We start from the raw sequence: 57,515 nt of genomic DNA, 5'->3' as shown, positions 1-57,515 counted from the left end.
GGCGTCGCGGGGCTCGTGCACGACAGCGGGCGTCCAGGCCAGAGTTCGGTCCCAGTTGCGGATGGTTCTAGTCATTGGATCGCCCCTCGCGCCGACTGCTGTACCTGCCAGAGTCGATCATTGCCCACGGCGCGAGATCTGTCCAAGTACCCCCCGCGATCCCGCTACTCGACGATCTTGACTACGCCCTGACAGGGCACGGATGCCTTCTTCAGGTATGTAGCGACTTCCTTGAACGTAACCGGTTCTGGACTCATGATGTCCAGTTGGTTGTACAGGTGCTCCATCGAACCAACCACGACGGCGGCGCAGTGGGACGCCAGCTTCGCCTTGGCCTGAGCCGCGGCCTCCTGGGCCTCCAGGCTCTTCTCGTCCGCAGCGGCCTTCTTCTGCGCCTTGTCGTAGTCGGCGCGCAGCTGTGTCAGTTGCTTGTCCTCAGACTTCAGGTCAACCTTCTCGGTCTTCAGAGTGCTCTTGACCCTCGCGAACTCCTCACGCGCCTCCGCCATCTTGGCCTCGTCCTCTGCGCGTTCCTTGGACTCCCCGCCGACCTGCTCCTGCAGCGACGCGATCTGAGCCTCGCTAGTTGCCCGATAGTCGGAGTAGTTCATCGTGACCACAATCCCCCAGACAAGGGCTGCTGCCGTAGTAATGGCAACGACAACGATCACAATCTTGAGCAGCATGCCCGTGTAGGGATCGCCGCCATCCGTAGTCGACCCACCGAAGGGCCCAGGCTGGACTGACATCGCGTACAACCTCCGCGCGCTCGGCAACCACTCTCTTCGAAGGAATCAGCTTGACACGCTGCCGCGCGCGACGCTCTCCGATTCGACCTTCAGAGCTCCGGCGCATCAAGCTCACAGACGCTCTCGGTCGGGTCACGCGGCATCCACCGCGTGGCGTTAGGTTAGCCTTGCCTTCCGATGATGAGCCTGATTGTCAAGCCGCGCCCGCGCAGCACTGGCGTAGATACCAGAGCCGGCGTCCGGCTGGCCTGCGATCTGAGCCGCTTTGGTGACGCCCCTGCTGTGTGGGCGGACGACCGTTGGCTGACCTACGCCGAGTTTGATCGACGGATCGACGATGCTGCCGCGACCCTCGGTCGGACGCGGCGCCTGGTGGCCGTACCCGGCCTCAACACCCTGGACACTCTCACTTGGGCCCTGGCAGCTCTGCGCGGCGGCCACGTGCTCCTGATGAGCTCGGGCACCGAGACCGACGCCGAGATCCTCGCGCGCTACCGGCCCGACGTCACTATCGAACAGGCCGGTACCAGTTGGGCACCCCGATTCCACTGCGAGGGATCGGCACATGAGCTGCACCCGGACCTAGCGCTGCTGCTAAGCACGTCGGGCTCCACGGGTTCGCCGAAGCTTGTGCGCCTGTCAGCGGAGAACCTCGACTCCAACGCACACGCCATCGCCAAGTATCTGAGCCTGGACGCGTCCGACCGAGCGATCACCACGCTGCCAATCGCCTACTGCTACGGCTTGTCGGTCGTAACAAGTCACCTGCGCGTCGGCGCGGGGATCATCCTCACCGACCTGTCCGTCGTGGATGAGTGTTTCTGGACACTGGCCAAGCGCGAACGCGCGACATCGATCGCGGGCGTGCCCCACACGTTCGAGCTGCTCGAACGCAGCGGATTCCATGACAGGGATCTGCCGAGCCTTCGCCGACTAACCCAGGCAGGCGGTCGGATGCCCCCGGACCGCGTGCGGCGGTTCGCCCAATCCGCGGCATGGGACCTGTATGTCATGTACGGCCAGACCGAAGCCACGGCCCGGATGGCCTATCTGCCGCCTCACCTCGCCGCGACTGCCCCGGAGACGGTCGGGGTCCCCATCCCCGGTGGATCAGTGCGGATCGACCCAGAGACTGGCGAACTGATCTACTCAGGGCCCAACGTCATGCTCGGCTACGCCGAGAGGCCTGAGGATCTGTCCCGAGGCCGCGACATCACCGAGCTGCGCACCGGCGACCTGGCCCGCGTAAATCGCAGGGGCCTAATCGAGATCACCGGACGCACTGGCCGGGTAGCCAAGATCTTCGGACTGCGCATAGATCTGACCCGCGTTGAAGCCCAACTCCGCGAATCTGTCGTCACGGCTGTCGACTCCCGTCTCGTGGTGACAACCGAGGGCAACCTCACGCGAGACGACCTGGAGCAGCTCGCCGTGAGATGCGCCACGACCGCCGGTATCCCGTCGTGCTCGGTCACAGCGCACTGCGTTGCCGAACTCCCCCGACTCGCGAACGGCAAGCCGGACCTGGTGTCAGTCAGAACTCTGGCCGCCGCGACCGCGACTCAAGTCCCGCAAGCTGCGCCGGCGTGCCTCGACTCCCTTGTCCTGACCTTCTCGCAGACCCTCCGCCGCCGCGATGCCAGTCCCGACGACACGTTCGTCTCCCTCGGCGGGGACTCGCTGTCATACGTGTCGATGTCAGTCAGGCTCGAGCAGCAACTCGGCGAGCTTCCGCGCGGCTGGCACTTGATGACAATCCGCCAGCTGTCGGAACGTATCCCAGGTCCCAGCTCGGTGGCCTTGCCATCCACGCAGGTCGAGCCAGGACCCCGCGACACCTCCACCCGCTGGGCCGCGATCGAAACCAGCGTCGCACTTCGGGCGATCGCCATAGCGTTCATCGCCGGCTCGCACGTTGGCGTCTTCGACATACGCGGCGGCGCGCACCTGATGCTCGGAATCGCTGGCTACAACTTCGCCCGCTTCCACCTGTCGGTCGCGGATCGCTTCGAGCGACTGACGCGCACAACTCGGAGCCTGATGCGGTTCGCAGTCCCAGCGGCACTGTGGATGGCGACCGTTGCCCTGCTGACGGCGGAGTACAGCTGGGGCCTATTCGGCGTGACATTCTCCGACCGACCGGCCGACGCGCCTGAGTGGCGGTACTGGTTCATCGAGGTGCTCGTTCTGAGCCTTGTCCTGGCGGCGGCGCTGACGGCGGTTTCGCGTCTGCACCGGTTCGAGCGGGCCCGGCCTATCGCCTTCGCCCTGGCACTGCTGACCGTCGCTGTCCTAGTCCGCGAGGTGACACGTGGCCCAGAAGGTTCAGGATCGATGTACACGGTGTGGGCGGCATTCTGGGTGTTTTGCCTAGGGTGGGTGATCGCCAGACTGCAGGGCGCCGCTATCCCCAAGCGCGTGTCGGCGGCGCCGACGAGCGCCACGTCCCGGTTCATCGGCGAGTTCGTATCCAGTGCGCTCATCGTCGCCCTCGTTCCGGCGTTCTTCGACCGGCCCATCCGAGGCGTCGTGGTCACCGGTGGTCTCTTGGTTCTGGTGTGGCTGCCACAGGTGCATGTTCCACGGGTGGCAGCACCATTCATAGGCACGCTGGCCGCCGCCTCACTGTTCATCTACCTGAGCCATTGGCAGACCTACCCACCACTGGCTGATACACCGTGGTTGGCGTTCGGTGTCGCCGTGAGTGCCGGGATCTTCATCAACGGGGCACTAGTTACGATCCGAAGACGATGAATCAAACCACCCATCCTGATGCCGATCCCGCCCTTGCCCAACTCGCGACCGGAGTGGACATCGTCCACATCCCCCGAATCGCCAAGCTCATAGATGAACCCGGCCAGCACTCCCCCGGCCAGCACTCCCCCGGACAGCACTTCCTCGACAAGGTCTTCACAACGGCCGAGCAGGCAACCTGCGCTGGCAACCCCGAACGCCTGGCGGCGCGATGGGCCGCCAAGGAAGCGACGATCAAGGCACTGGGACTCCACATAGCCGACATCGACCTGCGTGACATCGAAGTGATCAGCGCCGAGGGCGCCCCACCCCGGTTGGCACTCCACGGCTCAGCCGATGAAGCCGCCAAGAGACTTGGACCGGGCGTCATCTCGCTGTCCCTCGCCCACGATGGCGACTACGCGATCGCCTTCGTCGTGTCCACCTCATCGACCCGCGCCATCAAGCCAAGGTAAGGTAATCCTAAGCCGCCAACCGGAGAAGGGCCTCAAATGTCTTCACCCAGTCACCCATTGCTGGCTCGAACCGCGGTCGTGTTCGCAGCGGCTGCCCTGGCTTTGACCGCCTGCTCAACCGGATCGGATCCGACCGAGTCCCCTGCGAGCGGGGGCCTGACCGTCTACTCCGGTAGAAGCGAGGCGCTGGTCGGACCCCTGCTGTCGCGGTTCACCGAAGAGACTGGGATCGCGCTGAGCATCCGCTACGGCGACACCGCTGAACTCGCCTCTCAGATCATCGAGGAAGGCGACAAGGCTCCGGCGGCGGTGTTCTTCGCCCAAGACGCTGGCGCCTTGGGCGCGGTATCCGCTGCGGGGCTCCTCGCCAAGCTCCCAGCAAAGTCGGCCAAGATTGTGCCGCCAACGTACCGCTCCACCGACGGCACCTGGACCGGCGTGACCGGCAGGGCACGTGTCATCGCTTATGACCCACGGCAAGTTCCCAAGGCCCAGGTTCCCCAGTCGGTCTTCGATCTGACCGACGCGAAGTGGAAGGGGCAGGTCGCGGTCGCACCGAACAACGGCTCATTCCAGGCTTTCGTAACCGCGATGCGCGTGACCGTGGGAGACGCCAGGACCGAGGCCTGGCTAAGCGGGCTCGTCTCCAACGACGTTCAGAAGTACGAGAACAACGTGTTGATTCTCAACGCCGTGGACACCGGTCAGGTCAAGCTCGGGCTGATCAACCATTACTACTGGTACGAGAAGGCCGCCGAGATCGGCGCGGACGCGATAAACGTGAAACTCGCGTTCACGGCCCCCAAGGACCCTGGCTCCCTGGTGAATGTCGCCGGCGTTGCGATCCTGAAGAACGCGGCCCAGAACGCTGACGCGCAGCGACTTGTCGAATGGATGCTGTCGGCCCCCACGCAAGAGTGGTTCGTGGAGAACACCCATGAGTACCCGCTGCTGCCGAAAGTCGCGGCGGATGAGGGGCTACCGCCGCTGACATCGCTGCGTGGCCCAAACGTCCCGCTGGCCGAGCTGACGGACCTGCCTGGAACGCTGGCCATGCTTGAGCGCACCGGCCTGCTTTGATCACCGGACAGCGCGCTGGCAGAACGCTCGTCGCGCTGAGCGTGGTCACCGCACTAGTGGCTGTGGCGCCGCTGGTCTACCTCGTAGTGCGGGTCATTGACGCGGGGATCCCCCAGGCTGTCGCTGTTCTGCTACGCCCACTGACTCTTCAGACGGCGGCCACCAGCGTCGCGCTGGTTGTAGTAGTGGTCACCGCCTGCGTCATTGTCGGCGTGCCCACCGCGTGGCTCCTGACGCGGTGCGACCTCCCTTTGCCAGCCGCTTGGCTTGGGCTCATGGCGCTGCCGCTCGCTGTGCCGTCATACGTCGCCGCCTATGCGTGGATATCCCAATTCCCGGCCATGTCGGGGTTCTGGGCCGCCTCGCTCGTGCTGACGCTGGTCTCCTTGCCGTACGTTGTGATCCCAACCGCGGCTGCTCTTCACTCAGCCGACGCCGGGCTTGAGGAAGTCGCCCGATCCCTGGGGCGACGCCCATTGTCCGCGTTCCTCAGCGCTACGTTTCCGCAGGCCTGGCCGGCGACGGCGGCCGGTGCACTCTTGGTCGGCCTGTATGTACTGTCCGACTTCGGCGCGGTCGCGATCTTCCGGGTTGACGCGTTCACCCGTGTCATCTACACCTCATACCGGGCGAGTTTCGACCGCACTAGCGCCGCGGTGCTCGCCCTGGTGCTAGTGGCACTCGCTCTAGCCCTTGTGCTTGTGGAACGGCGGGTGCGTGGGGCTGGGCGTCGCTGGTCAGTGTCTTCCGGCGCGAGTCGGCCAGCCGAGCGGACGCGTCTTACCGGCGCTCAGCGCATCGCAGCGCTGGCCTGGCTCACTACGATCGCGATTTTGGCGCTGGGCGTTCCTGCTGTCTCACTAGTAATGCGGCTCGCGCAGGGGAGCAGGTTCCCGCTTCAGGCTGGGGAACTAGTGTCGGCGGCCATCTCTACGATCGGGGTATCCGCGCTAGGTGCCGGGGTAGCTGTCGCACTGGCGATCCCCGTCGGTGTCCTAGCTGCCCGCTACCGAACGCCGGTGTCACGAACACTGGAAACGGTGTCGTACGCCGGACACGCGCTGCCCGGTGTCGTCGTTGGGCTGTCTTTGGTCTTCTTGACCCTGAATCTGTTCCCGGGCGCCTACCAGACCGTGATCACGCTGGCGATCGCCTACGCCGTCCTGTTCCTGCCGAAGGCGATCGGTGGCACGCGCACGGCCGTCGCGGCGGTTCCGCCAGCTCTTGAGCAGACCGCTCGCACGTTGGGTCGCGGACCGTGGCGTGCCTGGACGCAGACGACTCTGCGACTCTCCCTGCCCGGCGTCGCCGCGAGCGGCCTGCTGGTGTTGCTGACGGCGATGAAGGAACTCCCGGCCACGCTCATGCTGCGTCCGACGGGACTGGACACCCTGGCGACGGAGCTGTGGACCCGCACATCGGTGGCCGCGTACGGCTCCGCCGCTCCATACGCGATAGCCCTTATCGCACTTGCGGCGATACCAGCTTGGCTACTGTCGCGGACTATGACCGCCGCAGCTCGACAGTCGCTCGCGGGTAAGGCTGGCCCGGAACCGACCGACACCGATCTGGCACTGAGTACGGCGGACGTATGAGCGGCATTGACGTATCAGCGCTGACCGCGGACTACGGACGCGGACCCGTGCTTGACGGCCTGAATCTGCGGGTCGAGTCCGGTGAGTTTCTGGCGGTGCTTGGGGAAAGCGGTTCGGGCAAGACGACGCTGTTGCGGGTTCTCGCCGGCTTCCTGAGGCCCTCCGCGGGCAGCGTCACGTTCGGCGACAGGGTAGTCGCCGGGCCCGGGGTCTGGATTCCGCCCGAGAGACGACACGTGGGCATAGTTCCGCAAGAGGGCGCGCTCTTCCCCCATCTGGACGTTGTGGGCAACGTGATCTTCGGTCTTCGTGGCCGCCGAGATGCCCGCGAGCGGGCGGCCCAGGTCCTGACGCTGGTTGGAATGAGCGGATACGCGCGAACACGGCCGCAGGACCTTTCCGGTGGCCAGCAACAGCGCGTCGCCTTGGCGCGCGCTATCGCCCCGGAGCCCGAGGTCCTGCTCCTGGATGAGCCGTTCTCCGCGCTCGACGCGTCGCTGCGGGTTCGGTTGCGCGAGGAGGTTCGCTCGCTGCTCAACGGTCTTGGGACTACCACGGTTCTGGTCACGCATGACCAAGAGGAGGCGCTGTCCATCGCCCATCGGGTGGCCTTGGTGCGCGAAGGACAGATAGTGCAGAACGCCTCCCCGTCCGAGCTGTATGAGTCTCCGACGGATCTGGCAGCGGCGAGGTTTGTCGGAGACCTCGTCGAGCTGCCAGGAGTCATGCGGGCTTCCGGGCTGGTCGAGTGCGCCCTGGGGCGAGTACGTTCCATCAGCGTGGCCCGGGAAGGCCAGTCTGTCGTCGTCGCCCTGCGACCCGAGCAACTCGCGGTCTTCGATGCAGGCGATCAATCCTCCGCCGAAGACGGGCCAGGAGTCCTGGGCCACGTCACCGACAGCGTCTACCACGGCCACGACAGCGTCGCCACCGTCTCGCTCGACACCGGAGACGTCGTCCGGGCGCGCGTTCCCGGCCCGATCGAACGGAAGCCGGGTGACAGGGTCCGCGTTGTGGCAACGGGCGAGGCCCGCACCTACCGGAGTTGAACTCCAACCGTCCCGGATCAACGACATCGAAACGTAACCCGCACTGCAGCTGCGGTACACCAGATCCGGGGTAGTGTGCCCCGAAACCAAGGGGTGGGCGATGTCGGAACGTGATCAGCTCCGTGACCGGACCATGCGGCGCGAAAGACCCACCCTCGCCACTCACGGAATAGAAGTAGTTCATGATCACGGCGCAGTCCATGATCACGGACCTGTCGAGACCCCACACGGTGTCGTGAAGTACGTCCTCTGGCTCCTCATCCCCTTGATCGTGGCGACGGTCCTGGGCATGGTCTGGCTTTGGCCGCGCACCGACGCTCCCTCTCTGGGCCACGTGGAGTACGCCACCGGTGTCGTCGAGCAGATCCGGCCTTGCGAACCAGCCATGGCGGACTGCCAGACCGTCATAGCCAAGGTCACGACCGACGAGTATCGGGATCAGCTCGCCGCGTTCAACCTCTACGCGGGCAATGCGGCGCCGGTCCTTGAGCCCGGCACGCCCTTGTAGCTCAACGTAGAGAACGCGGCCGATTCGACCACTTTCTCCTTCGTCGACATCAAGCGGGACCGGCCACTGATGATCCTGGTCCTGGTGTCTGCGGCGGCTGTGGTTCTGCTGTCGCGCTGGAAAGGCGTGGCGGCGCTCGCGGGCCTGGCTGTGTCGATCGCGATCCTGGCGGTGTTCGTACTTCCCGCACTGATACTCGGCGCGCCCCCTGTCCCAGTGGCGGCCGTCGGCGCGGCGGCGATAGTCATCGCCAGCATGGGATTGGCTCACGGCTTCAACGTGCGCACAGGTGTGGCCCTGACGGGAGCGGTGATCGCCCTACGGCGGCTCTACGCGGCCGGGATGAGAGTCGGGCGGGACCATGTCGCAGCCACCGTCAACACTCTCGTGCTGGCCTACATCGGGGCGGCCCTTCCGCTGTTCCTGATCCTCATCATGTCCGAGGCTCCCGCGTCCCAGTCGCTGACCACCGAGCTCGTGGCCCAAGAAGTCGTCCGTTCGCTTGTTGGCGGGTTAGGGATTGTCGCGGCCGTACCGCTCACTACTTTCATGGCCGCTTGGGTGCTCACACGCAAGGCCGACGCGGCCGCGGCCTGACTTCGTTGTGTGACCGACGAACCTCGCCAGATTTTCGTGGCAAGCGGACTAACATGCTCTAATGGTCAGATCGAAACGCTAGGAGGAACAGCATGGGGAAGTCTGGGTACCGGGTCCTGGGGGGCATCGTCGCCACCGCGTTGGTGTTGGCAACGGCATCTGTTTCCGCCGCAGCGGGCAAGGCTACGAGCCAACCCGCTGATCGCTACATAGTCACCACGACCACCCAGCAGTCGGTCACCGAAGTCGCCAACCGGCTCCCTGGGTCGGTCGGAATCCAGACCAGGCTGCGCGGCAAGGCGTTCAACGGCCTCGTTGTCGAGGCCACAGCGTCAGTCGCGAAGACTCTGCGGCAGATCCCTGGGGTCACGAATGTTGAGAAAGACGGAATCGTTCAGGCCAGCGACACATCGTCGTGGGGCATCGACCGGATCGACCAGCGGGACCTCCCGCTTGATGGGGCTAACACGTCTCCGTTGAAGGGCGCCGGTACGCACATCTATGTCGTGGACACGGGCATTACCGAGACAGCCATCCTGACCGGAAGGGTCGGAGCGGGTGCGAACTTCGTCAAGGGCCGCAACATCACGACTGACTGCAACGGGCACGGCACACACGTGGCTGGTACAGCAGCCGGTTCGGATGGCTTCGGCGTCGCGCCCGGGGCGATTGTGCACCCGGTGCGCGTTCTCGACTGCAACGGAAGCGGACGAATCTCCGGCGTCATCAGCGGGCTGAACTGGATATCGGACAACGCACCGGCTGCCAGTGTCGCCAACGCATCCCTCGGCGGCGGCCGCTCCTCATCGCTCGACTCAGCCGTCAGCGGGCTAGTGGCGTCCGGCACGCCCATTGCCGTGGCCGCGGGAAACAGCGATGCCGACGCATGTGATTTCAGTCCAGCGGCGGCCCCCGATGCCCTAACGACCGGCGCCACCACATCTGGCGACGTCCGCAGTTCATTCAGCAACTTCGGACCCTGCGTCGATGTTTTCGCGCCGGGGTCCGGGATCACCTCAATGACACCCGGTGACTCAGTACAGACCTGGAACGGTACGTCCATGGCGTCACCCCATGTGGCGGGCGCTGTCGCCGCGTTCCTCGGCGTGCATCCGGCCGCGTCGGCTTCGTCTGTGAACGCGTGGGTGAGCGAGCAGGCCACAGCGGGCCGCCTCAGTGACGGTGGGCTTGGTTCGCCAAACCTGCTGCTCTATGTCGCTGACAACGCCGGAGATCTGGACACGACGCCGCCCGGACCTGTGACCGGGCTCGCGGTCACGTCCGTCGGCCAGTCCACGATCCAGCTGTCCTGGAATATCCCAGCCGATCTGGACCTAGCTCAGGTAGTCGTGCGCCGCGCCGAGGGCTCAACCGCGCCCAGCGCGCCATGGAAGGGAACGGACGTTCCGCTGGATGACCTCCTGGCGACAAGCGCCACTGACAGCGGCCTGAAGTCCGGGACTGTGTACTCCTACGCCGTCTTCACAGTGGACGTCGCTGGCAACGTAGCCACGCCAGGGCAGGTCATCTCCGCCACGACGGAGGCTGGAACCGACGGCGGCGGCAAGGGCGGCGGCAAGGGCGGCGGACCCAAGGCCAAACGTAATTAGGGCCGCCCTGTGAAGTGATCAAGTACCTGGGCTCGAAAAGGCGGCTCGTTCCCGTTCTGGGCGCGATCGCTACGGCAGTTGAGGCCAAGTCGGCCCTGGACTTGTTCACTGGCACTACTAGGGTCGCTCAGGAGTTCAAGCGACGCGGGCTGCGTGTAACCGCCGTAGACACTGCGAGCTACGCGAAAGTGCTTGCCGACACCTACATCGCCTCAGACGCGACTGAGGTCGACAAAGACCACCTCTCGGACGCTATCGATGAGCTCAATCGGTTACCCGGCCAGCCCGGCTACTTCACTGAGACCTTCTGCGTACGAAGCCGCTACTTCCAGCCGCACAACGGTGCTCGCGTCGACGCCATCCGCGACAGGATCGAACTCGACTACGCGGGAACCGCCCTGTACCCGATCCTGCTCACTGCCCTGATGCTGGCCGCCGACCGCGCTGACTCCACGACCGGACTGCAGATGGCGTACTTGAAGAGTTGGGCGCAAAGATCGTACAAGGACCTTCACATAAGCTGCCCTGAGCTGCTGTCCGGACCAGGGGCCGCAGTCATGGGTGACGCCCTCCAGGTCACCCCCCAACTTGGTCGCGTCGACCTGGCGTATCTCGATCCGCCCTACAACCAGCACCGCTACTTCACCAACTACCACGTGTGGGAAACGCTGGTCCGATGGGACGCGCCGGCACACTACGGCGTCGCGTGCAAGCGAGTCGACGCGCGCGAAGCCGAGACCCGTAGCGACTTCAACTCGAAACGGACGATGCCCGGTGCGCTGCGCGCCGCCATTGGCGCCGCCGCCGCCGAGACGCTGATCGTGTCCTACAACAACGAGGCCTGGGTGACCGCCGATGAACTCCTACAATGGTGCGGCGAGGGCCGCGAGGCGGCTACGCTTCTGCGCTTCGACTCCAAGCGCTACGTCGGGGCCCAAATCGGCATTCACGACCCCAACGGGCGCAAGGTAGGGCGCGTGAGCCACTTGCGCAATGTCGAGTACCTGGTGGTCGCTGGCAGCCGCGAAAAGGTCGCGGCTGCGGTCGACTCCTCGCGTACCTAACGCTCAGCGCGTTAGGGCTGGTCGTTGCGCCCAAGTGCGTCGCTGACAACCTGTTGGCGGACGTTGTTGAGGACGACCGAAAATCTTGCGGTCAACTCCCAGTACTACGTCGGCCTTCCGCAACTACGTCGGCCTTCCGCAACAACGTCGGCCTCAACGACGACAGCGGCATCCGCCGAGGAAGCCGCCGCAGCGTCAGCAACCCTGCCGCACAAGAAGATCGGCTAGACCTTCTCGTGCTCTGGCGTCCATGCGGCGATCTCCGCCCTAGAAGCGTCGAGCTGATCCAACGTCCCCAGCGCGAAGATCATCGTCAGAGCCCGCGCCGCCTGCTGCCGCGTCAACCGGCTGCCCGGTTCAGACACAGTCCTCGCCAGGCACCGTGACAGCGGATCGAGCACGCGCTCGTCGGACATCCTGGGCATCGATCCATCCGCAGTGAGTCCGCACGCGCGGTGGACACTAGTGACGAAAGCCTTAGCTTCGAGACCGGCCTGCTCGTCAAGAGCCGCCGCCGCGTCGGGGCAGAGATGCCCCGGGTGCAGCACCTGCCCGTAGTACGTCACCTTCTGCGAGCCGATCAGCATTCCGGCAACACCGTTGGAGGCGCGCACCCACAGCCCAGGCGGCATGCCTCCGGGAACGCGAGACGCGGTGGCCAGGTCGAAGTTCTCGGTGGCGCGTAAGTACTCATCGCCAGCCTCCCTGGCCGCCGAATCGACGTCAGCATCAGCCTGTCCACCCACCGCTAGCCGGTGATAGGCGGCACGCAGGTACTCCCCGGCGGCGTTCGCGGACGTGCGCATCGAACTGCGCACCAGCGACGCGGCTCCGCCAGGCCACATCAGAGCGCTCACGATGAACGTCACCGAGCAGGCCAGCGCCACGTCAATGACACGATCGGTGGCCGTCTCAAACTCGTCAGGCGCGAGTAGGCCGAACAGCACGATGAGGAACACGGTGAAGCTGGCCTGGCCCAGCATCAGCGTGGTTGCTCCTGGGGTGTAGGTCGCCAGCGCCACGCTCAGGGCGAGGAGCCACCACATCGCCGATGGCGAATCTTGCGCTACGGCAATGAGGATGCTGCCGACAACGAACCCAACGAGGGTGCCCACCAGCACTTGCCGCACCGTCCGCATGGATCCACTGGCATCGAAGCGCAAAGCAACGAGGACACCTAGTGCCACCCAGAATCCGTGCTCGACGCCCGTGACCAATATCACCAAGACCGCCAACGCGAATGCCGAGCCCGCCCGAACGCTGTTCTGGAACCACACCGAGCGCGGGTCAAGGTTGCTGCGGAATGCGGCGCCCACTGTTGGCGTGGGCGGGGCGACGTTGAACGGCTTGCCATCCAGCGTGCCCATCCCGATGAACCTCGGGTCGTCGCCAACGGACCCCCTGGCGTGGGAGGCCGCGAGCACGCAGTATCCCGAGGTCGCCCTTAGCGTCTTGAGGTTATTGGCCCGGCGCACGACCGATTCGGCGGTATCGGGTGTCAGCTCCTCCCGCATCCATTGGATCGCTCGTTCCCAGTGCCGCTCACGCTCCTGATTCAGAGCAATGACGTCGGGCCTGACATGCGCACCGTGCGTTGTGAGTACGCACAGCGCTGAGTCGCGCAGGCTGCGGGCACAGGCCTGCGCCAGGTCCATGTCCGGGCTGGCCAGAGACTCGTCGCGATCTGGGTACCTCTGAACCAGGAGGGTCAGCTCCTTGACGACGCCCACGAGCTGCATCCGGTGTCTTTCGTGGCGTGTCGCACCACCGGGCCGGATGAGTACTCCCTTGATCCGTCGATCGAGCGCGGCGTCAGCGGCACCCAGCCTTGCCGTCGCGTCGGTCAGGTCATCGGCCCGGTCAACCCACCTGACCTCCACGTACTCGGCCACAGCCGCGAGCACTTCCGAAAGTGCGGCCCGGACCTTGTCCTGCAGGCGGACAGGCCACAACAGCAGCGCGAATGACGAAGCGATGAGGTAGCCGACTATCCAGCTCACCAGGTTCTCGTCGAGGTTCGGCAAGTTGTCCAGTGTCGAGATCGCCAGGAACCACGGGACCAGCGCCAATGGCACGGCAGAAGCGACGTAACCCCGCAGCAGGCCCGCGTAGGTGGCCAGAGCCCCCCACACGAAGGTTCCAACGACTGCGGCCCAGATGCTGAAGCCGACAGCGGTGGCCAGCACTATCGCCACGCAACAAGCGACCAGCGTGCCCGCGTAGGCCGCCACTCGCGCCCTCATCCGACCACCGAGATCCAGCATCGTCGTGGTCGAGAAGCACGCGAAGGCTCCGTAGAGCACCGACCCCTCGGACATCCCGAAGACGAGCCAGACGATGAACATAGTCAAGGGGAAGGCGACCGCTAGGCGGAGCGCTCTGCGCAGGAAGATCTGATGTGGGTCGTGTGTTTGGATCCCTATCCTCGGCACGTTCACTCCGATGACGGTACGGAACCAGCGCACGCTCGGCAACCGCTGCGGTCACTCGTAGACGATCACTGACGTTCCGTAGTCGACACGGTCCCAGACCCAGTCCGCTGCCCACATCGGCAGGCGAACGCACCCGTGGCTCGCCGGGTATGGCGGCACAGGAACGTAGCCGTGAATCCCGAAGTTCCCCTTGAAGGCCATGAACCTGTACAGGTACGACCCGCCTCGTTGGATGATGCGGTGACGGCCAACCGGAGTGTTGCCAGTGGCCCCGGTCGACGTGTGCAGCGCTCCGATGACCCGACCCTCGCGGACAACCATCAACAGCTGCTTGCCCTTGTCCACTTCAATGTGCAGGGACGGCGATCGGTAGCGCGGCTTGATCGGCTTGGCCGCGAGGAGCTTTCGCCAAACGCGCTTGGTCATCTTGGAAGTCCTGGCAAGCCCCCTAGCCTTCTTGAACGCCAGAACCGCGTCACCGACCGCGGCCGTGTACCGCCGCCCAACCGGTGGCGTGTGGAAACCCAGGGCGTCCAGCTTCCTGGTCAGGGCGGTGATGTCCTTCCCCTTATGTCCTCGCCCCAGCTTGCGGGCTGTCGACTTGATCTGGAACCGAGTCGTCGTCCCCGACAGCCCGTTGGCAGCCGACAACCTGGCCACGACATTCAGCTTCCCCAGGCGAGGCGTCGGCAATGACGCCGTTAGTTGCCCGCCGGACGCTCTGGTCCGCTCGGACCCGAGCGCCCCGCCGCTCTTCTTCACCGCGAAGGATACTGATCCACGGTAGCTGGAAGGCGAAACTCGGGCCGTGAGCTTCACGCCCACGAGTGCGCGGCCCTTCGGTGTGCCGCTCACCTGTATGACTGGAGTCACGTCGATGCTCAAGGAGTCGCTCGTAGCTGAGTCGTCAGCCATCCTCGCGCGAATCGTGGAGTTAACCTCTGGCGTGATGGACGCCGACCAGGACCCTGAGGACTTCGTGAGCGCCGTAGTCACTTCCTGCCAGCCGCCGCCGGACGACTCGATGATCACTTCACGGCCAGCGCCAGCGTCTGAGGATGAGCCGGAAAGGCGCACGGATGAGCCGTACCCGACCTCTGAGCGGGAGGCGGATAACGAAAGCGTCGCCATCGCCTCTGGGCCGCTCCCCCTGGCATGAGGGAGCGCGCCTGCCGCCATGGCAGCGGGCGCGAGCATCATGCTGCCAGCCGCGACGCAGGCCACAAGTCCCAGTTTGAAGCGCATAACTCAACGGTAGGCCGTCATCACTGCCAGCGCACGCGCAATTCGAACTTGTGACCATGCGCTCACGCGCCGACGCGACGAATCGTGCACCGACGAATCCGACACTTGACGCTCAGCAGGTGTGACAATTGGAATCGTTTCCATCGCTAGGAGGCGACCGAAGTGCGCATCACGGGTCTGGCAGCAGCTGTCCTCCCCGCTGCTCTGGCGAGCACAGCGCTGGTCACTACTCTCGCACCGCCAGCCACCGGCGCACCGGACGCGATGACAGCCGGATCAGCGATAGGCGCCGGAACGTCCGGACGCACGAGGCCCGCCCAACCGACCGTGGCCCGATCGGCCAGGTCCCGTCTGGTGTCGAGCGTCAAGACACGGCAACGGGTCGTGTTCTTGACCATCGACGACGGCTACCTGCGGGACCCGGCACTGCTGCGCTTGTTGCGTCGCCGCGATGTGCCAGCGACAGCGTTCCTGTCGGTCCACGCCGCCCGCAACGGCTGGGCCTACTGGCGGCGATTCGGCCGACAGCAGTCAATTCAGAATCACACAATCTCCCACCCGTGGCTTGCGAGGCTATCGCTCGGTCAGCAGGAGAAACAGATATGCAACGCCAACCGTGCCATTCGCCGGCACACCACCGCCGACCCGTGGATGATGCGCCCGCCCTACGGCGAGCACGGCACTACGACTATGCGGGCCGCTGCCACGTGCGGAATCAAGTACGTCGTCATGTGGTCTGCCACTTTGACCAGTGGGCTGAACTACCAGGTTGGCAACAGATTGCGCAGCGGCGACATCATCCTGGCCCACTTCAACCCGGGAGTCACTGGCGCGATTAGGCGGGCGCTGAATGAGATCGACAGGCAAGGCTTCCGGGTCGCACGACTTGAGGAGTATCTGCCCAGGGCCAGGATCGTTACGAGCTAGTGTCGCGCGTCAGGTTCACCGGGATCACGACACGGTCGTACAACTCCTCGGGCACTCCGCAAGACAGCGCGGCCTCCCGCAGACCCAGCCCTTCTTCGACCGCGCGGTGGGCGATGCGGGCAGCGGCGTCGTACCCGATCACGGGGGCGAGGGCAGTCACCATCATCACCGAGTTGTCGACGTTCTCCTCCACACGCGCGAGGTTTAGTTCCGTCCCCTCGACCATGAACCTGCGCAGGTGGTCACACGCGTCCGCCAGGATGCGGGCTGAGTGCAGGTAGTGGCTGATCACCACCGGCCGGAACACGTTGAGCTCGAAGTTGCCCTCGGCCCCAGCCATTGATACGGCGACATCGGAGCTGATCACGTCTATGCAGACCATCATCATCGCTTCGGCTTGAGTTGGGTTGACCTTGCCCGGCATTATCGAGGAGCCCGGTTCGTTCGCGGGCAGCTTCAACTCCATCAAACCAGCACGCGGACCAGAGCCGAGCCAGCGAAGGTCGTTCGCGATCTTAAACAGCGTTACCGCGACGTCCTTCAGAGCTCCATGAGCGCGAACCATCGAGTCCAGGGTCGCCTGCGCCGCGAACTTATTAGCCGCGGTCCGGACCGCGAACCCAGTAAGCCTGGCGAGCTCGACCGCCACGTCCTCGGCGAACCCCTCTGGCGCGTTGAGGCCGGTGCCGACGGCGGTTCCTCCCATGGCGACTTCGAGCAGCCCTTCGGTGGCCGCGCGAAGGTGGGAGATGCTGTCGTCCAGAGCGCTGGCGTATCCGGACCACTCCTGTCCCACTGTCAGCGGAGTGGCGTCCTGCAGATGGGTGCGCCCGATCTTGACTACATCGGACCACTGCCGTGATTTGAACGCCAGGGCATCCCGGAGCTGCTCCAGGGACGGGATCGTCTTCCGCGACGCCAGGGAGTACGCCGCGAGATGCATCGCGGTGGGGAAGGTGTCGTTACTGGACTGCCCCATGTTCACGTGATCGTTTGGATGAACAGGCTCCTTGGAGCCCAAGGCGCCTCCCACAAGCTGAATGCAACGGTTCGAGATCACCTCGTTGACATTCATGTTGGACTGCGTGCCTGACCCGGTTTGCCACACGTACAGCGGAAAGTGGTCATCCAGTGCCCCCGCCGCGACCTCATCACCTACACGCTCGATGAGCTCCCCCATCCATTCCGGGAGCCTGCCCGTCCGCGCGTTGACTTTGGCGGCAGCTCGCTTGATGTACCCATAGGCGTGGTACACCTCCTTGGGCATCCTGTCGTCCCCAATATCGAAATGCTCAAGGCTCCGCTGGGTCTGCGCCCCCCAGTAGCGGTCCGCCGGGACCTTGACGGTGCCCAAACTGTCCGATTCAGCCCGCTCGCCAGAAACCTGCAGGCCGATCGGAACATCGAGGATCTCAGGACCACGGAACTCGCCAGCCATCCGGGACCTCCTCAGCGGGGCCATCAACTTCAAGGTATCCAGCCAAGCCGACCTTTGTGGACAAAGTGAGCTTTCGGCGAGACAAACGCGACCAAGATCGTCAGCATGTCGAGTAATGGGTTAGATCCAACGTCAACTGATCTTAGAGAAGGGCGGCGCACCATGTCCGCGACGGAGACCGAACACAAGAAGGAACCCAAGTCATCGGTCAAGATCGTGGCCCTGACCGCTGCCACTCTCGGGATCATCTACGGGTACGACAACGGCAACATCGGCGGAGCGCAGATATTCTTCGAAGTCGATCTTGATCTCAACACCGAGCAAGTCGAGCTTGTGACAGCGATGATCGTCTGGGGAGAGATCATCGGATGTGTGCTCGGAGGCTTCGTAACCAACGCGCTCGGCCGGAAGAAGACGATGATCCTCGTCGCAGCCGGATACATGGTCTTCTGCCTCACAAGTGGACTATCGGTGAGCGCTGTCGATCTTGAGATTTCTCGATTCTTCCTGGGAGTCACCATCGGGATATCGCTGATCGCGGCGCCAGTATTCATCGCCGAATCCGTCCCGGCGCGAATCCGCGGCGCGACGCTGGTCATGTATCAAGTCACATGCGTCTCCGGCATCATCCTGGGTTTGCTGGGGTCCCTGTGGCTTGCCCCTCTGTCCGACGACATCAACTGGCGGTTGATGCTCGGCCTGGCGGCCCTGCCCGCGTTTCTGCTGATCCCAATCCTGTTCACAGTCCCAGAGACGGCGAACTGGCTCATGATGAAGGGCCGCAGGGAAGAGGCCTTGGCGTCGCTCAGACACCTCGACCCGAACATCGACCCCGAGCCGCAGATCGCGGAGATGGAAGCCACGATCGCGGAGCAGACCGGCGGAGCGCTCGGCGAAATGCTCCGCAAGCCGTACCTGCGAGCAACCATGTTCGTAGTCGTTCTCGGATTCTTCATCCAGATCACGGGCATCAACGCGACGGTGACCTACGGGCCGCAGATATTCAAGGCCATGGGTATCAAGTCCAACGAGCAGAGCCTGCTCATGGCGGCCTTGGTGCAGGTAATCGCACTGGTAGCCGTCATCTTGTCGATGAGCTTCATCGACAAGATCGGCCGACGGGTGACGCTGCTCACGGGGATCGGGATCATGATCGTGGCTCAGATAATGCTCGTCGTCACATTCGCCACGCAGAAGGGCGACACGCTCAACTCACAGCAGATCTTGCTCGGATTCCTAGGCCTCGCGCTCATCAACGTGGGGTTCGTGTTCGGCTTCGGGGCGCTTGTGTGGGTCTACTCCACTGAGAGCTTCCCCGCACGGCTGCGTGCCTACGGCGCCAGCGCCATGCTCACCGCTGACCTTGTCGCGAACCTACTGATCGCCCAGTTCTTCCTCACCGTGATGTCGGCGATCGGAGGCGCCTGGTCGTTCGGCATGTTCGCGATCCTGGCGGTCCTGGCTTGGTTGTTCGTGTTCCGGTTCGCCCCGGAGACCAAGGGTCGCCCGCTCGACGACATCCGGCTGTTCTGGGAGAACGGCGGCAAGTGGCCGAAGGAAGCCGAGGTCGACAGCGACTTCGCTTGACGTCCCCGAGAGGGGCGCAGCGAGGTGCCTCACATAAAAGTGAGCGCGAAGCGGGGCCCGGTGCCTCACGCATGGTGAGCGCGTGGGGGCTTGCGTCACTTCGCCTTGGCCAATCGGTTGATTGACGGTTGTAATGCTTCCAGATCGATGTGGCGGGCGGCGGCGAGGGCCTCGGTCTTGACCTTGGCCAGGTCGAGCAGTCGCATCTGGATGGCGTTGATCTGCCGGGTCAGGTCGGCCGGGTTGATGCCCTCGATCCGGGCAGCCACGGTCGCGAGTCGCTGCTCGTCCAGCACGCCCGATGCCCGCAGGCGCTGCCACGGTGTGGCCGGGGTGTCGTAGATGCGCTTCCTGCGACCGTCGGTGGTGGTGGCGTAGCCGACGGCCTTCCTCGTCGGGGTGAAGAAGTTCAGCCGCACCGACACCAGCCGCCACAGCTGGTTGAGCAGGTCGAGTTCAGCGGCGGTGTCGTAACGCCAGTAGAACGCGTGCTTGCGCACCACGTGGTTGTTCTTGGACTCCACATGCGCCTGGTCGTTCTTCTGGTACGGGCGTGAGCGAGTCTGGGCGATGTCGCGGGCCTGCAGCCAGTCCGCGACATCGTGGTTGATGAACTCCGATCCGCAGTCCGAATCGAAGATCACCAGATCGAACGGGAACCGTTCGGTCAGTTCCCCAACGCCTTCGATGATCCATTTGGACGCGTTGTTGCGGATCGAGCAGTTCTCGGTCCATCCGAGCACAACGTCGGTCATCGTCAGGGTGCGGGCGAACTCGCCGATCAGAGTGGGGCCACAGTGCGCCACAGTGTCCGCCTCGATCACCCCCGGGCCCTCGGGTGCCTCGTCGGCGCAAGTACGGATGCTGATGGAGTTGCGAAGCAGCGGGGACGGCTTGGTCGTGGAGATGCCCTTGATCCGCATCCGGTCCCGGGCCGGCTTCAAGTACCGGTCCACGGTCGCGGCGCTCATCGTCTTCAACTGCGCGATCGCCTCGTCGGTGGCGAACGGCTTGTCGAGGTTACCGGCTTCGGCCAGCAGCGGCAGCCACATATCGAGCATGACCACCAGGTACTTGCCGCACGGCATGCCCATCAACGTCCACACGTACCGCAGAAGCGCCCTGGCGTCGTCGCCGTAGGCTCGCGGCCGCAGTGTGCGCCCGTCGACCTGCCCGGCCGGGTCCGGCAGCCTCGGGCCGGTCAGCATCCGCCGGGCCGTCGAGCGGCCCATCCCAGTGGTGTCCACCACCCGGTCCAGGATCTCGCCCTTCTCCGCCCTCGATGCCTTTCGGTACTGGGTACGCAGCTTGTTCGTCACTTGCCGTCTCGCGGCCATATCGATCTTGCCTTCCATAACAGGCAAGCCTCCCCCAACAAGGGGGCACACGCGCTCAAAGTAGGTGAGGCACCACTACCCGCCACGCGCTCAAAGTAGGTGAGGCACGCGGCGCAGTTGCGCACAACCCGGAACATCCCGCATACTCAGTTGGTCTGGTAGCGGCGACTGTTTACAAGGGTTGAAGCTCCATTCGGTTTATGTCAGTTCTGGAAGGGGCTTCCCTGTGGGGAACAAGTTGTATGTTGGAAATCTCGCCTACACAGTTGGCGACGACACGTTAGCCGATGCCTTCGCGGCATTCGGCACAGTGCAGTCGGCTTCGGTGCTCGTTGACCGGGACACGGGCCGCTCGCGCGGTTTCGGTTTCGTCGAGATGAGTACAGATGCCGAGGCAAGCGCCGCGGTCGAGGGTCTCAATGACCAGCCACTCGAAGGCCGTGCGATTGTCGTGAACGAAGCACGTCCGCGCGAAGACCGCGGCGGCGGCGGTGGCCGTGGTGGCTACGGTGGCGGCGGCGGCGGAGGCCGTGGTGGCTACGGTGGCGGCGGAGGCCGTTACTGAATCTCGGGCCTTAAGGGGCCTGGGTTGATGCACTGAGTCTCGGGCGCCTTGCGCCCGGGATCAGCGCGCTTCTCGTATTGGAGCGCAACCCTCTGCCGGGTGGCTGAGGGTTGCGCTTCGCTACGGCTGCTCGTCGAGCGCTGGGTGTCGCAGGTACGTTGGTTCTTGACTGCGCGGCTCCGTAGAACAGCTAGCTCCCGGTGAATCTCGCCTGGCGCCGTTCCATGAATGACATCACGCCCTCCACCGCATCCTGGCTGGTAAGGATCCGCGGCAGGAGCGCACGAAGGTCATCGGCGGCGGCCGCTGGACCGCTGTCCCGGCCGATCCGGGCATTCGCCAGCGTTCCCATGACGCCTAAGGGTGCCTGCTGCGCTATCAACTGGGCCAACTCCAGCGCGCGGTCGAACTGACGGCCTACTGGTACAACTTCTTGTACTAGCCCGATGCGGAGCGCATCAGCTGCACCGAATTCCTCGGCGGTGAGCAGGAACCGCATGGCATTGCCCCAGCCAAGGATCGTCGGCGCCCTGAATGTCGCACCTCCGAACGGGACGATACCCCGGGCTATCTCCAGCTGCCGGAAACGCACGTCTTCGGCGGCGACCACGATGTCTGACGCCAGCGCCAGCTCGATGCTCAGCGTGAACGCGGTCCCCTGGACTGCTAGCACGACCGGCTTGGGCACCTGCGGTCCCCACACCCCGAACGGGTCATACGATCCGCTCCCCCCCAAGGCCTGTGGGCCGTGCTCGGCCACGAAGGGGCCGACCTCCGCCAAGTCCAGGCCAGCTGAGAAGTGGTCTCCATGGGCGAACACGACTCCCACCCGGGCGTCCGCGTCGGCGCCCAGACGCCCGTAGGCGGCTGCGAACTGCTCTATCAGTGCCAGGTCGAACGCGTTGCGCTTCTCCGGTCTGTCAATGCCGATCAGCAGCACGTGGTCCCGCAGTTCGACGCTTACCCTTGGGCGCTCAGCCACGGAACACCACCCGGTCGGGGCTGATACGCACAACTACTGGGATGTTGTCGGTGCCGTCGTCCATCGCGTACCGCTCCGCCCCTGTGCACTGACCGACTAGAGCGTCGATCAACTCCCGGTCCCCTGCTTCGCTCATGATCACCTTCCCACGAACCTCTAGATACGAGTACGGTCACTCTCTTGGGAAGACAAGAAGCGAGCACCTCGGGTCGCGAATCTTCCACATGGCAACCGTACTCATCGCTAGGCAGCTCACAGCAGCGCCAGGCCTTAGTCCAACGGATGTTGCCCAGAATGCACGTCACGCCATGCGCGCGGATCCTCAATTGGCTCCAGATGAGTCTGGACGGTAGTTGAGGGCAGCGCGTTCCGCAGCATGTCCTCGAGGTTCTCGCAGATGTCGTGTCCAGCGGATACGGTATGCGCTCCAGGAACCAGCACGTGCATAGAAATGAAGCGCTGCCGCCCTGACTGGCGCGTCTGAAGCCCATGGATCACAACGTCGGGCCCCCGGAATCCATTCACAATCCCGCGTATCACGTCGAGGTCGTCCTCGGGCAGTGCTGAGTCCATCAACCCTGACGTGCTGCGTTTCACTAGGCGGAATCCGACGAAGAGGATGTTGACCGCGACTGCGAGCGCGACCAAAGGGTCAAGGATCTGCCAGCCCGTGAGTCCAACGAGCAGGACAGCGATCAGGACACCGGCCGTAGTGAGCACATCGGTCATGAGGTGCCTGGCGTCCGCGACAAGCGCCAGAGACCCGTGGGACTTTCCGGCCCTCAGAAGCACAAACGCCGTTGCGGCATTGAGAACCGATGCCAACACAGCGATCAGCAGACCTATGCCGATTTCCCGCACGTCCTGGGGGTTAGCCAGCCGGTAGATGCCCGAGATCACGATCGTGGTGGCAGCGACCGCGATCACCACGCCCTCGGTCAGCGCCGAGAGATACTCCGCCTTGCCGTGCCCGAACTGATGGTGAGCATCGGGCGGACGGCTCGCGGTCCTCAGCGCCACGAGAGCAACCGCGGCAGCGGCGATATTCACAGTGGATTCCAAGGCGTCGGACAGCAGGCCCACTGAATCGGTCACCCACCAGGCGCCCAGCTTCAGAAGCAGCACAGCGAAGCCGACGAGCAGCGACATGAGAGCGAACTTCGACAGATTCGCCATGCCCCACGTCGGCTCGGCAGCTGTTGTCCCGGATCCGCTCATGACTAGGTGATCAGCTCGGGATCAAGGTGCGCCAGATGGTTGTGACCGTGAAGGCGCCAGTCAGGCCGGAATGGCATCGGGTGATACTCCAAATGACACAGCCCAGTGTGGTTCGTCATGACAGCGACAACCGACCAAGGCCCCTTCTCGAACACGTACTCGAACACGGCCTCAATCACGCCGGCGTGGCAAACGATCAGGACTGACTCCCCCGCTGTCCGTGCGGCAACCTCGTAGTCACCGCGGCGGTCCTGGGCTGGAAGGAGGAACTCGATGAAAGACCCCACCCTGGCCCGGAATTGCATCCAAGACTCGCCCCCTGGAGTGACCGGCTCGTAGGGACGCAAGGTGCCCCACATGTCGGGGACGTAGGGAACGAGTTCAGCCTCTGGGATTGGCGACGCGTCGGCCGACGCCGTGCCAATCTCGCGCAAGCGGTCGTCTGGCGTCGCGGCAAGCCCGGTCGCTCTGGTGACGAAGTCTGCCGTCTCGGCTGCCCTGGCGACCGTGCTGCAGTAGATCCGCGTCGGACGCACATCGGATGCCACGTACCGTCCGGCGGCTTCCGCCTGCTCCCGACCTATGTCGGTCAACGGGTCGTCGCGATGGGCAGCCGTCAGATCCGTCAAGTTCACGTGACTCTGGCCGTGCCGCATCAGGTACAGATGCACCGCTACACAGTAACCGCTCACCGGCACCCCGACGCTCGCCCAGGACCGCAGTAAACACCTGATTATCTGGCAACCGGATTAGGGTCTATGAATGGAGCCACGGCCCGATGACTTCGCCCGAGTCTGCCGCCGCACGCTACTCTCGCGAGGTATCGCCGCTTCGGGTCTGCGCTGCGACACTCGCGGCAGCAGGCATCTGGTACTGCTAGACCCACCCAACGGCTTGGTGTATCGCTTCCCATACAGCGAACCGGACGCGGCCGCGATCGGCGACGTGGCCATCCGGCATCGCGCAGCGGCGTCACTGGGACTGCCCGCTCCGCGGGTGATAGACGTCGTCACAGGAGGCGCGGGATCGGCGTTTCTAGTGCTCGACTACCGCCCCGGCTTGGCCTTGGACACCCCCGCAGCCCGCCGACTCGTGTCCGATAACACCGCCGAGGTCGCAGTGCACCTCAACGGTCTGCTCGATCGCCTGCGCAACGTCGACGCCGCCGGGTGGCCTCTGCCTTTCACCGCATGGGCTGATCTTTGGGGAGCACTGCCCGCGCGGCTCGCTGTAGTCGTGGAACGGATACCTCAACTTGCGTTCTCACTGATGATGGAGGCCGCTGAACGCGCGACACAGGTCTCCCTCGAAGCGCCGCTCGGGCTGATCCACGGCGACCTTGGCGGGGTCAACGTGCGCATCGGCGATCAAGCCCAGCTAACGTCGGTCCTCGACTGGGACGGCTCCGTGCCCGGCGACACCGCCGTGGACACGGCAGCTCTCCTGTTCGGAATCCCAGACGCGTGCCGTCAGCGAATGCTGGCCGACTCCCCCGACGCCCGCGCCGAACTGGATCGCTTCGGCGCGTATCGCGCGACATGGGCTGCCCAGGGCGCCATCTGGTCCGTGGAGAACGACCGTCCTGACATCCTGGACGACGTGGTCCAGCGCCAACTCATGTCTTCCCCCGCTCCTCACCGACTGAGAGAATCACTGACGTAGCCATGCCCTGTGAGTACCCCCGTCGGGCGAGCATTCCAGTGATCCGCCGGCGGCGGACCTGCTCGTCAACCCCGGCCAACTGCTTCCAAGCGCGCCTAACCAGGTTCAGCGCGCGCTCCTTCTCCTCTTCATCACTGACTGACTCAATCGCCATCTCGATCGCATCCTCAGGAACCCCACGCTCACGGAGCCGATAGGCGGCCGCCCTCCTGCTCCATCCAGAGTTCCTTGCCTTGCTGGACACCAACGAGACCGCCAGCGCCGCATCATCCACCAAGCCGACCTCGGTGAAACGGTCGAGGATGCGCTCGATCAGGTCCGACGGGAATCCCCGCCGCACGAGATCCGACGCGAGTTCCGCACGGCTCCGCGCGGTGATCGCCAAGCGCCTAAGCACGATCTCCTTGGCCCGCGATTCCTCGTCCTCGTCCCGGCCCATGTCTCACACATCGATCGGAGTCGGCGTGTCAGCGACCTCGGCGGCGGCAGCGCCGTCGGCAGGTGCGTCCACCCGCGGAATGATCCCCACCTCTTCCCTGATTTTCTTCTCGATCTCATCGGCCAGGTCGGGGTTATCGCGCAGGAACGTACGGGCGTTCTCCTTGCCCTGCCCGAGCTGATCGCCCTCGTAGGTGTACCAGGACCCGGACTTGCGAACGATCCCGTGGTCGACCCCCATGTCGATCAGGCTTCCCTCGCGCGATATCCCCTCGCCGTACAGGATGTCGAACTCAGCCATCTTGAACGGCGGCGCCACCTTGTTCTTCGCGACCTTGGCCCGGACACGGTTACCGATAGCTTCCGTACCGGTCTTGAGGGTCTCGATCCGGCGCACGTCCAGCCGGATGGACGCATAGAACTTCAGAGCATTGCCACCGGTCGTTGTCTCCGGCGAGCCGAACATCACACCGATCTTCTCGCGCAGCTGGTTGATGAATATCGCAGTCGTATTGGACGTGCTGAGTGCGCCCGCCATCTTGCGCAACGCCTGACTCATCAGGCGAGCCTGGAGACCCACATGACGGTCACCCATGTCGCCCTCGATCTCGGCTCTCGGGACAAGCGCCGCCACTGAATCGATCACGAGCAGGTCGATCGCTCCTGAACGCACCAAGGTGTCGGCGATCTCCAACGCCTGCTCACCTGTGTCAGGTTGCGACACGTACAAACTGTCGAGGTCAACGCCCAACCGCGAGGCATAAGTCGGATCCAACGCATGCTCCGCGTCGATGAACGCGGCAATCCCGCCGGCCTTCTGCACGCTCGCTATCGCGTGCAGCGCGACGCTAGTCTTGCCGCTAGCCTCCGGCCCGTACACCTCTACGATCCGGCCCCTAGGGAATCCCCCGATCCCAAGGGCGACATCGAGTGCGATCGACCCAGTCGGTATCACTTCGACAGGCGCACGGCCCTCCTCGCCCAATCTCATGATTGAGCCACTGCCGAACTGGCGCTCGATCTGAACCAGTGCCGCGTCTAGCGCCTTCTCACGATCAGACGCGCCCTTAACCTGTTCTGGATTGGCCATTTCTACTCCCAACGTCTCGGTGGAACGTCTGTCAACGTACGGCCAGGGTCCGACAACTCCAACTGATCCTGCCAAGCTGTGCAGTGCTCGACAGATTCAGCGCTGTGGATGACCGCCTGTGGATGAGCCTAGATGCGAACATCTGTTCGAACAAGCATATTCGGTGCGCGTGTCTCCCCTTACCTCAACGACTTCTCCACCTCGGCATGGCAACAGACCGCTCGCCAGACGTCCTGAGCCGACTCCCCCTGAGCCAGCGCTTCCTGCACGGATAGGCCGCCCAGTTCCGCCAGCCGGAAGTCCGCGGCCCAGGACCGCGTGTACGACTCACCGAAGACCGTGTCCATCCTTTGCCAGAAGTCCGTCAGCCGCATGCCCAATGGTTACACCCGCGCATGCGCAACCGTGCACAGCAGGCCAACATGGGACCGTGAGCCTCCCCCGCCAATTCGGCGAATCAACGGCCGCGACCCACTAACGACAACCTCTGGCCGCGCGCTTCTGCACTGTGGCGCCCACGACACTCCGTCCGGCCTGCGCATCCGAGCCTGAAGCCCAAGCAGCAGCGTTCAGGCTGAGGGCCCGCTATCGGGCCGATGGCTGTCCATCTCCGCGAGGAACCGTTCGACTTGCGCGCCGATCTGTTCGGCGTCCAATAAGGGGACACCGGCGATCTCCCCAGCGGCCGTAACCTCCCCCTTTGTCGCCGCGTCGTACTGGGATTCCAAGGTGCTCAGCAGCGGGGCGAACTCCTCCGAACCCTGCGTCTGCCGCTCGATCTCCTGTTCGGCGGTACTCGCAGCCTCTTCCAGCCCGTCGGTCGAAAGCGATAACCCGGCGGCTCCAGCTAGCCCCCGCAGCAACGCGATCGCGGCCCTCGGGTAGTCAAACTGCACCAGGTAGTGCGGCACTTGGACCGCCAAACCCATCGCATCGCAGCCAGCTTCGCCAAGGCGGAGCTCCAGCAGGCCGGCAACATGGCCGGGGATCTCCAGCGAGCCGAGCGGGGAAGGGTGCCCGCGGATGAGATCAGGGTCGGTCGCGTGGACGGAGACCCCGACGGGTCGCGTGTGCGGCGCGGGCCACGGAATGCCGATCAGCCCCACAGTCAGGTCGACGTTCAACTCTTCCACTAGTTCGAGCACGGTGTCGGTGAAAGCTTGCCAGCGGTAGTCCGGCTCTGGCCCACTCAGCAGCAGGAAGCGAGCCCCCCGGTCGTCGCTGACTTCATGCAGGCGTATCGTCGGCCACTCAACGCCGGTGAACTTATTGACCTCGAATGTCATTCGCGGGCGGCGAGCCCGGTAGTCGATGATGGCGTCGGAATCGAACTCGCCTATCAACCGTGTCTCGCAGGACTTCGCCAAGTGATCTACCGCGATCTTCGCCGCTGACCCAGCGTCCATGAATCCGGAGAAGCTGTGCACCAGAACGCGCCGCCCCTTCCGCCTGGCTGGGCGGTCAACGAAACTAAAGGGAGCGCCACTCACGATCTACGCCGCCAAGATGTGCGCTGCCCGGGTCGCTTGTCCGGAGCGGATTGCCGCCTCCAGTTCCCGCTTCGCCGCCTCATCGCTGGCAGAAGCCAAAACGTCCGAGATTGGAGTCGACAGCGCTCCGCAAATCGCCCGCAGGAGCTCGGAGGAGGCCTCCTTCTGGCCTCGCTCGACCTCCGACAGGTAGCCCAATGACACCTGAGCCGACCCTGACACATCGCGCAGGGTCCGCCCCTGTCCCTGTCGGCGACGCCGCAGCTCGCATCCGATGATCTCTCGCAAAACAATCACACTAGCCACCTCCTCCCAGTACGCCGACGCTACATGCACGCCACACTGAACGCAGAACGGCACTCCACGATGGGTGCCATCCACCGGCTTTCCAGGGGACCCCAAGACCCCCCGAGTTGCGGATCCCCCCCCGCTCGACGGGGCAGGGAACCCCCAAACACCGCGAAAGCCTAGCTGCCACCTGCGACAAGTGAACCCACGGCGGCGTCCGCAGCATTCCCGGGAGCGCTAGCCGCCAACTGGCTGCTTGGCCAAGTTCTCCTTGATTCCGGCGTCCAGCGTCTTCCAAGGGGTGGACATCGAAGGGTCTTCCATCTGCCAAACAATCTGGCCATCGGCGTCGATCAGCACGAATCCGTGTCCCGGCAGCCCTTCGTGCATGCCCTTGCCCAGCACGCCGTAGGCCTTGGACACAGTTCCTTCCGAGTCGATCAAGTACGGAGTCTTGATCTTGAAACGTTCCAGTTCTGTTGCGACTTGCTCAGCCGGATTCATGACTACGGGGAACTCCACGATGCCTAGGTTCTTCAGCTCGTCGCTGTGCTTCTCGATCTCCACCTGCTGATAGAAGCAGGTATCGCATCCGACACCTTCGTTAAAGTAGAGGAGCACCGGCTTGCCAGCGAACTCAGACAGGCTCACCGTCTTGCCAGCGGTGTCGGTCAGCGAGAACGGCGGGGCGGGCTTGGTGTCCGTGCTCTGCTCCGGCGCTGCCGAGAACATCATCGCGGCGACGACTGCGGCGATCGCCGCGATCACGATCACGCCTATGAGAATCGTGGTCTTCTTCGAGCGGGGTTCACCGGAGATCTCCCGCGCTCGGCGACGGATCTCGGCACGGCTTGGCGAGGACATGTTCTGCGCTCTCCTATCGATCTAACGTCGGCGTGTCGTGCTCGTTGGGGCCTGGCGCCGACTGGTCATCGTGTTCCAGTCCCGTCTGTGGTGTCTCCGCGCACTCCGAGCACCCGACAGGTTCGCTTGACGGCGAGGGCGACCCTTTTCTGTCGCGGAGCGCGGCCACAATGAACACAGAAACCAGTGCGAGCAGTCCCAATCCCAGGAGCGCCTCCGGCACGGGGGCCAGCATTCCCTGCAAACTCGAGAACGCAGATCCCAGCCACTCCCCGATCGCCTGCTGGAACCCGGGACCACTGGTCATCTGGCTGGATCTGGCTAGAGCGAGCACTAGCACGCCGATCACAGCGAAGACGATCGCGACTGCGATGTTGACAGTGTTGGTCTTCAGTCTGTGCGAGCCCAGACGAAGTGTGACCGGCCGGGCCTGAGCGAACCGCCGTTCCCCCAACCGGAAGCGATCCCATAGCAGGGCCATCACGAACATGGGGAAGACCATGCCAAACACGTACGCCAGTCCCAGCGTTATCCCGCCTACCACGGTGCCCGAGAGCGCCGAAAGCGTCATCACACCCGCCAGCACGGGAGCGCAGCAAGATGACGCGATTCCCGAGAACACACCGAGGGCGAACATGCTCGCTGTGTCTCCACGACGCGTGTCCGGAGTGTGCAAGAAGCTCGGCATGCTCCACATCCGGCCCGACAGCGCTAGTCCTGCCAGGGCGAGCATCAGCACGCCGCCCAGGAAGTACAGCAGCGTGTGGTACTTCGCGACCGTTGCCGCGACCAAGCTGACACCCACTGTGATGGGCACGAGAACCAGAGCCAGGCCCGCAGCGAACACAAAAGTCAGCGGCAGCAGCCGCCACCGGCGATTCTTCGCCGCGCCTGCCAGGAACGACGGCATGAGGAACACGATGCAGCAGGGCGCGAACAACGCCACCCCTCCGGCGAAGAAGGCGGCCACGATCGAACCGGACGTGAGCAGGTCTCCAGCTGTCACTTCTTGGTACTCCCGTCACCAGCGCGTTCGGCGAGGTCACGCAGTTTCCCTCGCGGTATGCGTCCTGAGCTGAAGAATCCGCCGTCCAGAAGCACCAAAGGCAGCATCCCCGCGCCATGCTCGGCCAATAGGGACCTGCCCTCAACGGATCCGGCATCGACTTGCGTCATCTCGATCGGAACTCGTGCTGCCAGGTCGGCCAGCACCGTCTCCGCGTCTTCGCAGTAGTGACAGGCGGCGCTGCCCACCACTGTGACGGCCCAAGCAGACATAGCCTTATCGTCCCCTGGCAGGCTGATCCCGAACATTTACGTTCGGTGAAGATCGCGTGTGCATCTTCGCGCAAGGCGACCCACGCGCTGCCCGCGCTCGGAACGGCCGCTCCCGACAAACGCACCTGTTGGGGTACAGATGCGCCCGTTACAACGGTCGCGTCTACAGTTAGCGGGCGTTTCAGCAGGGGGGAGGGGTGGGTAGCATCGGAATACCCCTGGGGGGTATAGGGTTACTTGACTCGAAGGTGGAGAGCAGGAGGCGCGAATGAACCAGCCTGAGCCGGGCTACCACGGCAGCAAGGAGGCGCACATGAAGCGGCTCCGGCGAATCGAGGGCCAGATTCGTGGCCTGCAAAGGATGGTGGAATCCGACACCTACTGCATTGACGTGCTCACGCAGGTTTCCGCCGCCAGCCGCGCGCTGGACTCGTTCGCGCTCGGGCTGCTCGATGAGCACCTCGCTCATTGCGTCGCCAATGCGATCTCCTCCGGAGGAACCGATGCCCAGGCGAAGATCTCAGAGGCTTCGGAAGCGATAGCCCGCCTAGTCAAGAGCTAGGTCGGATAACCAACAAGTAAGGAAGAACTGAAATGGCTGACACAACTACCTACTCGGTGGCCGGGATGACCTGCGGGCACTGCGTCGGCGCAGTAACTGACGAACTCAAGGAGCTCGGTGGAGTGACTGACGTCATCGTTGACCTCAACTCCGGCGCCGTGTCCTCGGTGAACGTCACCAGCGCAGTGCCGCTGGAAACCGAAGCTGTCCGGGCCGCGATCGCAGAAGCCGGGTACGAACTCGTAGCACAGGACTAGCGATCACCAGATGAGCCAGATAGACCTCGCGATCAGCGGGATGACATGTGCGTCGTGCGCTGCCCGGATCGAGAAGAAGCTGAACCGCATGGACGGCGTAGTGGCGACTGTCAACTTCGCCACCGAGAAGGCATCGGTCAGCTTCCCCGAAACGGTCACGGCGCAGGATCTCGTGGCAACGGTGGAAGCCACCGGCTATACCGCCGCGCTGCCAACACCTGACGAGCCTGCGGACGACGCGCAGCCGCATCATGCTGGAGGAGACGAGGCGGCCGCCTACAAGCAGAGGCTGCTGATCTGCCTGGTTCTGACTATTCCGGTCCTGTTGATGGCGATGATCCCGGCTCTGCAGTTCGACAACTGGCAATGGTTGTCGTTGACGCTGGCATCGCCGGTCGTGGTGTGGGGCGCGTTGCCGTTCCACAAGGCCGCGTGGGCCAATGCTCGGCACGGCGCCGCCACTATGGACACGTTGATCTCGATCGGCGTGAGCGCCGCCTATCTGTGGTCACTGTGGGCTCTGTTCTTCGGCAACGCTGGTCACAGTGACATGCGGATGGGGTTCTCACTGTTCGCGTCCGGCGAGTCCGGAATGAACGACATCTACCTCGAAGTCGCAGCCGCCGTGACGACGTTCATCCTGGCGGGCCGCTACTTCGAAGCACGCGCCAAGAGGGAGTCCGGGGCGGCCCTGCGCGCCCTGCTGTCGATGGGCGCCAAGGACGTAGCGGTACTTCGAGATGGCGGCGTCGAGGAGAGAATCCCGATAGATCAACTCAAGGTCGGCGATCTCTTCGTGATCCGGCCTGGTGAGAAGATCGCGACCGACGCCGTCGTCGTGGAGGGAACTTCGGCGATCGACGCGTCCATGCTGACCGGCGAGCCTGTTCCGGTTGACGTCGGCCCTGGGGATCCCGTCGTCGGCGCGACCGTCAACGTCGCGGGCCGATTGGTGGTCAAGGCCGCGCGCATCGGCGCGGATACCCAGCTGGCACAGATGGCGAAGCTCGTGGAGAACGCGCAAAGTGGCAAGGCTCCCGTCCAGCGACTCGCGGATCGGGTTTCCGCGGTCTTCGTGCCGATCGTGATCGTCATCTCCTTGGGCACACTCGCAGTCTGGATACTCACCGGTCACCCCGTCCAGTCAGCTTTCACTGCCGCCGTAGCTGTGCTGATCATCGCCTGCCCCTGCGCTCTGGGATTGGCCACTCCGACTGCCCTGCTCGTCGGGACGGGTCGCGGCGCGCAGCTCGGGATCCTGATCAAGGGACCGCAGATCCTGGAGTCCACGCGCCAGGTCGACACCATCGTGCTGGACAAGACGGGCACAGTGACAAAGGGGAAGATGAGTCTTGTCGATGTCCTGCCTGTACCGGGCCAGGACCGCGACAAGCTGCTGACGCTGGCCGGGGCGCTGGAGCATGCCTCCGAGCATCCGATAGCGGCAGCCATCGCCGCCGGGGCCCGCGAGGACCTGGGCCAGCAACTCCCCGCAGTCGAGTCGTTCCTCAGCACTCAAGGGATGGGTGTCACCGGGCTCGTCGATGGACGTCAGGTGGCAGCGGGGCGGCGCTCGTGGCTCACAGGTGAATGGGGAATGCACGTGCCTGAAGAGCTCGATACTGCGGCGGATACGGCTGAGGGCCGTGGCAACACAGTGATCTTCGTCGGCTGGGACGCGAAAGTTCGAGGAGCCATGGTGGTCTCGGACACGATCAAGCCGACGTCGCCGCAGGCCATCAGCCAGCTCGTGGAACTCGGCCTGCGGCCGGTACTGCTGACCGGTGACAATAGCCGCGCCGCACAGGCCGTGGCAGCCCAGGTCGGCATCAAGGAAGTTGTCTCCGAAGTCCTGCCCACGGACAAAGTCGATGTAGTTGTGCGGCTGCAGAACGAGGGCCGCGTCGTCGCGATGGTCGGTGACGGCGTCAACGACGCCCCTGCGCTGGCCCAGGCGGACCTCGGGCTAGCGATGGGAACGGGAACCGACGTCGCGATCGAAGCCTCTGACCTGACGTTGGTCCGAGGAGATCTGAGGGCTGCCCCTGACGCGATCAGACTCTCCCGGGCGACTCTGCGCACCATCAAGGGCAACCTTTTCTGGGCATTCGCCTACAACGTCTCCGCCCTGCCCCTGGCGGCGCTCGGACTGCTCAACCCTGTCATCGCGGGCGCGGCGATGGCGTTCAGCTCGATCTTCGTGGTGACCAACAGCCTGCGACTGCGCCGGTTCAAGTCCGCTTCGACCGACTAGACGCGGAACCCCCAGCCAAGTCGCACATCACGTCAAGGGCAAGGTCGACGGTCTGCTTCTGGATCGCCGCGCGGTCGCCCTTCAGATCCCACCTCTTCGCGCCCGAAGCTTGGGCGGTCCACCAGCCCACGTAAACAGTGCCCGGCCCGGCTCCGCCATGAGGATCAGGCCCAGCGACTCCCGTGGTTGAGATAGCCAGGTCCGCGTGAAGGACGCGCGCGGCCCCTCTGGCCATTTGCACCGCGACAGCAGGGTCCACCGGACCCCGCGCTTCGAGCACGCGCCGGGAAACACCTAGCAAGTCGGACTTCGCCGAGGGGCAGTAGGCGACGACCCCGCCGTTGACGCAGTCCGATGCCCCCGCTACAGCTGTCAGGGCGGCGCAAACCAGCCCACCGGTAAGCGACTCCGCAGTCGCGACCGACCACTCCCGGGAACGCAGCAATTCGATGACGTCGCTTGCCGCACAATGCTCTTCGGCGCTCACCCTTGATCTCCAAACGCCTCCCGGCGCAGTTCAGCGTGTCGCCGCACGGCGATGGCCCTCGCGCCGTAATCCAAGCCTGTCGCGACCGTGAGGAAGACCGCCACGCCCATGACCACGTCCCGAACAGTTAGCAGCCAGCCGCTCAGAGGCAGCAAGTACAGCAGAATCGCGGCCATCTGCGACACGGTCTTAGCCTTGCCGCCTCGGCTCGCGGGAATCACCGCGTCACTCAGGACTAGGAACCGCAGAAGCGTCACGCCCACTTCACGCACCAAGATCACGATCGAGATCCACCAAGGCAGCTCTCCGAGCAACGACAACCCGATCAGCGCAGCCCCCGTCAGGGCCTTGTCCGCGATGGGGTCCGCGATCTTCCCAAACGTCGTCACCAAACCCTTGCGGCGTGCGAGCGCTCCGTCCACGAAATCCGTCACCGACGCGAAAAGGAACAGTGCGGCGGCCGCGATCCTGTACCCCGCCTCGCTGCCGTTGTTGGCAAGGAGCAGCCACAAGAACACTGGGACAAGAAACAGTCTGAGCGTCGTGAGCGCGTTGGGCAGATTGACGGTTGGGGGGCGTGGCTCCGGGCTGGTCACTGCTTGTCTCCACTCACAGGTCCGCAAAGCAGATCAACGCCGTCAGATCCAGTGACGGTTGCTTGCACTATCGACCCGGCCGGGTACTCCCGGCCAACCGAGGCGTTTCCATCGTCGACTCCCTGATGTTCCGCGCGTCCGATGGAATCACGGCCCTCGACCAGTTCGACGAGAACCGCCACACGCGTGCCGATCCTGTCGGAGGCGCGAGCATCGCTGGTCAACTCGACTATCGACCGGACTTCGGCCGCGCGAGCAGCGATCTCATCGCCATCGAGCTTGTTCGGCATGCTGGCTGCCTGCGTGTCCTCCTCGTCTGAGTACTCGAAGACTCCGACCGCGTCGAGATCCGCTGAACCCAGAAACTCGACAAGGCTCCGCACATCCTGCTCTGTTTCTCCAGGGAACCCGACTATCACGTTTGAGCGGATCCCGGACTCCGGCGCCGCGGATCGGATCCGGGCAATCAGGTCCAGGAAGGTCTGCCCATCGCCGAAGCGGCGCATTCGGCGCAGTACATCGGCGCTGGCGTGCTGGAACGACAGATCGAAGTAGTTCGCGACACCATCTGTGCCGACGACCGCGTCGATCAAGGACGGGTGCAGTTCCGCTGGCTGCAAGTAGGTCAGCCGGACGCGATCGATCCCTGGCACCGCTGCCAGGCTGCCCAGGAGCTTGTCCAGCTGGCGCGAGTCGCCCATATCCTTCCCATACGAAGTGCAGTTCTCGCCGACCAGCACCAGTTCGCGAACGCCGTTCGCCGACAACCACGTGGCTTCGGCTAGCACCTCATCAACGTGCCGTGAGACGAAAGCGCCCCGGATCGGGGGGATGGCGCAGAAGGTACACCTACGGTCGCAGCCGGAGGAGATCCTCAGCGGCGCTACCGGGCCGCCCTCTAGACGCTTGCGCGGCCCCCCAGACCAGCCGCCTCGCAGCACTGGAGGTGCCGGGCTCAGGAGCCGACGGTCCCGCGGCTCATGCGCTGGGATGCGCTCTCCAGCCATGACTCGGCGCAATGTGTCACCCAGGTCCGCGCTTTCGTCGAATCCCACGACGGCTGCCGCTTCGGGCAGCTCAGCTGCGAGGTCCCGCCCGTAGCGCTCGGCCAGGCAGCCGACCGCCACTACGGGCACACCTGACTCGGCGGCTTCCACCAGCATCTGTATCGATTCCGCCTTAGCCGCCGCAATGAAGCCGCAAGTGTTCACTACGATCACGTCCGCGCCAGGTGCGTCAGCGTCAGCCGTGCTAGTCACGTTCCACCCGTCCGAAACCAAGCGGGCCGCGAGCTCCTCCGAATCCGCGTCATTGCGAGCGCATCCGAGCGTGAGCAGCGACACACTAGGCCGCCGCACCGCCGTCACGTTCAGCCGCCGTCGCGCAGGGAAGCTAGAACCGCGGGCAGGTCTTCAGACGTCACGAGCACGTCACGGGCCTTGGACCCCTCAGACGGTCCGACGATCCCGCGCACCTCCATGATGTCCATCAACCGGCCAGCTTTCGCGAAGCCCACGCGCAAGCGCCGCTGAAGCATTGACGTAGAGCCAAGCTGCGTGTCAACAACCAACTCCACCGCCTGAAGAAGTCGGTCTAGATCATCCCCGATGTCGTCTTCGAAATCGGGGCGGCTGGTGCTCGTGGTCAGCACGTCCGGACGGTAGGAGGCGGGCTTCTGCTCCCTGCAATGGGCGACCACGGACCTGATCTCCCGCTCTGTCACGAACGCACCCTGGATCCGGATCGGTCTACTGAGCCCCATCGGCAAGAACAGCCCGTCACCTTGGCCAACGAGCTTCTCGGCGCCGTTTTGATCGAGGATGACGCGGGAGTCAGACAAGCTCGACGTGGAGAACGCCAACCGGCTGGGGACGTTGGCCTTGATCAGTCCAGTGACCACGTCCACGCTCGGCCGCTGCGTCGCGACTACCAGATGAATCCCGGCCGCCCGAGCCAACTGCGTTATCCGCACGATCGAGTCCTCAACGTCCCGAGGCGCGATGATCATCAGATCCGCGAGCTCATCGATCAGGACGACCAGGTACGGGTATGGCTCAAGAACACGCTCACTGCCAGGAGGCACTTGAATCGTTCCGGTCCGCACCGCGCGGTTGAAGTCGTCGATGTGCCGGAACCCGTAACTGGACAGGTCGTCATAGCGGTATTCCATCTCGCGTACGACCCACTGCAACGCGTCCGCAGCCTTCTTCGGATTCGTGATGATCGGCGTGATCAGGTGAGGGATCCCCTCATACGCGGTCAGCTCCACGCGCTTGGGATCTATCAGCACGAGCCGCACTTCCGTGGGAGTGGCGCGCACGAGCAACGAAGTGATGAACGCGTTGATGCACGATGACTTCCCCGCGCCCGTGGCCCCGGCGACGAGCAGATGCGGCATCTTGGCCAGATTGGCGCAGACGTAGGACCCGTCCACTTCCTTGCCCAGGCCCACAAGCAGGGGGTGATGGTCGGCCGTAGCGACGCGCGAGCGGAGAAGGTCCCCCAGCGTTACCCATTCACGATCCGGGTTGGGTATCTCGATCCCGATCGCGCTCTTGCCGGGGATTGGGCTGAGCACCCGCACGTCAGCGCTCGCTACCGCATAAGCGATGTTCTTGGTCAGCGCGGTCACCCGCTCGACCTTCACCGACGGCCCGAGCTCGACTTCATAGCGCGTCACTGTGGGCCCTCGCTGGTAGCCAGTCACAGCCGCGTCTATCTCGAACTGTCTGAAAACCTCCGAAAGTGCCGCCTTGGCCTGTTCATTAGCGGCTGTCTGCTCCTTGTGGGCAATGCCCGACCCCAGCAGCTCCGCCCCTGGAAGGTGGTAGTCCTCATCGTCGGTCAGCCGCAACTGCACGATCTGCGACGGGTTCTCCGGCAGGCGAGCAGTCCGCTTCGCAGAGGTCACCGCAGCGCCTGGCTCACCGCCGATCGCAGGTAGCTCCGTCGTGGAATCGGTCCCAGGCTCCCGAATCGGCTGGTCGCCCTCATCTGTGGCCGAGGCCTTCAGCAAGGGCGAGGCGAACGGCTCGTCACCGTCCAGAGGTCCCGTCAGTCCGGTCGGGCGCAGCTTCTTCGCCGCCCCCGAAGCCTGATCCCACGCGCTCCGGGCACGTTCAGGCAAGGCAGCAAGTGGCGTTGACGTCGTAACCAGCAGGCCGACGATCATCAAGGCCCCCATCACGATCACTGCCAGCACCGGCCCGATCGAGGACACGAATGGAGCGGTCACCAACCAGCCCAGGAAGCCGCCCCCGCCGCCGAGTTCGTCGAACCCGCGCGAAGGAACCGGCGACCCGACCGCCACCGCCCTCAGGCCTATGAACGCGACCAAGACCATTGACCACCCAGCGACGAGCCTCCCCGTTTCCCGGCGGTCCGCCGGGTGCCTGAGCACCCGCCACGCCAAAACCAGGGCGAGCAACGGTAGCGCGACATGGGCGATGCCTATGACGCCTTCAGCGACGAATGACAATGCCCCAGCTGCGGCGCTGTCCGCGCCTAGCCATGATGCGTACGCCAACGCGATGGCGGCCACGATCAGACCGAGACCGAGTCCATCCATCAGAGCCGTCTGGTCCACGTCTCGCGCCGACGTCCCTATCGTTCGCACCGCACGGCCGGTCAGATGCGCCAACTTCATCCAGACCCAAACGAGGGCTCTGACGAGCGCCCCGATCGCACGGCCCAGAGGTCCTGGTTGGCCCGGGCGCCGATTCTGGGACTTCGGCTGGGCTTTGGGTGGGCTGCTCCGGCCTGTCCTGCTCGGGCTTCGAGCGGCAGACCGGCTGACGGAACGGCGATTCCCCGAGCGCGAACTGGCCGACGCTCTGCCCGGTGCAGCGCGGTTGGGCGTCTTAGCGCGCCATGTGGACCGGTTAGTGGACATGGTCTGACTGTAGTCACGCGGTCCGACCGCCCGGCGCAGTGAAACGCCCTAACCGGCTCAGGGGCCCCGCCGAGCGGACCCAACGCTTAGTCGCGCTTAGACCTCAACGACGACAGGAACGATCATGGGCCTTCGCTTATGAGTCTTCGCCACCCAGCGGCCAACGACCCTGCGGGCCACTTGCTGCAGCTGAGTTGGATCGTCAACTCCGTTGCGCAGAGCCTCCTCCACGGCGGCCGTGACGGTGTTCTGGATCTCTGAGAAGACGTCATCGTCCTCAGCGAATCCTCGCTCATGCAACTCAGGTCCTGCCACGACCTTTCCTTCAGCCAAGTCCACCGCCATGAAGACGGAGATGAACCCTTCCTCACCGAGGATCCGGCGATCCTTCAGCGACGATTCGGTGATGTCGCCTACCCCACTTCCGTCCACGTAGACGTAGCCGCAGGGCACGTGCCCCACAACTTTCGCCTTTCCATCCGCCAGATCCACCAGGGCTCCATTGTCCGCGATCACGATCGCCGCTGGATCGACACCCGTGCTGGCCGCGAGATCGGCATTGGCCCTCAAGTGGCGCCACTCACCATGAACCGGAAGAACGTTGCGAGGCTGAACCACGTTGAACACCGTGAGCAGTTCCCCGGAGGACGCGTGGCCGGAAACATGCACCGTGGCGTTGCCCTGGTGAATCACGCGTGCCCCCAGCCTGCACAACCCGTTGACGACCCCGTGGACGGCGTTCTCGTTCCCGGGAATCAGGGACGAAGCCAGAATCACAGTGTCTCCGGGTCCGACTTCGATGTCGTGATCCCGGTTGGCTATCCGCGACAACGCCGCCATAGGTTCGCCCTGGGAGCCGGTGCAGACCAACAGCACTTCGTCGTCGGGCAGGCCGGACAGCTCTTCCAGGGTGACCAGAATGCCCGGCTCGACGCTCAGGTATCCCAGTTCGAGCGCCAAAGTCATGTTGCGCACCATTGACCGACCAACGAATGCCGCCCGTCGGCCATGCGTCGAGGCGCAGTCGAGTACCTGCTGTATGCGATGCACGTGAGAGGCGAACGAGGCCACAATTATCCGGCCATCGGCCTGCGAGAAGACCTGATCAAGCACCGGGCTGATCTCCTGCTCGCTTGTCACGAATCCGCGCACGTCGGCGTTCGTGGAATCAACAATCAGCAGATCCACGCCCTCCTCGCCGAGCCTGGCGAACCCTCTTAGGTCCGTGATGCGCCCATCGAGGGGTAGCTGGTCGAGCTTGAAGTCGCCGGTATGCAGCAACGTGTGGTTGGGGGTCTTGACCGACAGCGCGAACGCATCCGGAATCGAGTGCGTGACGGCCATGAACCCCACCGTGAAGTCTCCGATGGACAGTTCCTGGCCAGCCACAACCTCGCGTAGGTCGGCCGAAACACGGTGCTCGCGCAGCTTGGCGCCCAGGAAGGCCAGAGTCAGAGCCGCGCCGAAGATCGGGATGTCGTCCCTGTGCCTGAGCAGGAACGGCAATGCGCCGATGTGGTCCTCATGCCCGTGCGTAAGGACGATCGCGTCAACTCGGTCCCACTGGCCGTCCAGATACTCGAAATCCGGCAGGATCAGATCGATTCCGGGCTGCCAGTCACCCGGGAAGAGCACTCCACAGTCGATGATCAGCATCCGGCGGTTGAACTCGAGCACCATCATGTTGCGCCCGATTTCCCCCAACCCGCCCAGGGCGACGAGGCGCAGGACTCCGTTGTCCGGCGGCGCGACCGCGGTCACAGGTTGAATCCGCCCGCCCGCAAGTCGGCTCGAAGCTGTTTCCGCTGCTCTGCGTCGGCGCTGCTGAGAGGTCCGCGCAACATCCCGCCTCCGGGTCGGCCCAGCAGGTCCAGGGCCGCCTTGACCATGATCACGCCCTGCGTGCGCGTCATCACCCCGGTCACGACGGGGATGAGGGTCTCGTTGATCTCCCGAGCCTTGCCCACCTCGCCGCACACGTACGCCTCGTGCATGGCCAGCAGACGATCCGCGACAAGATGTCCGATCACGCTGACGAATCCGGCTGCCCCCACGCTCAGCAGGGGAAGGTTCAGTCCGTCGTCACCGGAGTAGTAGACCAGATCCGTTTCGCGCATGACGCGTTGCGCCGCGAACAAGTCACCCTTTGCGTCCTTGTTGGCCAGGATGCGCGGATGCTCTGACAGGCGAACGAGAGTCTCATGCGTAAGCGGCACCCCGCTGCGCCCCGGGATGTCATAGAGCATCACTGGCAGGTCGCAGGTGTCCGCCACCGCGATGAAGTGGCGAATCAGATCAGGTTGAGGCGGCTTGCTGTAGTACGGAGTGACGACGAGCAGCGCATCCGCCTCGGCCTCCGCGGCCTCGCGAGCCATGCGTTGCGAATGAGCCGTGTCGTTCGTACCGACACCGGCGATAACGCAGGCGCGCGACCCGACCGCCTCGACTACGGTGCGCACCAGCTGGCGTTTCTCACCGTCTGACGTGGTCGGCGACTCCCCGGTGGTCCCGTTAACGACTATGCCCTCGTTGCCGAGGTCTACCAAGTCCGAAGCGAGTCGCTCGGCTGCGGCGAAGTCGACGGCCCCTTCTTTGTCGAATGGCGTGACCATGGCGGTGAGAACCCGCCCGAACGGTGCTTGAGGGTCAGTGAACATGCGTCCCAGGCTAGTGGGGACGGCGGCGGAGCACAGTCACCGCGCCACCGGCGGCGCCAGATCGGAGCGTTCCACGTACGTGTGGGCCGCCTTGTCGTGGAGCGTCTGGTTCATGCGGTCGCCCAGCGGCCACAGGTAGTCCAGAACCCAGACCAGGAACGCCAGCAGGCCGATGACCTGAATCATTTGCACAAGGCCAAGAATCGCCGGTATGACCCAGCGGACGAAAGCGGCGCCCATTCCAGGAAGCTGTCGCCCTGCGGTGACCTTCCGATTCTTCACCGCTCGGTCGCCCAGTGTCTGCCCCGTCCACGCGACCAGAAGCACACCGTTGAACGCACTCAGCGCGAAAGACACGGCCAATTCCGTGAGCACCAAGGTCACGAACCCGGGGCCGAACAGACTCCGCATGTCGCCCAACGTCGGGCTCCACCCGGGATCTTCTCCGAAACGCCGGAAGAACTCATTGAACTGATCCTCGTTGAACAAGGAGCCAAACGCACCAGTGGCTACACCGACCACGATCACGACTAAGACAGTCGCTATGGCGATCACGATCAAGTCGATGAAGTAGCCAAAGAACCGTCGCCACCAGCCGGACAACACCTGGCCGTCTGGCCCCAGTGACACGTTGCCTAGTGCCTGAGGCATCGCCTGCGTCTGACTCGCCCATCGGGCTTGAGGCGCTGTGGACCACTCGGTAGGCGGCGGCGCAGGCGCGGCGGTGACTGCCCCGGGCTCTGCCGTGGGCAATTCAGCAGGAGCGGGCGGCAACGCGACGTGCTCCGTCCAGCTCTTGCCGTTCCAATATCGCCGACCCCCGGACCCCGCCGGATCCGGGTACCACCCCGCTGCCGGATCGCTCAAGGAGCCACCCTGCCAGCGGCCTCGAACGCGCCATGAGTCAGCGGCATCAACTCCCGCCAGGCCACCTCCATCTCCTCGGCGACCATCTCGATCTCCCTCTGTGGGAACGACGGGTAGGCGGAGTCCGGTCGCTTAGTTCTCAACGACAGGAAATTCATCAGGCTCCTGGCATTGATCGTCACGTACATCGACGAGTAGGTCCCCACTGGTAGAACCGCTCGCGCAACCTCCCGCGCCACTCCGGCGTCAAGCATCGCTAGGTACGCCTCGTACGCCACCGTGCAAGACCGGCGCGTGGTCTCCACGGCGAACTCGTGCTGCTCCTTCGTGCCTTCTACGAAGTCGTATGCCCCCGGCTTGCCTTCTTGCACTAGCTTCCGGTCAGGTCCTGGCACGTAGAAGACGGGCTGCAGTTGCCTGTACCTGCCGGACTCCTCGTTGTACGAGGCCATCCTGTGGCGCATGAACTCCCTGAACACGAATATCGGCGCCGACACGAAGAACGTCATCGAGTTGTGCTCGAAGGGAGTCCCGTGACGATCACGCATCAGGTAGTTGATCAGCCCCGAGGACTTCGCCGGATCCGCCGTGACGTCTTCGAGTGACATCTGGCCCTTCGTCGAAACGCGCGCTGAGGCGATGACGTCGGCGTCCGAAGCCGTCGCCTTGACCAGCTCGACAGTCATGTCACTTCTGAACCGGATCGGCAATGCGTCCGTTGTCACAGGCAGTCCTCCTCATCAAGGCGCAGTCAGGCTATCGGCACGAGCTTCCCAGGGTTCATAACGCCACTCGGGTCGAGCGTGTTCTTCACTGACTTCAGGACGGCCAGACCGCCTTCACCGATTTCCTGCACCAGCCACGGCACGTGATCGCGGCCCACGGAGTGATGGTGCGTCACCGTGCCTTCGTTGGCCAGGATCGCGTCAGTGGCCGCGACCTTGGCCGCGTGCCACTGTGCGATCGGATCGGACGCCGCCACGGCGATCACCGTGAAGTACAGCGAGGCCCCGGTCTCGTAGACATGGGAAACATGGCACATCACATAGGGATTGGACTGCTGGCTGCGTAGGGAGGTCTTCAGCGCCGCCGATACCGCGTCATGCAGCGTTCGCAGAGCACTCCAGTGCGTCGCGGTCTCCAAGGTTTCGACGATGTAGCCCCGGTCCATCAGTTCATCGCGCAGATACGGGCCCTCGAATCGGTGTCTGCGCCAGGCCGCGCCAACCGAACCACCGAGGCTCGCTGCCCCGTTCTTCCTCAGGACGGCCCACGCCGCGGCCCGTCGCGCTCCCATGACGCGCTTTGAGTGACCCTCCCATCCAAGGATCGCCATGCATCCACCCGACACGTTCCGCAGCTCCAGGTAACGCCCGAAGAGGCCACCGACGACTCCTCCGGGCCCGGACATCGCCATACTGGTCGCCGTCTCAGGTTCGTCCGAGAGCCTCATCAGATCCGCTGTCAGCCGCAGTTGCGCCATTTCCCGGAATGCGTCTATCCCCGCCTGGTAGTCAGGCAACATCAGGCCCTCATACCGCGTGTGTACGGGGACTCTCCTGACCCGCAGCGTGATCTCGGTAATAACCCCGAAGGCTCCCTCGGACCCGATGAACAGCTGGCGCAAGTCAGGGCCGGCGGCGCTCATGGGCGCTCTTCCGAGCCGAAGTTCAGTCGTGGGGGTGGCGACGCGCAGCGCCTCGACCATTTCGTCGCTGCGACCGTACCCAGTGGACGCCTGGCCCGCGGACCGAGTGGCCACGTATCCGCCGATCGTGGCGCGCTCCCAGGATTGAGGCAGATGTCCCAAAGTGAACCCCTTCTTGGAAAGGACCCGTTCAAGCTGAGGCCCGGTGATTCCCGGTTGCACGGTCACCGTGCAGGAAACCTCATCGATCCCCACGACTTCAGCCATCCGATCGAACGCGATGGAGATGGATGGCGAAGCGTCGTCAGCGGGTTGCGCCACACCGCCGACGACTGATGTTCCGCCTCCGAACGGGACTACTTGAATCCGGTGGTCGGCGCACACCCTGAGAAGTCGCATTACGTCCTCGTGGCTGCCGGGCGTGGCGACAGCGTCAGGGGCCGGCAGCGAACCGCCCTCGCGCGCGACAAGGTAATCGGTCAGCGAGCACCCCAGGGCATGCTTCAGCCGCTCAGCTCGGCCGCTGGACACGTGAGACTGCCCAATGGTCAGCGCCAGTGACGTCATCTGTTCGCCGGTGAGCCTGCTAGCGGCAACGTCAACGTCAGCGTGAGTGGCTGTGTTCGCCGGTGCGCCCGTGCCAACTAGTTCCGCCAAGTACTGCGCGGCCCGCGGAGTCAGACTGACTGGTCCGCTTGTCGGAGTTCCCCACCTTCCGAACGTCTGCGACAAAGATTGAGTCATAACACCCTCCTCAGGGTCCGGCACCGGCCCCTACAGTCTGGCCGACGTGTCTCGCCGATCGACACTGTGACCCGCGCGTGATGTCCCTGACCTGCGTGACCGCCACCGGATCCCCTAGTTTCGGAGTCAACGAATTCAGGAGACTCACTGTGACCGCTCGCCCTCGCCTGATTCCGCCCGGAGACCCAGCCACACGGCTCAACGCGGATCGCCGAGCCAAGGATCGTGATGATCTGGCTGGCGGCGAAGCCGTCGACGTGCTCGTAGTTGGGGGCGGCATTACTGGCACCGGAGTCGCCCTCGACGCGGCGAGCAGGGGACTGTCCGTGGCCCTGGTCGAGTCGCATGATCTGGCGCACGGAACGTCACGCTGGTCGAGCAAGCTCGTCCATGGCGGACTGCGCTATCTGGCCAAGGGTGACATCGGCGTCGCCTGGGAAAGCGCGCAGGAGCGGTCCATCATCGCCAGCCGGGTCGCGCCACATCTGATCCATTCAATTCCCCAAGTCGTCCCGGTCTACTCCGGCAACGAGGCGAAGGCGCTCCTGGCCCGCATGGGTTTCGCCGCTGGTGACGCGATGCGCGTGGCGGCCCGCACCCCTCGCGGACTGCTTCCGTCCGGCCGGATCGTCACGCGAGGACTAGCGCAACGTCTTGTGCCCACTATCCGAACCGAGGGTCTGCGCGGGGCGATTGTGGGGTGGGACTGCCAGCTCGAAGATGATGCCCGCCTTGTCGTCGCGATCGCACGTACAGCGGCCAAGTTCGGCGCTCGAATACTGACCCGGATGCGTGCCGTTGAGGTCAGCGACACGGGCGCGATCGTCGAAGACACGCGGGACTCCGGCCAGTTCGGAATCAACGCCCGCACTGTCGTCAATGCCACCGGCGTGTGGGCGGGGCAGTTGGATCCGTCCATCGAGCTGCGGCCTTCACTGGGAAGTCACATCGTCGTCCGCTCCAAGACACTGGGCAACCCGGCTGGCGCGCTGACAGTCGAGGTTCCGGGGCACTTCGGCAGGTACGTGTTCGTCCTCCCGCAGCGAGACGGACTTTGCTACATCGGCTTGACCGATAACCCGGTAGAAGGAGGGATTCCCGATGTGCCGGTTGCCCCAAGTTCGGACATCGACTGGATCATAGGGATCATCTCCTCGGCCCTTGAGCGTCCGCTCACGTCCGACGACGTCGTCGGCTCGTTCGCCGGCGTTCGACCACTCGTTGTGGCGCAGGACGGCGCTCCCAAGGGCTCCTCGGCCGACATCTCACGTCGGCATGTCGTGAGGCGCTCCGGTTCGATGATCACAGTCACGGGCGGCAAGCTCACTACCTACCGCAAGATGGCCTCAGATGTCGTCGACCAGATCGCGGATAGCCCTTGTCTGACCGCTGGCATCAGCCTCGTGGGCGCCGGACCGAAGGTGGAGGGATCCTCGATTCCTGCCAGGTTGTGGCGACGCTACGGCAACGAAGCGCCAAGGGTCTGGGCGATCGGATCCAAGAGCCCCAGCTTGCGCGAGCCAGTCGCGGACAGTGTTGCCGTCCTCGGTGTCGAATTCGCGTTCGGACGCGAGTATGAGCTGGCCCTGACCGTCGACGACCTGATCCATCGGCGCACGCGGCTGGGCCTTGTCCCCGCCGACGCCGCCGCGGCGGTTGAGGCCGCTGAGCTCGCCATGCGGGACTAGGAGTTCAGCGCGACAAGACGACAGTCAGCTTGGGCCGAGATTCGCCCGGGTAAACGAACTCCCCCGGCTTGGGACTCTGGTCGACCACTAGCCCCTCAGGCACGCCATCCACCTTGCGTCGATCAGCGTCTACCGCGAGCCGGTACCCGCCAGCCTCGGCCGCGGCCTGTGCCGCGGCCAGCGTCAAGCCGCGCAGATCAGGTAGGGCGGGGACACTGCCAACAACTGTGGCCGGATCCGCCTTCGGCAGCGCCTCGCGGGGCAATCCGAGGTGGATCTCGGACATTGTGTCGCGCCAGATGGTTCCGGCGATGTGCGCGCCGAACACCTGTGAGTAGTACCTGCCCCCCGCCCACACGTTGAACAGTGGGTACCTGAACCCGCCTCGGGGGTCTCCGACCCAGGCGGCGGCGGAGTATTGAGGCGTGAACCCGGCGAACCACGTCGCGGATGAAGAATTCGTGGTTCCGGTCTTGCCTCCGGCCCTGCGCCGTCCGGGAAGCTTCAGGTTCGCGGCGGTTCCGCCGTCGGAGAAGGGGGCCGTCAACAGGTCCGCGACCGTATCCGCGACAGGTCCTGGAATCCCCTGCCTACATCTGGGATCGGTCGTCACCCGCGCCCCGCTCACGTGCCGGGCTGACAGGATCGTGTGTGGATCGCAGATGATCCCATGCGCGGCGAACGCCGAGTACGCGTTGGCCAGCTCGATGGGAGTCAGCTCATACGAACCCAAAGCGAGCGCGGCATCCCGTTCGGTTATCGCCCTTGGACCTTCTCTAGGCAGAGTCGTGATACCCAACCGCCTGGCCAGGTCAGCGACGGCCAGGGTTCCTGTGCGCTCGATCAGTTGGACGAAGTACGTGTTGACCGACATCCTGATCGCGCTTCGAAGGTCAATGACGCCGCCCCCTCCGCGCCCGGCGTTGCGGAATCCACCAGGTGGGGCGGCCATCTCGCTCGGGTAGTACCCGTTCGGCGTGTCCATCCGCGTGGCGAGTGGGAAGCCGCGCTCGAGCGCGGTCGCCACGACAAACGGCTTGAATGTTGAGCCAGGTGGCGCTATAGGCCGATCCGCGTAGACAATCTCGGTCTCACCGGCACTCTCGCTTCCGAAGCGTCGGTTCGTCGTAGCGACGACGACTTCCCCGGTTCCGGGCTTGACTACCGCCACAGCGGCAGCGACCCGGTTCCCGGGGTCGAGCTGCCTGCGGGCAGCCTCGGTGGCTGAGGCCTCAGCCGCCGGGTCTAGGGCCGTGTTCACAGTCCATCCACCGCGGAACAGATTGCCTGCCCGGCTCTCCGGCGTGCTGCCGAACATCGAATCCTTCAGCATGGACTGCCGGACCAGCTCGCAGTAGAAGGGGTACTTCGATGCGGCGCAACCGCTGCTGGGGCTGGATGGCCGCAGCCTCAGTTTCACTTGGGTGAACTTGGCCTGCTGGGTCGACGTGAGATACCCCTCCTGGACCATTCTGTCCAAGACGTAGTTCCTGCGCAGGATGGCGGCCTTCGGATGCCGCAGCGGATCGAAGCTGCTGGGAGATTGAAGCAGGCCTGCCAGAAGCGCCGATTGGGGCACGGTCAGATCCTTGGCCGTCACCGAGAAATACCGGCGGGCAGCGGCTTCAACCCCGTAGGCACTCGCCCCGAAGTAGGCGGTGTTCAGGTATGCCATGAGGATCTGGTCCTTGCTCATGGCCTTCTCAGCGGCTACCGCCAGCTTGGCCTCCCGCAGCTTCCGCTGCCAGGACTGCTCGATCGCCTGCTGCTGATGCTCAGGATCGGTCTCCGTGGACAGCGTCAGGTTCTTCACGAACTGCTGCGTCAGCGTCGACCCGCCTTGGACTGGGCCTCCCTCAGCGTTGTTCAGGGCCGCTCTGGCAAGAGCTGTCAGATCCAGACCGGCGTGCTGGAAGAAGTCAGCATCCTCAGCCGCCAGCACCGCGTTGACCGCCTGTGGCGCGACCTGCTCCCGAGTGACCGGAATCCGGTCCTGACTGAAGAACGTGGCGAACCTTCGACCCTTCGCGTCCAGCAGCACGGTCCGCTGGGGAACAGCGGCTAAGTCCGGCAGATCGCCCGGCAGCTCCGCCCAAGACGAAACGGCCACGTGGACCGCCCCAACAGCCGGTGTCACTAGTGGGGCGAGCAGCGATCCGCAGGCGACGGCGACTACCGCGGTGCCCGCTACCCACCGTGAGAAACCCCAGCCGGATCGTGGGTCGCCGCCTGTCGCTGACCCAAGGAATAGGGTCTCGAAACTCACCTGGCCAGGCTTAGGTCTCCGGGCCACTGACCACCACCGTTCGGTCGAGCGCTTCTGCTGACGCCCGCGGACCGGTCCATCCGGCCCGATTGGGCTCCCGCACGGCTCCACCGTACCTGTGCGTCGACCCCTCGGCGGCCACACACCATCACAGCTCGGCCAAGAACAACGCCTCGGCAGCACACATCTCGGGGTACGTTTCGCATATGGCGAAGGGGTCGGGCGCACTACCTCCTCTCATCACGACCGCACTGGTAGTGATGATGAACCTTGGCGGCCTGCTAGTGCTAGCCAACGCTGGCGTCATCGAGTTCCCGACGGTTGGCGAGCCTTCCGAAGCTGTCGCCGAGCAACCGGTTGTCGCGGAATCCGCGGGGCTGTCGCTCATAGCCGATCGGGCCGTGGCCGATGCCGTGGACGAGAACCTGCCCACTTCCTGGGAACCAACAGGGGGGGTACAGCGCCGCGCCGCCGACCTGTTCGCCTACGCGTGCGGCCACTGGCCGCTCCCCGCGAGCATCTCCGCTCAGCGATCTGTGCGAATACCGGGCGTGGGGTCGGCCACGATCTCCGCGTACGCGGTACCAGCGGGCTATGGGGCCGCCACAGTCGAGGATGTCTACGAGTTCGTCACCGCCTGTCCTGGGCGGGACAGCTACACGTGGGGCCAGCGGGCCGAGGTCAACCAGGCGTCGGCCGCGGTCCTGGGCCTGACCAGTGGCCAACAGACAGCGTCGCAGGTGCTGTGGAATCGTGGCGACTTGCTGCTGTCTATCACCGCAGGGGGTCGCTCCCCTCTGCTCAAGGCCGCGAGTCAGTGGGACCGGATCGTCGCGGCGTCCCTGTCCGGACTGTGCAGAGACCTGAAGGAGAAGCTGACAGATACCCGTCGCAACCCGTGGGTCGATCCTGAGCGGTACAAGGGGCTGATGGAGCAGGAAACTGTGAGCGTGTCCAAACCCCAGGTTCAGATACCGATGCCTCGCAAGCAACGGGGTGCCCGGAAACTACCCGACCGTGTGGATCGCCCTGAACCTCCCTCGCACCCGCATTGGCCCACTGCCCTGCCAGCGGAGCGAGTCCGCCCCGAACCGCCGAACAGGCCCGCGCGACCCAAGTTGAAGGCCAAGATCACTTACCAGGTGGCCGACCCAACCGGACCAGGATGCGGCTGGGCGTGGCTGAGCCAACCAGCTCCGACATACACGGAGGCCGAGGCTTTAGCGCAGCGCGCCCAGGCTACGACGGAGGCGTTGGAGCGCTTGCGGCGTGGGGCGGACCGATGGCTGGTCGACGAGAGCGAGTACAGGCAGGGGCTGGCCGAGTACTACGCGCAGGTCATCATTTGGAAGGACTACGCGGAACAAGTGAACGCTGCGGCCGCAGCCTGGCAACGGACCCAGGAAGCGTGGGACCAATACGAGTCAGCCCGCTGGGAGTACCAGCGCGCGGTCGCACGACGCTCAGCCTGGAAACAGGAATACGATGCCGCCGCCGCTGCCTACGCCGAAGCGGTCGCGCGTTGCGCGGCACCTGGCCCATCCCCGAGTCCTTCACCCCCTGCCGAGGTCACCGATCCCGACTGCCCTCCGGTGAAGCCCAGGATCCTGAGCGAATCCCGGCCTTCGATACCGCCCAAGCCCACTCCGCCACCAGACCCGTCACCGATGACATCGCCGGGCTGACTATCTTCCAGCCTTCCCGTTGGACAACCGCCAGGCGCACACCATGCTCTGGCGGGCCTGACGCCGGTTGCGTGAGGCGTCGTACGCGAGCGCCAGTCTGTACCAGGCGTCCCAGTCGTCACTGTGGACCTCGGCGTAATCGCGCCGCCGCTCCAGATCCGCCGGGCTAGTGTCCGGCAGCGGGTCCGGTCCCAAATCGGAGGTCATCCTTGCCATCGCGAACCCGAATCTCAGCTCCGACCAGATGGCCCACGCACCGAGAACAGGGAATGCCAGGACCGCGACCCCTAGCGCCATCGGCGCGGGTTCAGCCGTCGCCAGCAGCGCGAGGCCCGTCTGACCAAGCACAACCAGATACCCCGCGACTAGAACGGCGAGTGCTAGGGCCACGGCGCGTGACAGCATCTCAAGCCAGCCCGAGCACGGATTCCAGCCCGACGGTGACTCCGGGACGGTCGGCCACTGATCGGATGCTCAGCAACACTCCTGGCATGAAGCAGGAACGGTCATATGAGTCGTGCCGGATCGTCAGCGTTTCCCCGACTGACCCGAACAGCACTTCCTGGTGCGCCACCAAGCCTTTCAACCTGACCGAATGGACCGGGACCTGCCCGATCTTGGCGCCGCGGGCTCCGTCGAGCATGGAGGTCGTCGCGTCCGGCGCTGGGGGTAGTCCTGCGAGATCCCGGCCTTGGCTGATCAGCTCAGCCGTGCGATGGGCCGTGCCGGAGGGGGCGTCCAACTTGTTGGGGTGATGCAGCTCGATGATCTCCGCGGACTCGAAGAACCGCGCTGCCTGGGCGGCGAATCGCATCATCAGGACTGCCGCGATCGCGAAGTTCGGCGCGACGATTACGCCAACTCCCGGATTCTGTGAACACCATGACCGGATCAGCTCAAGCTCCGGTTCGCCTATCCCCGTCGTCCCGACGACGCAGTGGATTCCGTTCTTCACGCAGAACTCGATGTTGTCCATCACGGCCGACGGGGTCGTGAAGTCGACCACGACTTCCGCCCGCGCGTCCAGCAGAGCCGCGACAGAATCATCAACGTCGCACGACGCGACTAGCTCAAGGTCGTCGCTGGCGGCGATCGCGCGTCTGACCTCAGACCCCATACGACCCAGTGCGCCCACGACCGCTACGCGAACCACGCCCTGTCCGGCTTCCGTCACCTCGGGCATCTGCTCCCCTTCCATCTGTGAGGTCCACGATCCACTACTCGGGGCTGACAGCTGCGACCAGCTCCCCCCGAGTCTTGTCGTCATCCTCGAGTGGGCCGACGACTGCGATCGTCAACGGGCGGGTCAGCACAGACTCAGCGAGGCGCTGGAGGTCCTCGACCGTCACCGCTTCGATCCGACCTAACGCCTCATCCACGCTGAGCAACTCACCGACGCCAACCTCGCAGCGGCCCAGGCGTGTCATGCGGGCACCGCCGTCCTCACCGGCCAGAACCAATGCCCCGGACAGGTGCCCTTTCGCGCGAGCAATCTCATCTCTCGATAGCCCGCCGGAAAGGACGAGGTCCAGTTCCTTCCGCACTAGGGACAGCACGTCGAGCACCTTGTCCGGATTGCAGCCCGCGGCGATGCCCCATACGCCCCCATCGGAATACGGCGTGTGGAACGAATAGACCGAGTAGGCCAGGCCGTGTCTCTCGCGGACGGACTGGAACAACCTGGACGACATGCTGCCACCGACAATCACGTTCAACACATCAAGCGCACGACGGTCAGGGTGGATTCCCGGCAGGCCCGCGGTACCCATCGTCAAGTGGCACTGCTCCCCCGGCCACGTCCCGATCTGAACGGCCGACCGGGTCCGACTCGGTCCCGCACAGGTTCGCCGAAGCGCGGCGTGGTCCGTCGGAGCTACAGCCGTTGGCAAGTCGAGTCGCTCACAGAAGGCCGTGACTAGACAAACCAGGTCTTTGTGGACCACATTCCCCGCCGCCGCGATCACCAGATCCTCCGGCTTGTACTTGCGGCGGAAGAAGGAGCGGATCACCGCGGGCGACATGTCCGTAATCGACTGCCTAGTCCCCAGGATTGGCCGTGCCAATCTCGACGGATTGAGCACCAACCGCTGCAAGTGCTCGTGCGCGACGTCGGCCGGGTCATCCTCGTGCATGGAGATCTCCTCCAGCACAACGGACCGTTCGGCTTCGATGTCCTCAGTGCGCAGCAGCGCTCCCGTCGTGACGTCCATCAGCAGATCTACCGCGACGCACAGGTCCCGGTCTTGGACACGTGCGTAGAAGCAGGTGTACTCCTTGGCGGTGAACGCGTTCAACTCACCGCCGACGCCGTCCACTTCCGAAGCGATCTGGAGCGCGGACCTGCTAGGCGTTCCCTTGAACAGCAGGTGCTCCAGGAAGTGTGCCGCACCGGCGCTGATCGCGGTCTCGTCTCGCGACCCGGCGGCGGCCCACACTCCGATCGTTGCCGACCTGACCCCGGGCACCGAATCGCTAATGACCCTCAACCCGGTTGGCATCACAGTTCGGCGAACAACCGATCCATCACTGTCCCGCAGCAGGACCTTCGTTGTTCCGGCCTGCTGCTGCGCCGCCGGGAAGAAGGACGCCACGATCAGTCAGACCTCGCTCGACTCCTCTAGCACGGGAACCAGCGAAAGCTTGCCCCTCGGATCGATCTCCTTGATCTCGACCTGGAGCTTCTGGCCGACGCTGACGACATCTTCCACAGCTTCGATGCGCCTGCCACCAACGAGTTTGCGGACCTCGGAGATGTGCAGCAGGCCGTCGCGCCCCGGGACGAGTGAGATGAACGCGCCGAAGCTGGTCGTCTTCACGACCGTGCCTAAGTAGCGCTCTCCAACTTCCGGCATCGTGGGATTGGCGATGGCGTTGATCTTGCTGCGCGCGGCTTCCGCTGCCGACCCGCTAATCGCGCCAACGTAGATCGTTCCGTCGTCCTCGATCGTGATCTCGGCGCCGGTTTCCTCCTGGATCTGGTTGATGATCTTGCCTTTGGGGCCGATCACCTCACCGATCTTGTCAATCGGTATCCGGACCGTGATGATCCTTGGTGCTAGCTCTGACATGTCGTCTGGGCCGTCGATCGCCTCAGCCATCACGTCGAGGATCGCCAGCCTGGCGTCGTGGGCCTGCGACAGCGCACTTGCCAGAACGTGAGCTGGTATCCCGCTGAGCTTGGTGTCCAGCTGGAGCGCGGTCACGAACTCTCGCGTGCCGGCGACCTTGAAGTCCATGTCACCGTAGGCGTCCTCAGCTCCGAGGATGTCAGTCAGCGTCACGTACTGCGTGGCTCCGTCGACTTCAGCAGATATCAGGCCCATCGCGATGCCCGCGACCGGAGCCTTCAGCGGCACACCCGCGTTCAGCAGCGACAGCGTCGCCGCGCAAACCGATCCCATCGAGGTCGAGCCGTTCGAACTGATCGCCTCAGACACCTGTCGGATCGCGTAGGGGAACTCCTCCCTGGATGGAAGCACCGGGATCAGTGCCCGAGAAGCAAGGGCACCGTGACCGATCTCGCGTCGCTTCGGCGTCCCAACCCTGCCTGTCTCTCCAGTTGAGTAGGGAGGGAAGTTGTAGTCGTGCATGTAGCGTCTGCGTCTCTCGGGACTCAGGGTGTCCATCTGCTGTTCCATCCGCAGCATGTTCAAAGTCGTGACGCCAAGAATCTGCGTCTCCCCGCGCTCGAACAACGCACTTCCATGGGCTCTGGGCACGATGTCGACGTCCGCGCTCAGATGGCGGATATCCGCCAAGCCGCGCCCGTCGATGCGAACCTTCTCGCGGAGCACGCGCTGGCGAACGACCCGCTTGGTCAGAGCGCGCAGAGCCGCACCGATCTCCTTCGCGGAATCTGGGTAGGTATCGGCGAGCTCGGCGTGGACCGAGTCGTTCAGCCGCTGCAGCTCGTCGTTCCGCTCGGTCTTGCCCGGAATCGTCAGCGTCTTCGCCAATCTTTCCGACGCCCTGCCCTCGACCGCCGCGAAGACGGCGTCGGAGTACTCCGGGTACAGCGGGAAGTCCCGAATCGGTTTCGCGGCTTTGGCCGCTAGCTCGCTCTGCGCATCGCACAGGGCGCGGATGAATGGCTTCGCGGCCTCCAGACCCTGGGCGACGACTTCCTCCGTGGGCGCTGTCGCCCCTTGCTCTATCAGTTCAATGGTGCCTGGCGTGGATTCCGCCTCCACCATCATGATCGCGACGTCCTGGTCAACGACACGACCGGCTACGACCATGTCGAAGGTCGCCGACTCCAGTTGCGAATGAGTCGGGAAAGCGACCCATTCTCCCTTGATCAACGCGACCCGCGTGGCGCCGATCGGACCACTGAACGGTAGGCCGGCTAGCTGCGTCGACATTGACGCCGCATTGATGGCCACGACGTCGTACAGGTGCTCCGGGTCAAGCGACAGCACTGTGATGACGACCTGGACCTCGTTGCGCAGGCCCTTGACCAACGTCGGCCTCAACGGCCTGTCGACGAGCCTGCATGTGAGGATCGCGTCCTCGCTGGGACGGCCCTCGCGGCGGAAGAACGAGCCTGGGATACGCCCAGCGGCGTACATGCGTTCCTCCACGTCAACGGTGAGCGGGAGAAAGTCCAGATGCTCCTTCGGGTGCTTCGAAGTCGACGTGGCCGACAGCAACATGGTGTCGCCATCCAAGTACGCCACGGCCGAGCCGCCAGCCTGTTGAGCCAGCCGACCGGTCTCAAACTTGATTGTGCGCGTTCCGAACGCGCCGTTGTCGATTACCGCTTCCGCGGAGTGAATTCGGGAACCCTCCATGGGTCCTCCTGTCCTTTGTGACAGGGGCAAGCGGCACAACATACTGCCGGTCTTCGATCGAGGGCGCCGGGGCAATCCCCGACGTCCGCCACCGAGGACCGACTTCCCGCCGACTGCCTCTGGGTTTGCAGATTTATTCAGTTGTTAGATCGGTGTCACGGCACGCGCGGCCAGTACCCCAGAGGGGTTCAGCGGCGGATGCCAAGTCTTTGGATCAGCGAACGGTAACGTTCGATGTCCCGGTCAGCCAGGTAGTTCAGCAACCGGCGCCTCTGCCCAACGAGGAGCAGCAGTCCCCTGCGGCTGTGATGGTCATGCTTGTGCTCTTTGAGGTGCCCGGTCAGATCGTTGATCCGGCGGGTCAGAAGAGCGACCTGTACCTCAGGGCTTCCGGTGTCGCCGTCATGAGTCGCGTATTCAGACATGACCTGTTGCTTGATAGCTGAATCGAGTGGCATGTGTTCCCTTCGGGCGCGATCTTCCGGGGGGCGATCAAGTCGCCCTGTCCTCGGTCTGGTCACGAATCGCGGGGCGCCCGCCCCGAGACCGTCTGGCCAAGAGTACCGGAGGCCCGTCCCGGCGCCAATTCCCGGTCAATCCCAGGCGCCGCCATCGCCGCCCCGACCCGCAGCTCGGAACAGACGGTGGCGCTAGCCACCCTCACATGCGCTCTGCACGTACGCTCCGACTCCATCAGGCTGGTCGTCGATGAGCGATTTAGCACCGGCTGCCAAGTCGGGCGGGCTCTTGCGCGCTGCCTGCTCTGCGCGCCTGAGCATTGATGCGAGCCCATTCTTGGCTGCCGCCGGAGCGTCGGCCGGAAGCGAGGCCACCATACGCTGGACGGAATCCAAGTAGGTCTGCAACGCTGAGCGCTCTGCCTCTGGATCGTGCTCATCTGCTTGAGCCAGACCCGTCTGGGCGGTGTTGTAGGACACCGCCGCCTGGCAGAATGCGGCCGAGGTTCCTGTGAACGTGACCGACGCGAGAGGCTTCTGGGACGCCCCGTCGCCGAAGCACCCACTGAGTGCGGCGACGCAAGCAACAATGCCGCCCGCCAAGACAGCGGTTCTGATCTTCATCGGCTCGGCAGCACCCCTCTCTTTGACAACCGGATCTCGGCATTTCCCAAGGACCGTATCCCATCGACCGTTGACGTTACCAACGCCGCCATGTCGACAGCCTTCAACTGTGCGAGCAATTCGTCCCCTTGATGTGGACCGTCACGCTCCCTATCGACCGCGATGTCAAGCAGGTCGTGGTCATCGACGGCGTCAACCGCAACGACAGCATCGTGCTCGAACCCACCCTGCGCGCCGTCGCCGACCAGGGACAGCTCCCCGACATCGAAGCCCCGCGCCTGGACTGTGGCTACGACAGTGCCCTGACCCTTACCCGATGCGCCGCCATCGCCGCCCAGACCCGCGTCTCCGAAGCCCTCCCGCCGCCGCGCGGAAACGGCCGTTCCGGTCAAACGCGACCTTCACGCGAGGACGCGACCGTTGCAACGGGTGCGTCTGTACCCTAACGGTCGCGTTTGGCCGGAACGGCCGCTAAGTCTTTGGGGGCAGGCAAGTCGGCGCCGAACTCCCTATCCCTCTCCCGGTGGAAGTCTTAGCATGAAGTATGGAGTCAGAGCCCGAACAGACGCTCGCGGCCGAGGAGCTAGACGAGACCCCCATGCAACGCGCTGAAGTCCCCGAAGCCGACGCCAGCGATAGGAGCCGACCTCGAGGATCGCTGTCCACGCATCTCTCGCTGCGATACCAGCGCGAGCGTCGCTTCGCCGAGATTGGCGAGGAGATCGTGCAGGGCCTGCATCCGAAGGATGTCCTCGACAATGTCTACGAGTCGTTCCAAAGCGTCATACCGTTTGACCGACTGGGCTGCGCCCTCTTGGAAGACGAAGGGCGCGTCGCCCGCGCGTATTGGTCCCGCTCCGAGGCTGTGGAACTGCACATCAAGCCGGGGTACTCGGCTCAGATGGCGGGAAGCAGCCTGCAGAGAATCATCGATACTGGCCAGCCGCGAATCATCGATGACCTGCGCGTCTACTACAAGCAGCACCCCGATTCGGAATCAACCAGACTCATACTGGCCGAGGGAATTCGATCTAGTCTCACCTGCCCGCTGATCGCACGCGGCAAGCCGATCGGGTTCCTGTTCTTCAGCAGTACTGCTCCAGGGACCTACAAAGGAGTCCATCGCAGGGCATATCTGCGACTCGCCGGAATGGTGTCCGCCGTCATCGAGAAGAGCCGGATTTACGAGCAGCTGGATGACGCCAACCGCGAGTTGACAGAGGCTCACGACCGCCTGCAGTACTCAGCCACACACGATGCCCTGACCGAGGTCTGGAACAGGGCAACGATCCTCGCGATCCTCGACGCCAGGGTCGAGCGGGCCAGGCGGCAATCTGCGGGGGTCGCGCTCCTGATCGCGGATTGCGACCGGTTCAAGCAGGTGAACGACAGCCTCGGCCACCTGGCCGGGGACGAGGCCCTGCGCGCCGTTTCGCAAGCCGTGACCAAAGCACTGCGCGTTGGCGACGAGTTGGGACGCTTCGGTGGAGACGAGTTCGTCGTTGTCGCGGACGCCCGGGACGCCGAATCAGGGCTCCACCTCGCCGAGCGGGTCCGCGCCTCGGTCGATGAGACGCTCGCCGACTGGAACAAGAACGGCTCTCCCGGCATGAATGTGGGTCATCGGGTCGGCCGCTCGTGAGGGAGGCGTAGGTCGATGGGGCCGCAGGAGAGCATGACAAGGGCGAGGGCTGCGTGGGCGGAGTGGAAGCCGTAGGCGCGGCGGGTGATCAGCCTG

55 protein-coding genes (1 of these 55 running past the window's edge) are annotated in these 57,515 nt (G+C 64.5%); 20 read left to right on the top strand and 35 right to left on the bottom strand.

All coding sequences use genetic code 11. From position 1 onward, the window contains the following. Together Q8P38_06055 and Q8P38_06050 are read right to left on the bottom strand one after the other, a co-directional pair. Nucleotides 1-75 carry the 5' portion of a D-arabinono-1,4-lactone oxidase gene (locus Q8P38_06055; GenBank protein MDP4014164.1) on the bottom strand. The gene continues 1,233 nt to the left of window position 1, outside the view, so 75 of the gene's 1,308 nt are visible here — the first part of the coding sequence; it begins with the start codon at nucleotides 73-75; its stop codon lies off the left edge, out of view. A gap of 89 nt (nucleotides 76-164) precedes the next feature. After that, on the bottom strand, nucleotides 165-749 hold the full coding sequence (locus tag Q8P38_06050; protein MDP4014163.1) for a hypothetical protein: 585 nt from the start codon (nucleotides 747-749) through the stop codon (nucleotides 165-167). A gap of 177 nt (nucleotides 750-926) precedes the next feature. Between Q8P38_06050 and Q8P38_06045 the strand changes: the two genes are divergently transcribed. The 10 genes from Q8P38_06045 to Q8P38_06000 all read left to right on the top strand — a co-directional run bounded on the left by Q8P38_06045 (nucleotide 927) and on the right by Q8P38_06000 (nucleotide 11,689). Then, nucleotides 927-3,503: an AMP-binding protein gene (locus Q8P38_06045; GenBank protein ID MDP4014162.1), complete on the top strand. Its 2,577-nt coding sequence runs from the start codon at nucleotides 927-929 to the stop codon at nucleotides 3,501-3,503. Continuing rightward, entirely contained in the window at nucleotides 3,500-3,958 is a 459-nt protein-coding gene (locus Q8P38_06040; protein MDP4014161.1) for a holo-ACP synthase, read from the top strand. The genes Q8P38_06045 and Q8P38_06040 overlap by 4 nt, the downstream gene beginning before the upstream one ends. Nucleotides 3,959-3,994: 36 nt before the next feature. After that, nucleotides 3,995-5,038, top strand: a complete 1,044-nt coding sequence (locus Q8P38_06035) for an iron ABC transporter substrate-binding protein (GenBank protein ID MDP4014160.1) — start codon at nucleotides 3,995-3,997, stop codon at nucleotides 5,036-5,038. Continuing rightward, the gene (locus Q8P38_06030) at nucleotides 5,035-6,633 is read left to right on the top strand and encodes an iron ABC transporter permease (protein MDP4014159.1); all 1,599 of its coding nucleotides are present in this window, start codon (nucleotides 5,035-5,037) and stop codon (nucleotides 6,631-6,633) included. Before Q8P38_06035 ends, Q8P38_06030 begins: the two co-directional genes overlap by 4 nt. After that, nucleotides 6,630-7,682: an ABC transporter ATP-binding protein gene (locus Q8P38_06025; GenBank protein MDP4014158.1), complete on the top strand. Its 1,053-nt coding sequence runs from the start codon at nucleotides 6,630-6,632 to the stop codon at nucleotides 7,680-7,682. Before Q8P38_06030 ends, Q8P38_06025 begins: the two co-directional genes overlap by 4 nt. 100 nt (nucleotides 7,683-7,782) lie before the next feature. Next, nucleotides 7,783-8,190: a hypothetical protein gene (locus Q8P38_06020; GenBank protein MDP4014157.1), complete on the top strand. Its 408-nt coding sequence runs from the start codon at nucleotides 7,783-7,785 to the stop codon at nucleotides 8,188-8,190. Between the two features lie 69 nt (nucleotides 8,191-8,259). Beyond that, a complete protein-coding gene (locus Q8P38_06015; GenBank protein MDP4014156.1) occupies nucleotides 8,260-8,787 on the top strand; it encodes a YibE/F family protein in 528 nt (175 codons plus the stop codon). Between the two features lie 92 nt (nucleotides 8,788-8,879). Next, a complete protein-coding gene (locus Q8P38_06010) occupies nucleotides 8,880-10,397 on the top strand; it encodes a S8 family serine peptidase (protein MDP4014155.1) in 1,518 nt (505 codons plus the stop codon). Nucleotides 10,398-10,411: 14 nt separating this feature from the next. Further along, a complete protein-coding gene (locus tag Q8P38_06005; protein MDP4014154.1) occupies nucleotides 10,412-11,461 on the top strand; it encodes a DNA adenine methylase in 1,050 nt (349 codons plus the stop codon). 66 nt (nucleotides 11,462-11,527) lie between these two features. Then, nucleotides 11,528-11,689: a hypothetical protein gene (locus Q8P38_06000; protein MDP4014153.1), complete on the top strand. Its 162-nt coding sequence runs from the start codon at nucleotides 11,528-11,530 to the stop codon at nucleotides 11,687-11,689. Here the strand turns inward: Q8P38_06000 and Q8P38_05995 are convergent. Next, nucleotides 11,686-13,899, bottom strand: coding sequence for an FUSC family protein (locus Q8P38_05995; GenBank protein MDP4014152.1), 2,214 nt, complete (start codon nucleotides 13,897-13,899; stop codon nucleotides 11,686-11,688). The genes Q8P38_06000 and Q8P38_05995 overlap by 4 nt on opposite strands. A gap of 45 nt (nucleotides 13,900-13,944) precedes the next feature. Continuing rightward, nucleotides 13,945-15,138, bottom strand: coding sequence for a L,D-transpeptidase family protein (locus Q8P38_05990; GenBank protein ID MDP4014151.1), 1,194 nt, complete (start codon nucleotides 15,136-15,138; stop codon nucleotides 13,945-13,947). Nucleotides 15,139-15,300: 162 nt separating this feature from the next. Between Q8P38_05990 and Q8P38_05985 the strand changes: the two genes are divergently transcribed. Continuing rightward, on the top strand, nucleotides 15,301-16,065 hold the full coding sequence (locus Q8P38_05985; GenBank protein MDP4014150.1) for a polysaccharide deacetylase family protein: 765 nt from the start codon (nucleotides 15,301-15,303) through the stop codon (nucleotides 16,063-16,065). Here the strand turns inward: Q8P38_05985 and Q8P38_05980 are convergent. Then, nucleotides 16,055-17,503: a class II fumarate hydratase gene (locus Q8P38_05980; protein MDP4014149.1), complete on the bottom strand. Its 1,449-nt coding sequence runs from the start codon at nucleotides 17,501-17,503 to the stop codon at nucleotides 16,055-16,057. The two genes, Q8P38_05985 and Q8P38_05980, sit on opposite strands and share 11 nt — an antisense overlap. A 162-nt stretch (nucleotides 17,504-17,665) precedes the next feature. Here Q8P38_05980 and Q8P38_05975 point away from each other — a divergent pair, with 162 nt between their 5' ends. Further along, entirely contained in the window at nucleotides 17,666-19,090 is a 1,425-nt protein-coding gene (locus Q8P38_05975; protein MDP4014148.1) for a sugar porter family MFS transporter, read from the top strand. A 95-nt stretch (nucleotides 19,091-19,185) separates the two neighbouring features. On the opposite strand, the gene Q8P38_05970 is transcribed toward Q8P38_05975, so the two are convergent. Continuing rightward, complete coding sequence (locus Q8P38_05970; GenBank protein ID MDP4014147.1) at nucleotides 19,186-20,445, bottom strand: transposase family protein; 1,260 nt, start codon at nucleotides 20,443-20,445, stop codon at nucleotides 19,186-19,188. Nucleotides 20,446-20,653: 208 nt separating this feature from the next. Here Q8P38_05970 and Q8P38_05965 point away from each other — a divergent pair, with 208 nt between their 5' ends. Next, a complete protein-coding gene (locus Q8P38_05965) occupies nucleotides 20,654-20,992 on the top strand; it encodes an RNA-binding protein (protein MDP4014146.1) in 339 nt (112 codons plus the stop codon). A 190-nt stretch (nucleotides 20,993-21,182) separates the two neighbouring features. Here the strand turns inward: Q8P38_05965 and Q8P38_05960 are convergent, their stop codons facing one another. The 4 genes from Q8P38_05960 to Q8P38_05945 all read right to left on the bottom strand — a co-directional run bounded on the left by Q8P38_05960 (nucleotide 21,183) and on the right by Q8P38_05945 (nucleotide 23,863). Next, nucleotides 21,183-21,974, bottom strand: a complete 792-nt coding sequence (locus tag Q8P38_05960; protein MDP4014145.1) for a crotonase/enoyl-CoA hydratase family protein — start codon at nucleotides 21,972-21,974, stop codon at nucleotides 21,183-21,185. Then, nucleotides 21,967-22,110, bottom strand: a complete 144-nt coding sequence (locus Q8P38_05955; protein ID MDP4014144.1) for a hypothetical protein — start codon at nucleotides 22,108-22,110, stop codon at nucleotides 21,967-21,969. Before Q8P38_05955 ends, Q8P38_05960 begins: the two co-directional genes overlap by 8 nt. Nucleotides 22,111-22,244: 134 nt before the next feature. Continuing rightward, on the bottom strand, nucleotides 22,245-23,192 hold the full coding sequence (locus Q8P38_05950) for a cation diffusion facilitator family transporter (protein MDP4014143.1): 948 nt from the start codon (nucleotides 23,190-23,192) through the stop codon (nucleotides 22,245-22,247). 2 nt (nucleotides 23,193-23,194) lie between these two features. Beyond that, nucleotides 23,195-23,863, bottom strand: a complete 669-nt coding sequence (locus tag Q8P38_05945) for a histidine phosphatase family protein (GenBank protein ID MDP4014142.1) — start codon at nucleotides 23,861-23,863, stop codon at nucleotides 23,195-23,197. Nucleotides 23,864-23,954: 91 nt separating this feature from the next. Between Q8P38_05945 and Q8P38_05940 the strand changes: the two genes are divergently transcribed. Continuing rightward, nucleotides 23,955-24,854, top strand: coding sequence for a phosphotransferase (locus Q8P38_05940; protein ID MDP4014141.1), 900 nt, complete (start codon nucleotides 23,955-23,957; stop codon nucleotides 24,852-24,854). Here the strand turns inward: Q8P38_05940 and Q8P38_05935 are convergent. The 8 genes from Q8P38_05935 to Q8P38_05900 form a co-directional block, all read right to left on the bottom strand. Then, on the bottom strand, nucleotides 24,808-25,293 hold the full coding sequence (locus tag Q8P38_05935) for a regulatory protein RecX (protein MDP4014140.1): 486 nt from the start codon (nucleotides 25,291-25,293) through the stop codon (nucleotides 24,808-24,810). The two genes, Q8P38_05940 and Q8P38_05935, sit on opposite strands and share 47 nt — an antisense overlap. A 3-nt stretch (nucleotides 25,294-25,296) precedes the next feature. Beyond that, nucleotides 25,297-26,382 (bottom strand): recombinase RecA, encoded by a 1,086-nt coding sequence (gene recA, locus Q8P38_05930; protein MDP4014139.1) that lies wholly within the window; start codon nucleotides 26,380-26,382, stop codon nucleotides 25,297-25,299. 179 nt (nucleotides 26,383-26,561) lie between these two features. Next, nucleotides 26,562-26,756, bottom strand: a complete 195-nt coding sequence (locus tag Q8P38_05925; protein ID MDP4014138.1) for a DUF3046 domain-containing protein — start codon at nucleotides 26,754-26,756, stop codon at nucleotides 26,562-26,564. A gap of 195 nt (nucleotides 26,757-26,951) precedes the next feature. Then, nucleotides 26,952-27,872, bottom strand: a complete 921-nt coding sequence (locus Q8P38_05920; GenBank protein ID MDP4014137.1) for a PAC2 family protein — start codon at nucleotides 27,870-27,872, stop codon at nucleotides 26,952-26,954. A 3-nt stretch (nucleotides 27,873-27,875) separates the two neighbouring features. Then, a complete protein-coding gene (locus Q8P38_05915; GenBank protein MDP4014136.1) occupies nucleotides 27,876-28,169 on the bottom strand; it encodes a helix-turn-helix domain-containing protein in 294 nt (97 codons plus the stop codon). 228 nt (nucleotides 28,170-28,397) lie between these two features. After that, on the bottom strand, nucleotides 28,398-29,024 hold the full coding sequence (locus Q8P38_05910) for a peroxiredoxin family protein (protein MDP4014135.1): 627 nt from the start codon (nucleotides 29,022-29,024) through the stop codon (nucleotides 28,398-28,400). 13 nt (nucleotides 29,025-29,037) lie between these two features. Next, on the bottom strand, nucleotides 29,038-30,030 hold the full coding sequence (locus Q8P38_05905) for a cytochrome c biogenesis CcdA family protein (GenBank protein MDP4014134.1): 993 nt from the start codon (nucleotides 30,028-30,030) through the stop codon (nucleotides 29,038-29,040). Then, a complete protein-coding gene (locus Q8P38_05900) occupies nucleotides 30,027-30,302 on the bottom strand; it encodes a thioredoxin family protein (GenBank protein ID MDP4014133.1) in 276 nt (91 codons plus the stop codon). Before Q8P38_05900 ends, Q8P38_05905 begins: the two co-directional genes overlap by 4 nt. Before the next feature lie 268 nt (nucleotides 30,303-30,570). On the opposite strand from Q8P38_05900, the gene Q8P38_05895 reads away from it, so the two are divergent. From Q8P38_05895 to Q8P38_05885, 3 genes are read left to right on the top strand one after another with little or no spacing between them, the layout of a single operon-like run. After that, nucleotides 30,571-30,864, top strand: coding sequence for a metal-sensitive transcriptional regulator (locus tag Q8P38_05895; GenBank protein MDP4014132.1), 294 nt, complete (start codon nucleotides 30,571-30,573; stop codon nucleotides 30,862-30,864). Nucleotides 30,865-30,896: 32 nt separating this feature from the next. Further along, complete coding sequence (locus Q8P38_05890; protein MDP4014131.1) at nucleotides 30,897-31,121, top strand: cation transporter; 225 nt, start codon at nucleotides 30,897-30,899, stop codon at nucleotides 31,119-31,121. 10 nt (nucleotides 31,122-31,131) lie between these two features. After that, nucleotides 31,132-33,375 carry a heavy metal translocating P-type ATPase gene (locus Q8P38_05885; GenBank protein ID MDP4014130.1) on the top strand — a complete coding sequence of 748 codons (2,244 nt, stop codon included), beginning with the start codon at nucleotides 31,132-31,134 and terminating at the stop codon, nucleotides 33,373-33,375. On the opposite strand, the gene Q8P38_05880 is transcribed toward Q8P38_05885, so the two are convergent. The 9 genes from Q8P38_05880 to Q8P38_05840 all read right to left on the bottom strand — a co-directional run bounded on the left by Q8P38_05880 (nucleotide 33,353) and on the right by Q8P38_05840 (nucleotide 44,266). Then, nucleotides 33,353-33,862, bottom strand: coding sequence for a CinA family protein (locus Q8P38_05880; protein ID MDP4014129.1), 510 nt, complete (start codon nucleotides 33,860-33,862; stop codon nucleotides 33,353-33,355). The two genes, Q8P38_05885 and Q8P38_05880, sit on opposite strands and share 23 nt — an antisense overlap. Then, nucleotides 33,859-34,458 carry a CDP-diacylglycerol--glycerol-3-phosphate 3-phosphatidyltransferase gene (gene pgsA, locus Q8P38_05875; protein ID MDP4014128.1) on the bottom strand — a complete coding sequence of 200 codons (600 nt, stop codon included), beginning with the start codon at nucleotides 34,456-34,458 and terminating at the stop codon, nucleotides 33,859-33,861. The genes Q8P38_05880 and pgsA overlap by 4 nt, the downstream gene beginning before the upstream one ends. After that, the gene (locus Q8P38_05870) at nucleotides 34,455-35,816 is read right to left on the bottom strand and encodes a MiaB/RimO family radical SAM methylthiotransferase (GenBank protein MDP4014127.1); all 1,362 of its coding nucleotides are present in this window, start codon (nucleotides 35,814-35,816) and stop codon (nucleotides 34,455-34,457) included. Before Q8P38_05870 ends, pgsA begins: the two co-directional genes overlap by 4 nt. 11 nt (nucleotides 35,817-35,827) lie before the next feature. Continuing rightward, nucleotides 35,828-38,026 (bottom strand): DNA translocase FtsK, encoded by a 2,199-nt coding sequence (locus Q8P38_05865; protein ID MDP4014126.1) that lies wholly within the window; start codon nucleotides 38,024-38,026, stop codon nucleotides 35,828-35,830. A gap of 420 nt (nucleotides 38,027-38,446) precedes the next feature. Beyond that, complete coding sequence (locus tag Q8P38_05860; protein MDP4014125.1) at nucleotides 38,447-40,111, bottom strand: ribonuclease J; 1,665 nt, start codon at nucleotides 40,109-40,111, stop codon at nucleotides 38,447-38,449. After that, complete coding sequence (gene dapA, locus Q8P38_05855; protein ID MDP4014124.1) at nucleotides 40,108-41,007, bottom strand: 4-hydroxy-tetrahydrodipicolinate synthase; 900 nt, start codon at nucleotides 41,005-41,007, stop codon at nucleotides 40,108-40,110. Before dapA ends, Q8P38_05860 begins: the two co-directional genes overlap by 4 nt. A 36-nt stretch (nucleotides 41,008-41,043) precedes the next feature. Continuing rightward, nucleotides 41,044-41,658 carry an RDD family protein gene (locus Q8P38_05850; protein ID MDP4014123.1) on the bottom strand — a complete coding sequence of 205 codons (615 nt, stop codon included), beginning with the start codon at nucleotides 41,656-41,658 and terminating at the stop codon, nucleotides 41,044-41,046. 212 nt (nucleotides 41,659-41,870) lie between these two features. Next, nucleotides 41,871-42,599: an FAD-dependent thymidylate synthase gene (gene thyX, locus Q8P38_05845; protein ID MDP4014122.1), complete on the bottom strand. Its 729-nt coding sequence runs from the start codon at nucleotides 42,597-42,599 to the stop codon at nucleotides 41,871-41,873. Nucleotides 42,600-42,625: 26 nt separating this feature from the next. Next, nucleotides 42,626-44,266 (bottom strand): FAD-binding oxidoreductase, encoded by a 1,641-nt coding sequence (locus Q8P38_05840; protein ID MDP4014121.1) that lies wholly within the window; start codon nucleotides 44,264-44,266, stop codon nucleotides 42,626-42,628. Between the two features lie 149 nt (nucleotides 44,267-44,415). On the opposite strand from Q8P38_05840, the gene Q8P38_05835 reads away from it, so the two are divergent. Beyond that, nucleotides 44,416-45,954, top strand: coding sequence for a glycerol-3-phosphate dehydrogenase/oxidase (locus Q8P38_05835; GenBank protein MDP4014120.1), 1,539 nt, complete (start codon nucleotides 44,416-44,418; stop codon nucleotides 45,952-45,954). A 4-nt stretch (nucleotides 45,955-45,958) separates the two neighbouring features. Here Q8P38_05835 and Q8P38_05830 read toward each other — a convergent pair whose 3' ends face one another. Continuing rightward, nucleotides 45,959-48,220, bottom strand: a complete 2,262-nt coding sequence (locus Q8P38_05830; GenBank protein MDP4014119.1) for a transglycosylase domain-containing protein — start codon at nucleotides 48,218-48,220, stop codon at nucleotides 45,959-45,961. Nucleotides 48,221-48,426: 206 nt separating this feature from the next. On the opposite strand from Q8P38_05830, the gene Q8P38_05825 reads away from it, so the two are divergent. Further along, nucleotides 48,427-49,905: a hypothetical protein gene (locus tag Q8P38_05825; GenBank protein ID MDP4014118.1), complete on the top strand. Its 1,479-nt coding sequence runs from the start codon at nucleotides 48,427-48,429 to the stop codon at nucleotides 49,903-49,905. Here the strand turns inward: Q8P38_05825 and Q8P38_05820 are convergent, their stop codons facing one another. The 7 genes from Q8P38_05820 to Q8P38_05790 form a co-directional block, all read right to left on the bottom strand. Beyond that, the gene (locus tag Q8P38_05820) at nucleotides 49,906-50,310 is read right to left on the bottom strand and encodes a hypothetical protein (GenBank protein ID MDP4014117.1); all 405 of its coding nucleotides are present in this window, start codon (nucleotides 50,308-50,310) and stop codon (nucleotides 49,906-49,908) included. It abuts the gene before it with no gap. Between the two features lies 1 nt (nucleotide 50,311). Then, complete coding sequence (gene dapB, locus Q8P38_05815) at nucleotides 50,312-51,088, bottom strand: 4-hydroxy-tetrahydrodipicolinate reductase (protein ID MDP4014116.1); 777 nt, start codon at nucleotides 51,086-51,088, stop codon at nucleotides 50,312-50,314. Between the two features lie 34 nt (nucleotides 51,089-51,122). Then, nucleotides 51,123-52,496 carry a pitrilysin family protein gene (locus Q8P38_05810; protein MDP4014115.1) on the bottom strand — a complete coding sequence of 458 codons (1,374 nt, stop codon included), beginning with the start codon at nucleotides 52,494-52,496 and terminating at the stop codon, nucleotides 51,123-51,125. Between the two features lie 6 nt (nucleotides 52,497-52,502). Then, a complete protein-coding gene (locus tag Q8P38_05805; protein MDP4014114.1) occupies nucleotides 52,503-54,695 on the bottom strand; it encodes a polyribonucleotide nucleotidyltransferase in 2,193 nt (730 codons plus the stop codon). A gap of 188 nt (nucleotides 54,696-54,883) precedes the next feature. Further along, nucleotides 54,884-55,153 (bottom strand): 30S ribosomal protein S15, encoded by a 270-nt coding sequence (rpsO, locus tag Q8P38_05800; GenBank protein ID MDP4014113.1) that lies wholly within the window; start codon nucleotides 55,151-55,153, stop codon nucleotides 54,884-54,886. A 192-nt stretch (nucleotides 55,154-55,345) separates the two neighbouring features. Beyond that, the gene (locus Q8P38_05795; protein MDP4014112.1) at nucleotides 55,346-55,777 is read right to left on the bottom strand and encodes a hypothetical protein; all 432 of its coding nucleotides are present in this window, start codon (nucleotides 55,775-55,777) and stop codon (nucleotides 55,346-55,348) included. Then, nucleotides 55,774-56,169: a hypothetical protein gene (locus Q8P38_05790; protein MDP4014111.1), complete on the bottom strand. Its 396-nt coding sequence runs from the start codon at nucleotides 56,167-56,169 to the stop codon at nucleotides 55,774-55,776. The genes Q8P38_05795 and Q8P38_05790 overlap by 4 nt, the downstream gene beginning before the upstream one ends. A 152-nt stretch (nucleotides 56,170-56,321) precedes the next feature. Here Q8P38_05790 and Q8P38_05785 point away from each other — a divergent pair, with 152 nt between their 5' ends. Next, on the top strand, nucleotides 56,322-57,419 hold the full coding sequence (locus tag Q8P38_05785; protein MDP4014110.1) for a sensor domain-containing diguanylate cyclase: 1,098 nt from the start codon (nucleotides 56,322-56,324) through the stop codon (nucleotides 57,417-57,419). Nucleotides 57,420-57,515: the final 96 nt, after the last annotated feature.

It is taken from the genome of Candidatus Nanopelagicales bacterium, assembly GCA_030700225.1.
In the GTDB taxonomy this organism is placed as follows: Bacteria; Actinomycetota; Actinomycetes; order S36-B12.
Note: the sequence above shows the minus strand (reverse complement) of the source record. Positions and strands in the feature narration are given on the sequence as shown.

Bases quoted from the DNA above. Each gene is read 5' to 3' on its own strand.
- Q8P38_06050 (MDP4014163.1), bottom strand. From the start codon at position 749: ATGTCAGTCCAGCCTGGGCCCTTCGGTGGGTCGACTACGGATGGCGGC.
- Q8P38_06045 (MDP4014162.1), top strand. From the start codon at position 927: ATGATGAGCCTGATTGTCAAGCCGCGCCCGCGCAGCACTGGCGTAGAT.
- Q8P38_06040 (MDP4014161.1), top strand. From the start codon at position 3,500: ATGAATCAAACCACCCATCCTGATGCCGATCCCGCCCTTGCCCAACTC.
- Q8P38_06035 (MDP4014160.1), top strand. From the start codon at position 3,995: ATGTCTTCACCCAGTCACCCATTGCTGGCTCGAACCGCGGTCGTGTTC.
- Q8P38_06025 (MDP4014158.1), top strand. From the start codon at position 6,630: ATGAGCGGCATTGACGTATCAGCGCTGACCGCGGACTACGGACGCGGA.
- Q8P38_06020 (MDP4014157.1), top strand. From the start codon at position 7,783: ATGTCGGAACGTGATCAGCTCCGTGACCGGACCATGCGGCGCGAAAGA.
- Q8P38_06015 (MDP4014156.1), top strand. From the start codon at position 8,260: ATGATCCTGGTCCTGGTGTCTGCGGCGGCTGTGGTTCTGCTGTCGCGC.
- Q8P38_06010 (MDP4014155.1), top strand. From the start codon at position 8,880: ATGGGGAAGTCTGGGTACCGGGTCCTGGGGGGCATCGTCGCCACCGCG.
- Q8P38_05990 (MDP4014151.1), bottom strand. From the start codon at position 15,138: ATGCGCTTCAAACTGGGACTTGTGGCCTGCGTCGCGGCTGGCAGCATG.
- Q8P38_05980 (MDP4014149.1), bottom strand. From the start codon at position 17,503: ATGGCTGGCGAGTTCCGTGGTCCTGAGATCCTCGATGTTCCGATCGGC.
- Q8P38_05975 (MDP4014148.1), top strand. From the start codon at position 17,666: ATGTCCGCGACGGAGACCGAACACAAGAAGGAACCCAAGTCATCGGTC.
- Q8P38_05970 (MDP4014147.1), bottom strand. From the start codon at position 20,445: ATGGAAGGCAAGATCGATATGGCCGCGAGACGGCAAGTGACGAACAAG.
- Q8P38_05955 (MDP4014144.1), bottom strand. From the start codon at position 22,110: ATGAGCGAAGCAGGGGACCGGGAGTTGATCGACGCTCTAGTCGGTCAG.
- Q8P38_05950 (MDP4014143.1), bottom strand. From the start codon at position 23,192: ATGAGCGGATCCGGGACAACAGCTGCCGAGCCGACGTGGGGCATGGCG.
- Q8P38_05940 (MDP4014141.1), top strand. From the start codon at position 23,955: ATGGAGCCACGGCCCGATGACTTCGCCCGAGTCTGCCGCCGCACGCTA.
- Q8P38_05935 (MDP4014140.1), bottom strand. From the start codon at position 25,293: ATGGGCCGGGACGAGGACGAGGAATCGCGGGCCAAGGAGATCGTGCTT.
- recA (MDP4014139.1), bottom strand. From the start codon at position 26,382: ATGGCCAATCCAGAACAGGTTAAGGGCGCGTCTGATCGTGAGAAGGCG.
- Q8P38_05925 (MDP4014138.1), bottom strand. From the start codon at position 26,756: ATGCGGCTGACGGACTTCTGGCAAAGGATGGACACGGTCTTCGGTGAG.
- Q8P38_05910 (MDP4014135.1), bottom strand. From the start codon at position 29,024: ATGTCCTCGCCAAGCCGTGCCGAGATCCGTCGCCGAGCGCGGGAGATC.
- Q8P38_05900 (MDP4014133.1), bottom strand. From the start codon at position 30,302: ATGTCTGCTTGGGCCGTCACAGTGGTGGGCAGCGCCGCCTGTCACTAC.
- Q8P38_05895 (MDP4014132.1), top strand. From the start codon at position 30,571: ATGAACCAGCCTGAGCCGGGCTACCACGGCAGCAAGGAGGCGCACATG.
- Q8P38_05890 (MDP4014131.1), top strand. From the start codon at position 30,897: ATGGCTGACACAACTACCTACTCGGTGGCCGGGATGACCTGCGGGCAC.
- Q8P38_05885 (MDP4014130.1), top strand. From the start codon at position 31,132: ATGAGCCAGATAGACCTCGCGATCAGCGGGATGACATGTGCGTCGTGC.
- Q8P38_05865 (MDP4014126.1), bottom strand. From the start codon at position 38,026: ATGGATGGACTCGGTCTCGGTCTGATCGTGGCCGCCATCGCGTTGGCG.
- dapA (MDP4014124.1), bottom strand. From the start codon at position 41,007: ATGTTCACTGACCCTCAAGCACCGTTCGGGCGGGTTCTCACCGCCATG.
- Q8P38_05850 (MDP4014123.1), bottom strand. From the start codon at position 41,658: ATGCCTCAGGCACTAGGCAACGTGTCACTGGGGCCAGACGGCCAGGTG.
- Q8P38_05840 (MDP4014121.1), bottom strand. From the start codon at position 44,266: ATGACTCAATCTTTGTCGCAGACGTTCGGAAGGTGGGGAACTCCGACA.
- Q8P38_05825 (MDP4014118.1), top strand. From the start codon at position 48,427: ATGGCGAAGGGGTCGGGCGCACTACCTCCTCTCATCACGACCGCACTG.
- Q8P38_05820 (MDP4014117.1), bottom strand. From the start codon at position 50,310: ATGCTGTCACGCGCCGTGGCCCTAGCACTCGCCGTTCTAGTCGCGGGG.
- dapB (MDP4014116.1), bottom strand. From the start codon at position 51,088: ATGCCCGAGGTGACGGAAGCCGGACAGGGCGTGGTTCGCGTAGCGGTC.
- Q8P38_05805 (MDP4014114.1), bottom strand. From the start codon at position 54,695: ATGGAGGGTTCCCGAATTCACTCCGCGGAAGCGGTAATCGACAACGGC.
- rpsO (MDP4014113.1), bottom strand. From the start codon at position 55,153: ATGCCACTCGATTCAGCTATCAAGCAACAGGTCATGTCTGAATACGCG.
- Q8P38_05795 (MDP4014112.1), bottom strand. From the start codon at position 55,777: ATGAAGATCAGAACCGCTGTCTTGGCGGGCGGCATTGTTGCTTGCGTC.
- Q8P38_05785 (MDP4014110.1), top strand. From the start codon at position 56,322: ATGGAGTCAGAGCCCGAACAGACGCTCGCGGCCGAGGAGCTAGACGAG.